Origin of the sequence: Kitasatospora sp. NPDC002227 (assembly GCF_040296285.1) — a bacterium.
Classification (GTDB): domain Bacteria; phylum Actinomycetota; class Actinomycetes; order Streptomycetales; family Streptomycetaceae; genus Kitasatospora.
The window spans coordinates 1-40,873 of sequence record NZ_JBEOWY010000067.1 but is presented as its reverse complement, the minus strand read 5'-3'; the positions used below and the strand labels follow the sequence as shown (position 1 = coordinate 40,873).

Below are 40,873 nucleotides of genomic sequence, written 5' to 3'. Positions count from 1 at the left end.
TGCGGATGAGCAGGTGAAGATCCGTGGGTTCCGGGTGGAGCCGGCCGAGGTGGAGTCGGTGGTGGCCGCGCACCCGCAGGTGGCGCAGGCCGCGGAGGATGGTGGCAATGTCGAACTGGCCTCGTCCGTGAGTGCGTTCGTTGCCGAGCGGTTGCCGTCCTACCTGGTGCCGTCGGCGGTGGTGGTGCTGGACGCGCTGCCGCTGACCGTGAACGGCAAGCTGGACCGCAAGGCCCTGCCGGCCCCGCAGTATGCCGTGAGCGCGAAGGCTCCCGACGGCGCCGGCTCGCTCAGTGCCCTCGAACAGACCGTGTGCGAGGCGTTCGCCAAGCTGCTGGGGCTGGAGAGGGTCGGGCTCGACGACGACTTCTTCGCCCTGGGCGGGCACTCCCTGCTGGCGGTGTCGCTGGTGGCCGAGCTGCAGTCGCGTGGTGTGTCGGTGTCGGTGCGCGACGTGATCACCAACCCGACTGCGGCGGGACTGCTCAGCAGGATGTCCTTGTCGTCGGTCAAGGACGCGCTCGGCGGCATGCTCTCCATCCGGCCGAGCGGCAGCAAGTCGCCGTTCTTCTTCGTGCATCCCGGAAGCGGCTCGAGCTGGTGCTACCTGCCGCTGGCCCGGCACGTCCCGAAGGAGTATCCGCTCTACGGGCTGCAGGCCGACGGGCTCGACGGCACGAGTGAAGTCGCAACCTGTGCCGCGGAGATGGCCGCGGCGTACATCGAGCAAATTCGATCTGTTCAACCTAGCGGCCCCTACCATCTGGTGGGCTACTCTTTCGGAGGGACGGTCGCGCACGAGATCGCGGTGCAACTCCAGGCCGCGGGCGAGCAGGTGGCCGCGCTGGTCATGCTGGACGCCTACCCGGCGGAGCAGGACGCGGATCCCGCCGAGGTCGGCGAGGCATCCCGCAGCGCCGGCGAGGCAGACCGGTCCGACGACCCGGCGAGCTCGTCGACGTCCGACGAGAACGACGTGCACACCCAGAAACTCCGGGAGCTCCGGGAGGACATGGGCGCTGTCCTCGGCGGGATCTCGGACGAGGAGCTGAGCCGTGTCCTGCGCGTCTTCGAGAACAACAGCCAGCTGTTGGCGGAGCACCGGAGCGGTCGGTTCCACGGGGATGCCCTGATGGTGGTCGCGGCGCAGGGCAAGGCGACCGATGTGCCGTTGGCGAAGTGGTGGGAGCCGTACATCTCCGGGGAGATCACCCAGGTGAACCTTCCTCTCACACACGCCGACATGATGCGGCCTCTCACGCTGGGCCAGGTGTGGGCCGCTGTCGAGGGGTGGCTGGGCTCGGTCCTGTCGTAGCAGGGCCAGTCCGAACCAGAACCAGAGCGGGGCCGCTGTCAAGGTGTTGACGCCGTGCGGCCCCGCTCCGTCAGACCGTGCTCGTAAGCATGCAACCACGATGTGACTTCCAATCATCCGGAGAGACAGATGACAACAGCAATCGGCAACCAGGCGCAGACCGTTCAGGGGGCCAGCGCCCCGCTGCTGCTCGAGGAGGCTTCGGCCGAACAGGTGCGTGCCGGTCTCAAGGCCCGTGGGGCGGTCCTGCTGCGCCGGGCCGGCGGTCGGTCGCTGGCGGAGTTCGAGTCCCTGGCGGACGAGTTGATGACTCCGCTGGTACACCCGGCGGTCGGTGACATGCAACGTGAGCCGGTGAGCGCGGACGGTACGACGGCGACGGTGAACAAGGGCCAGGGCAACATCCCGCTGCACCGGGAGCTGTCGTACGCGCCCGGCGCACCCGACCTGCTGATGTTCCTCTGCGAGACGCCGGCGGCCGACGGCGGGCAGACCACCCTGTGCGACGGTGTCGCCCTGTTCGAGGCCCTGGACGAGTCGACGCGCGACTTCCTGCGAAGCGGTGACCTGGTCTGGAGATGGGAGGCCTCGCCCGCTCTCTGGCGCTCCGCCCTGGGCGTCACCACCCAGGAGGAGGCGTTCACCGCGATCGAGGCGATGAACGACCGTTCGCGCGACGGCGGCTTCCTCAGCGGGGAGTTCGAGGGGGAGACGCTCAAGGGCGCCTACCGGACCAGATTCGTCACCCGCCCCGGCGACGGGCTCCGTGAGGCGTTCTGCAACTCCGTGCTCGTCACCGTGAGCGATGCGAACAGCACCGCCGCGATGGGCGACGGCTCGGCCATCCCCGACCTGATGCTGCGCGGCATCGAGGCCGAGGCCGCGGCGGTCACCTACGACATGGCCTGGCAGGCCGGCGACATCGTCGTGCTGGACAACACCCGGTACCTGCACGGGCGTCGCTCCTTCGTCGACACAGAGCGCCGGATCCTGACCCGGGTGGGCCACAGCCACAAGTCCTGAGCCCGGATCCGCAGAGCCGCACTCGGTGAGTGCGGCTCTGCGCTGTACCGGGGCCAGGTAGGTGCGGAAGCGCCGGCAAGAGCCGCTCCAGCGGGGGGACTCCCCGCAGGGGCGGCTCTTGCCGATCACCCGGCAGACCGGCGGGAACGCCGAAGCGCGGGTGCCGGGGCTGTGATTCAGCCTTGGCACCCGCGCTGGTGGTCCGAGAGCCCCGGGGGAGTGTCAGCAGGAGCTGAACGCCCCGGAGAGGGCCGGGATGTAGGTCGGAATCCGGCTCCAGACCTCCGGCGTGTAGAAGTGGCCGCCGGGCAGGACGTCGTGCCGGAAGTCACCGGTCGTGAGGTCCCGCCAGTACGCGCCGGCGTTGGGCTCGATCACCGTGTCCGTCTCGCCGGTCAGGACCTGCAGCGGCACACTGACCTTCGAGCCGGGAACGTAGCGGAAGGTGTCCCGGACCCGGACGTCGGCCCGCATCAGCTCGACCGCGAGTTCCCGCAGGTCCGGGTCGTTGACGACGTGCTCGGGCAGCATTCCGTGCATGTTCATCCAGCCGAGCAGCTGCTCGTCGGTGTCCTGCTGGGTCGGGGACCCGTCCTGGGCGTTCAGCCCGCGGTGGGCCGCGTTGGCGGAGGACACCACGAGCGTCTCGGGCGCGGGGCCGCCGAGCTGCTCGATGCGCACGGTGACGTCGAAGGCCATCCAGCCGCCCATGCTGTGACCGAGGAGCACGTAGGGGCCCTCGGCCGCGGCGGAGAGCACGGCCTGGGTGGTGTCCTCGGCGAGGGCGTCCCAGGTCTGGGCGAAGTCCTCCAGGAAGCGGCCCTCCCGGCCGGGGTAGCAGACGGCGGCGAGGTCGACGTCCGCCGGGAGCATGCCGCCCCACTGGTGGTACTGCCCGGTTCCGCCGCCGCAGAAGCCGAGGCAGATCAGGGTACGGGCGGCGTTCTCGGTGCGGCGGGATCGGACGACGATGAGGTCCTGGGCGGTAGCGGTAGCCATGGGCGGGATTCCTTGTGATGTGAAGGGTCAGGAGGTCTCAGGTGCTGCGGCGAGCTTGGCCTCGACGTACTCGGCCAGTTCGCGCAACTGCGGGTGCTGGTACACCTCTTTGGTCCGCACGGCGAGGCCGAGCTCGCGCTTCAGCCGGCCGATCACGCGCAGCGCGACGAGCGAGTGGCCGCCCAGCGCGAAGAAGTTGTCGTCGGCACTGATCCGGTCCCGGCCGAGGACCTCGGACCAGACCTCGGCGAGCAGCTTCTCGACCACTCCCTGGGGCTCGACGAACTGCTCGGCGGGTGCCGCCTGCGGCGAGGGCAGTGCCTCCCAGTCGACCTTGCCGTTGACGGTCAGCGGAACGGCGTCGACCGCCACGAAGACCGAAGGGACCATGAACTCGGGGAGCACCGCCGCGCAGTGGTCGCGCAGCTCGGAGCCGGTCGGCGGCTCGTCGGCGACGTAGTAGGCCACCAACTGGTCACCGAGCGCTGGGTCCCGGTAGGCGGTCAGCACGGCGGTGGTCAGCCGGGGGTGCGAGGAGACCGCGGCCTCGACCTCGCCGAGTTCGATCCGGTAGCCGCGGATCTTGACCTGGCGGTCGACCCGGCCGATGAACTCCAGCGAACCGTCGGCGCGCAGGCGGACCCGGTCTCCGGTGCGGTACATCCTCCCTCCCTGCCCGCCGCCGGGCAGGAGGGGCCCGGTGCCGTCCGCCGCGAACGGGTCGGCGACGAAGCGCTCGGCGGTCAGGGCCGGCCGGTCGAGGTAGCCCCGGGCCAGGCCCTCGCCTGCCAGGTAAAGCTCGCCCGTCCCACCGGGAGCGGTCACCTGCCGGAGGTCGTCGCCGACCACGTACGCCCGGGTGCCCGGCAGCGGGTGGCCGATGTGCGCCCCCTCGCCGGTGATCCAGGCACTGGTGGCGTCCACGGTGCACTCGGTCGGACCGTAGAGGTTCACCGCTTCGAGCAGCCCGTCCGCGGTCGCCTTGGCTATCTCCTGCCAGGTCCGCTCCGGCACCGGCTCCCCGCCCATGAACAGACGCGGCAGCGGGCCGTCCGTACCGCCGTCCAGCAGGCAGGTCCGCACCAGCTCCCAGAGGGAGGGGGTGAGGTCGAGGTCCTGGATGCCGTACGCGTCGAGCAGGGTCCGGAGCTGGACGGGATCGGTGCGCTGGTCCTCGTCGAGGACGGCGATGGTGTCGCCGCGGCAGACCCGCACCCACTGCTTCACCGAGGAGTCGAAGGAGACGCTGGCGTTCCAGCCGACGACCCGCGGCTCCTCCGCGTAGACACCGGCCAGCTCCAGGGCCGTGACCAGGTCCGCGACGGATCCCCGTCCGACCTGGACGCCCTTGGGCCGACCGGTCGAGCCAGAGGTGTAGATCACGTACGCCGGGTCGAGCGGATCGGCGGCCGCCGGCTTCGGGCCGGCGGCCTCGAGGTCGCCGGCCACGGAGTCCGGGGCGACGATCTCGAGACCGGATGCCTGCAGGGCGTGGCCCGGCGCCCCCACCAGCACCCGGATGCCGGCGTCCTCGACCATGAACTCCAGGCGCTCGACCGGGTAGCGGGGGTCCAGCGGGAGGTAGGCCGCACCCGCCCGCCACACCGCGAGCAGGGCTACGACCAGCTGGGTGGTGCGCGGCAGGCTGACCCCCACCAGGTCGCCGGCGCCGATGCCACGTGAGGCCAGGGCACCGGCGAGCTGTGCGGTCCGCCGGTCGAGCTCGGCGAAGGTGAGCTCACCGTCCGTGCCCCGTACCGCGATCCGGTCCGGGGCGTGCTGTGCGGCAGCGAGGAAGCGTGCTACCAGGTCAACCGGTTGCTGGGCGAGGTCAGTCACGAGAACGAGCTCCTTGTGCACGGGATTGGGGCATGGCGCGGCCGTCGGACCGGCCTGGTCCGACGGCGCCGGTCAGGTTCAGGCGAACGCGGGCGCGGGCTCCACGGTCGGCCGGCAGTCGGAGAGCTCGACCGGGTCGCCCATGGCCACCACGATCTTCCGGTCCCCGCGGAACGGATCCCGGCCGTGTGCGGTCAGGATGTTGTCGACCAGCATCACGTCGCCCGGCTGCCAGGTCTCGCGCACCGTGGCCGCGTCGTAGGCCGCCTGGATGGCCTGGAGGTCCTCGCTGCTCAGCGCGGCCCCGTCACCGAACTCGGTGTTGAACGGAAGGCCGTCGCGTCCGAACTCGTCGACCAGCGCCTCCCGCAGGTCCTCCTCCAGCGCCCACTCGTTCCAGAAGAGCAGGTGGTTGAACCACACCTCCTCGCCACTCGACGGGTGGGTGATGATGCCGGGACGGATCTGACTCGTCCTCAGGGTGCCGTCCTCGTACCACTGGTGGCCGACCAGGTTGTCCGCGCAGTAGCGCGCGACCTCGTCCGCGTCATCGGTGGCGAACGCGGTCTGCCAGTCGGTGGAGATGTGCTCGGAGTAGCTGCGCGAGAGTCGCCACCCGGCGGTCCGGATCTTCTCCACCACCCGGTCGGGGAGCGCGTCGAGGACCTTCCGGCAGTCCGCGACGGGTGTCGCCCCGCCCTGCGAGGGTGCGACGAGGCAGCCGAACAGCAACCGGCCGGGGAAGGTCAGCGTGTAGCTGTTCTCGTTGTGCATCCGGATCGACTGCGCGGCCGGGAGGTCGGTCGAGGAGAAGACGTCGTCGCCCAGCCGGCTGCGGGGAGTGGTCTTCTCCCGGTACGGCGTCCGCTCGCTGATGAGCGTGTCCCGGATCTGCGCGAAGTCCTCGATGGTCGCCATCGGCAGACCGCGCAGGAATACCGCGCCGTATTCCCGCAGAGCCGCGGTCAGTTGTGGACGGACATCCTCGAGCCACGCGAGGACCTGTGTCATCTCGGTGAGACCGGTGACCTGGGTGAAGGCCGGCCTGCCATCAACGACCTGCCATTTAAGCGTATGTGACATCGAATCAGGTCCTTTCCAGTTCTTGGACCGGTTGTCGTACGAATGATAGGAGGGTCGATTGCGCCACGTTAAGGCGTTCAACGGGCCTTGATCGGGTGCCCGGTGCGCTCAACGCGACATGGCGACCAGGACTCGGCGGCTTCCGCCGAACGCCCTGCGCCCGTGTGCGACGGCGACGTTGTCGATGACCAGGACGTCGCCCTGCTGCCAGTCGACGTCGACGGCCAGCGCCAGTCCCTTCTCGCGGATCTCGAGCACGTACTCGTCGGGGATGGGGGAGCCGTCGGCGAAGGTCACCGACTGCGGCAGCTCGTCCGCGGGGACGATGGCCGCGAGTTCGCGCATGGTCTCCTCGCCCAGCGTCGCGGGGTGCCACTGGTCCGCCTGGTTGAACCAGACCTCCTCGCCGGTGACCGGGTGCCGGAGCGTCGAGGGCCGGACCTGGCGCGTCCGCAGCGCATTGCCGGCGGTCCACTCCCAGCTCACGCCCGCCTCGTCCAGCAGCTTCTCGACCTGGGCCCGGTCGTCCGTCTCGAACGTCGCCTGCCAGCTCTTGCCGAAGCCCCTGCCACCGTGCAGGTACTGCCGGTAGCAGACCCCGCCGCTGAAGTCCGCGCGGATCCGCTCATCGAGTGCCGCCAGCCAGGAGGCGCCGTCCAGCAGCGGAGTGGCGCCTCCCGTGGTGGCCGGCTGAATGCAGGAGAAGAGCAGCCGGGCGGGCCAGGCGTGGGCGTAGGAGAGCTCGCTGTGCATGGAGATCGCGTAGTCCGGCGGGTACTCCGTCGAGGTGTACACGTTGTCGGAGACCTTGGTCCGGGGTGTGTTGCCGTGCACGTACGCGAGGCGCTCGGGCAGCAGGGCGGGCATCACGTCCGCCAAGGACGCCTCGCTGACGTCGAAACCCCGGAACAGCAGGGCCTGGTGACGTCCCAGCAGTTCGCCGACATCGACCGAGTCGAGGTACTCCGTCAGTCCCCGGGTGGTCGCTTCGGCGCCGGTGCTCTCGGGCGTGAACCGTTGCGGTGCCCAGCCCTGCTGAACGCTCATGGGGGGATATCTCCTTGGTGGTTGGTTGACCGGTGGTGCGGACCCGCACCGGCTCGCTGTCCTACGCACTCAGGCGGGGGACTGCTGGGCGAACTGGGTGCGGTAGAGGTCGGCGTAGATGCCGCCGGCATCGAGCAGTTCGTCGTGGGTGCCGCTCTCACGGATCCGGCCGGCGTCGACGACGAGGATCTGGTCGGCCTCGCGGATGGTGGAGAGGCGGTGCGCGATCACCAACGAGGTCCGGCCGGCCAGCGCGGTCTTGAGGGCGCGCTGGATGGCCGCCTCGGACTCGGAGTCCAGGTGCGCGGTGGCCTCGTCCAGGACGACGATCGGCGGAGCCTTGAGGAGGAGCCTGGCCAGCGCGATGCGCTGCTTCTGGCCGCCGGACATGCGGTAGCCGCGGTCGCCGACCACGGTGTCCAGCCCGTCGGGGAGCGCGTCGATGGTGTCCCAGATCAGCGCGGCCCGGCAGGCCTCGATCACTTCCTGCTCGGTCGCGCCCGGGCGGGCGTACTCGAGATTGGCCCGCAGGGTGTCGTGGAAGAGGTGTGCGTCCTGGGTGACGACTCCGACGGTGTCGCGCAGCGACTGCAGGGTCAGCTCGCGGATGTCGTGGCCGCCGATCCGGATGTTCCCCTGGTTGGGGTCGTAGAGGCGCGGTACGAGCTGCGTGATGGTGGTCTTGCCGGCGCCCGAAGGTCCGACCAGGGCGGTCAACTTGCCTGCGGGAGCGCGGAAGCTGAGTTCCTGGAGGGTCCAGGAGTCGTCGGCCCGCTCGGGGCGGCGCAGCGTGGTGGACTCCAGCGAGGCGAGGGAGACCTCGGCGGCGCTCGGGTACCGGAAGTGGACCTGGTCGAACTCGACCTCAGGGGCTTCCTGGCAGGACTCCGCGGCGGGCAGCTCCCGGGCGTCGGGACGCTCGGCGATGAGCGGCTCCAGGTCGAGGACCTCGAAGACGCGGTCGAAGCTGACCAGGGCGGTCATCGCGGCGACCTGCATGGTGGAGAGCTGGATGATCGGCCCGTACAGCCGCAGCAGCAGGGTGACCATGGCCACCAGGGTGCCGAGCTCGATGGTGCCGTCGATGGCCAGGCGGCCGCCCAGTCCGTAGACCAGCGCGGTGGTGAGGGAGGTGAGGACGGTGACGATGATGAAGAGCGTCCGCCCGTAGACGACCCCGGCGACGGCCACGTCGCGCACCCGGCCGGCCTTGCTCCGGAACAGCCGCAACTCGTCGTCGGTACGGCCGTAGAGCTTGGCGAGCATGGCGCCCGAGACGTTGAAGCGCTCGTTCATCATCGAGCTCATCTCGGCGTCCAGTTGCATGGTCTCGCGGGTGATGCGCTGCAGCTTGCGGGCGATGAAGCGCCCGGGCAGCAGGAAGAAGGGGATCACCGCCAGGGCCGCGACGGTGATCTCCCAGGACAGGTAGAACATCGCGGCGATGACCATGGCGATGGTCAGCAAGGTGGACACCGACTGGGAGAGCAGCGTGGTCACGGCCTGGCGGGCGCCGACGACGTCTGCGTTGAGCCTGCTGACCAGTGAGCCGGTCTGCGCCCGGGTGAAGAAGGCCACCGGCTGCTTCTGAACGTGGGAGAAGACCTTGCTGCGCAGGTCGAAGACGAGTCCTTCGCCGATCCGGCCCGAGCACCAGGACTGCAGGTACACGGCCGCCGCGCCGATCAGGGCCAGCAGGGTGATGACGCCGCACAGCCGGCCGACGATGTCGATGCGCCGGGGCACGATGCCGTCATCGATGATCATCTTGAGGAGCAGCGGGGTGCTGACCGTGATGACCGCATCGGCGACGGTGGTCAGCAGCAGCAGGGCCAACGGCCAGCGGTACCTGCTGGCATAGGGGAGGATCCGGCGAACCGTCCCGGATCTCACCCGCTGCTTGGTGATCACATCGTCATCGAGCCGTCCAAGGGGGCCGTAGCCCGGCCCGCCCGTCATCGCCATGGAGACCTACCTCATTTTCTGACGGCACGTCAGCACATGCCTGGGAAGTCGGGGATTGTGGTGCTGACCGCGTTCGGTGTTCCGGGTCGGCCGCGGTCGGGGATCTCCGTCGCATCGCGGCCGACGGGGCTTCGGCGCTCTCAGTCGCCGGCCGTGGGCAGGTCAATCCCTCAACTCGGTGACCCTATCCGCGGGCGGGTACTTCGGGAAGCCGAGCACCGGCCCTGGGCAACTGCCGCCAGGCGGCAGTTGCACGGACGCGGGTGTGGTGCCGAAGGCGCGGTGCGTGCTGGAGTGGCCGCACATCTTGGGGCCGAACCGGCCACTGCCCGTGGCCTCGTCGAGCCACCGGCCGGGGTCCAGCCGGCGTCCGGGTTGAACGGGCCGGCGTTCGACGGGGCCCTCGGAGTCCACCTCGCAGTGGTCGACCGGACCCTGCGCCGCGCTACCGTTGGAGCCGCCTTGTGACCACCCGCCAGGACCCGACCGCCGCCGGCCACCCGCAGGCGCCCGAGGAGGACCTGCGCGCGATGCGCGGCGACCTCGCCACCGCCCGCGCGGCCCTCGCCGACGCCGCCGCCCACACCGAGGACCTGCTGGCGATCCTGCCCGTCCCGGCCGAGCGCACCACGGGTCAACGCACCGTCGCCGCCGAGGCGATCGACGTCACCCGGACCCTGCGCGAGATGTTCCTGCGCACCCACATCGACGCCGTCCACGACGAGCTCACCGCCGGCCGCACCCGCCACCTTCGGCTCGCCGAACTCGCCGAGGCCGCCGCCCACGCCTTCCCCGGGCTGGTGCCGACCGCCGCCCAGCTCGACGAGGAACGCACCCGCACCCAGGCCGGCAAGGAAGGCCACGAGATCGACCAGGGCCTCTTCTTCAGCCACCTGCTGCGCTCGCCGGTGGCCGGGACGCACCTGCTCGAGTCGATGCTGCGCCCGACCCGGCGCGCACTCGACCTGCTGGACCAGTACGTTGCCACCGGCCGGATCGACCTCGGGCCGGTCCAGCTGGAACGCACCGGCGCCGTCGCCCGGCTCACCATGACCGGCCACGACCGGCTCAACACCGAGGACAGCCGGCAGGTCGACGCCATGGAGACCGCCGTCGACCTCGCGATGCTCGACCCCGAGGTGGAGGTCTGCCTGCTGCGCGGCGGCGAGACGACCCACCCCCGCCACCGGGGGCGCCGGATCTTCAGCGCCGGCCTCGACCTCGAGGCGCTCGCCGGTGGCGGGATCTCCCTGGTCGACTTCCTGCTGCGCCGCGAACTCGGCTACCTCCACAAGATCCAGCGCGGTCTGATCACCGGCGACAGCACCAGCTGGCGCCCCGCGCGGGTGGAGAAGCCCTGGGTCGCCGCCGTGGACGGCTTCGCGATCGGCGGCGGCATGCAGGTGCTGCTGGTCTCCGACCACGTGCTGGCCGCCACCGACTCCTACCTCGGCCTGCCCGCCGCGAAGGAGGGGGCGGTGCCAGGCGGCGCCAACTTCCGCCTCAGCGCGATCGGCGGGCCCCGGCTGTCCCGCCAGGTCGTCCTCGGCGGACGCCGCGTCCACGCGGGCGAACCGGAGGCCGCCCTGCTCATCGACGAGGTCCACGAGCCCGACGAGCTCGACCTCGCCATTGAGCGGAGCCTGGACCGGATCCGCGGCCAGGCCGTGGTGGCCAACCGGCGGATGATCGACATCGCCGGGGAGCCGATGGACGCGTTCCGGCTCTGCATGGCGGAGTTCGCACTCCAGCAGGCGCTGCGCCTGTACGCGGAGATGTCATCCACGAGGTAGGCCGCTCCACCGGCGGACAGATCCGCCGCCAGGAGCAGGACCGGGCCCGGGACCAGGGAGTGTTCAACTGACGCGAGTGCGCAGTTGAACGCCCGCGCTGATCATCTGCACCGGGTTGAACACCCGCACCATCGCCGGGAGCTGGGGCATAGTGGTCTGCGTCGCCAGGAACCGACGGAGTTCGGCGAGGCCGGATGTCGGGACGCCTGGACCGGACCGAGGGACCGTGGGCACAGCCGCGGCCGAACAGCCTGATCGCGACAGTCGAGAACGACACCGCCCAGCCGCGCGGCGCGCGCCGCCGTGCATGTCCGCGCGCCGCTCAGACCGGCGCAGCGCCAAGCCCAGGGAGAAGCAATGGCCTTCGAGCTGACCAGCTACCGGAACCTCGGCGACGCGTTCGCCGCGCGGGTTGCCCAACACCCCGACAAGACCGCGGTCGTCATCTACCGCAGCTCCACCGAGGCCGAGCACGAAAGCCTCAGCTACGCCGAACTCGCCCGCCGGGCCGGCCTGCGTGCCGCCGACCTGGCGCAGCAGCTGGCCCCCGGCGAGCGCGTCCTCATCGCGCTGCCCACCTGCACCGAGTTCGTCGAGCTCTACCTCGCCTGCCAGTTGGCCGGTGTCACCGCAGTGCCCGCCCCGCCGGTGACCGGCTCCAGCAGCGCCGCCCAGCGCGTCGCCACGATCGCGGCGGACTGCGCCCCGGGGCTGGTGTTCGCCGACGCCGGGGACCTCGACACCCTCACCGAGCGCTTCCTCGCGCAGGGCCTGGGCAACGTCCCCGTCCGGGCCGCCGGCCCCGTGCCGGCGGGTGAGGCAGACCCGGCGGTGCTCCGCGACCGTCAGGCCGACCCGGACACCCTCGCCGTCATCCAGTACAGCTCCGGCTCCACGGGCACCCCGAAGGGCGTGATGCTCGCCCACCGGAACGTCCAGGCGAACCTGGAGGCCCTGCGCTCCGTCATGGGCCTGAACGGTGAGGACTCGTTCGGCAGCTGGATGCCGCTGCACCACGACTTCGGTCTCTTCTTCCAGCTCAGCGCCGCACTCTTCTACGGCGCGACAGCGGTCCTGATGCCGCCGACGGTGTTCGCCCGCAAGCCGGTCGAATGGTTCCGGATGATGAACGAGTTCCGGACCACCGCCAGCTCCGCCCCCAACTTCGCGTACGGCGTCGCGCTGCGCCTCATCAAGGACGAGCACCTCGAGGGGCTCGACCTGTCGCCGCTGCGCTTCCTGTGCAACGGCTCCGAGCCGATCCACGCCCCCACCATCGCCGCGTTCACCAAGCGATTCGCAAGCATCGGCCTGCGCCCCGAAGCCATGGTCGCCGGCTACGGCATGGCCGAGGTCACCGTCTACGCCAGCGGCACCCCCATCCCGCTCCAGCCGACCGTCATGGTCGCCGACGCCCAGCGCCTCGCCGACGCCGACCGCCCCGCGCTGGTTTCCACCCATGACGGCCGGAGCAAGGAGATCACCGGCGTCGGACGCCCCCAGGCCTTCGACACCCTCATCGTCGACCCCGCCACCCTGCGCCCCCTGTCCGCCGGCGAGGTCGGCGAGATCTGGCTGCGCGGCGACAGCGTCGGCCGGGGCTACTGGGACAAGCCCGACCTCACCGCCCGCGCCTTCCACGCCCGCCCCGCAGGTGCCGACGACGCCGAACACGGCTGGCTTCGCACCGGCGACCTGGGTGCCCTGGCGGACGGCGAACTGTTCATCACCGGCCGGCTCAAAGAGGTGATGATCGTCAACGGCCGCAACCTCTACCCGCACGACATCGAGCACGAGGCGCGCGCCGCCCACCCGGCGCTGGAGGGGTTCGTCGGCGCCGCCTTCGGCGTCCAGGCCCCGGAAGAGCGGATCGTACTGGTGCACGAGGTCAGCCCGACCGTACCGGCCGAGGAACTGCCCGCCGTCGCGGCGGCTGTCGTCCGCCGCCTCACCGCCGCCACCGGTGCGCCGGTCCGCAACCTCCTGCTGGTGCGGCGCGGCAGCGTCCACCGCACCACCAGCGGCAAGATCCAGCGCACCGCGATGCGCGACCGCTTCCTGGCCGGCGACATCCCTGCCCTGCACGCCGAACTCGAACCGGCCGTACGGCAGCTGACGGCTGGAGCCGAAGCCCTTTGATGCCCCACCCGCACCGGCACCGCACACGGGATCGTGAACCGGTCGGCGTGGCTGCAGGCCGAGCCACGCCACCGGTGGGCCGACTGCGCGGCGAGCTCGTGGTGAACCTGACGGCAACGAGCTTCAGCCGGGCCACCGGACGCTGACGGGGCTCCCGTCCGTGGCGAGGAGGACGGCTGTGGCAGGCTGCTGCCATGAACCGGCCCGAACTCGGCCTGCAGCAGTTGCACGCCTTCGCCGTGCTCGCCGAGGAGTTGCACTTCGGCCGCGCCGCCGCGCGGCTCGGCATCGCCCAGCCGCCGCTGAGTCAGCAGATCCGCCGCTTGGAGGCCAAGGTCGGCCATCCGCTGTTCCACCGTGAGCCGGGCCGGGTCTCGCTCACCGCGGCCGGTGAGGAACTGCTGCCCGCTGCCCGGCGGGCCATGGCCGAGCTGGCCGCCGGGCTGCACACCGCCCGGCGGGCCGGGGCGGGCGAGGCCGGCCGGCTGCGGATCGGCTTCGCCGGCTCGCTCGCCCTGACGGTGCTGCCCGAACTGCTGCGGCGCTACCGCGAGCACCGGCCGGCGGTGGAGCTGGAGATCCGCGAGATGACCACCGCGCCGCAGTTGGCCGCGGTGCAAGAGCGGCGGATCGACCTGGGGCTGCTGCGTGAGCCGCCCGAGACGGCCGGACTGCGCATCGAGACCCTGCTCACCGAGGAGTTCGTGGCGGTGCTGCCCGCCGGCCACCCGCTGGCCGGGCAGCGGATCGTCCCGCTGGCGGCTCTGGCCGGTGAACCCTTCGTGCTGATGCCGCGTGCGGTCGCGCCGACGGTCCACGAGCGGATCCTCGACGTCTGCCGCTCGGCCGGGTTCACCCCCGACCTCGGGCAGCAGGCGGTCGAATGGCAGACGGTGGCCGCCCTGGTCGGGGCCGGGCTCGGGGTGTCCCTGGCACCCGCCGGCATCCGCCGCCTGCGTCTGCCCGGTGTCGCCTACCGCCGGATCACTCCCGGCACCGAGCGCACCCGCGTCGCCGCCTGCTGGCGCTCCGGGGAGGAGGGCGGCCCGCTGCTGGCGGGCTTCCTGGCCACCCTTCGCGGGTTCACCGACGGTGGCCGGTAAGGCGCTCAGGCGCCTGCGGGCAGAGTCCGCGCAGGTCAGGGAGACCGGCCACGGACGGCCGGTCGGTGTGGCCTGGTCCCGGGGGTGTGGTGCCGGAAGGGTGGGTGCGGGCCCGCCGGTGTGTTGATCCGGGGCGGGTGGACTTCCATGCCGACGGTCAGGGGGACCGGTGAGCGGATTTCATGTCGACCCTCCCAAGATGCTCGTCTCCTCCTCGGGGTTCACGGACCTGCAGACCTGGGCGGCCCAGATCCACCGGGGCCTGGTCGGGTCGCTCGACGACGCGGCCGGGATGGCCGGTGACGACGACACCGGGCATGCCTTCGCCACCAAGTACGATCCCGTCGCCCAGTCGGTGGTGAACGCCCTGGGGAGAGCCGTCGCACAGCTCGGCGGCACCGCCAACGGCCTCTACACGATGGCCGTCAACTACACCCGCACCGAAGCCGACATCGCCGCGAGCATGATGCAGCCCGAGCAGCTGCCCCAGTCCTCGGACCCCCAGTGCGACGACCAGGCCAAGGACGTCCAGATCCCCACCGCCGTCGGCCACCAGAACTGGGCGGTCCGCGAGATCATCGCCCGCTTCTGGCCCCAGGGGGACCCGGACAAGCTCCGGCAGGCCGGGACCGACTGGAAACGGCTCGCCCAGCTGGTCAGCCGTCTCGGTACCGAGGGCGACCAGCTCGCCCAGGCCGTCACCACCTCCAGCACCGCGAGCGCGGTCGACTCCTTCGCCACCAACTGGCGGGCCATGCACGACGGCTGCGCCCCGTCCGGGCCGCTGCTCAACACGCTCACCAGCACCGCCTACCAGCTCGGGGAGGCCTGCGAGACGTACGCCAAGGGCATCGACGACCTGCGTGACAAGCTCGAGGACCTCGCCCTGGTCGCGGGCGGCGTCGCGGTCGCCGGTGTCGCGCTGACCCTGTTCACCCTCGGGGGGTCGGACGTGGCGGCGGTCGGTGGTGAGGCCGCGATCGCGGCCGAGGCCGGCTCCGCCGCGCTCGCGCTGACCGCCGAGCTGGAGGCCAGCGCCGAAGTCGCCGTGCTGGCCGAGGCGGCCGCCGTCGTGGACGCCGCGGCCGCGCGGCTGATCCCAATCGGCGTGGCGGCCGCGGGCGGGCTCGTCATCGCGGGGGCCGGTTCCCCCGGGGCCAACGCCGCGCCCACGCCGGCGGCGCCCACCCCGGGCATCGGGCCGCTGCCGCCCGACCCGTCCAGCCGCTACCCCGTCCTCGGCCCGGGCCAGCAGCAGGACATGCGCACCTGGATGACCCGGATGGGCGCCGACGGCCGGACCAGCCCCGCTCTCGGCCCGATGGGCAAACCCAAGATCGACGCGCGGCGGGCCTACCAGCAGCGCGTCGCCGGCGACACCGAGTACCAGCTCTACACCGACATCCCCGACGGCAAGGGCGGCCAGAAGAGCATGAACGCCGACGGCGTCCGCCCCGAGGACGGAGCCGCCATCGACGCCAAGTACGTCGGCACGCAGCCGAGTTGCAAGTCGCCTCTGCGCCTGGGCAATGTCGACGAGGTGCCCGACTTCGTCTACGAGTCGACGATGAAGAGCCAGGGCGAGGAGATGGACAAGTACGCCTCCGCGTTCCAGGACCCCCGGAACCAGGTCAACCACCTCGAGGTTGTCACCAACGACGACAAGGCCGCCGCCTACTACGCCGCGATGATGGCAGCCAAGAAGGTCCCCGGGGAGACCCGGGTAGTCCCATGAGCAGTGGCCCCGCCCGGGGCCGGCACCACGGAGAGGAACACCGGTGGGATCCCACTACTTCATCAGCGCCGACCGCACGAGCGGAGCGGCCTGGCCCTTCACCGCGGCCCAGCTGGGCGAGGCGCTGCTGCGCCGGTGGCCGCAGAGCACCGTCACCGACGCCGGCGACGACAACCTCGACCTGGACGTCCGGGTGGAGCAGAACCGCTGCGAACTCACCTACCAGGCCGACCACCAGGTCTTCGTCTTCCGTGACCAGGACCCGCTCGACCCGCCGCTCGCGATCGTCCACACCCTGCTGCGCGACCTCGCCCCCACCGTCCCGGCCCTGTGGTGGGCCGACTACGACGCCACCCCGGAGCCCTTCGACGTCACCGCCGAACTGGCCGAGGTGATCCAGGACTTCGGCGCGTAGCGGACTGAGGGCCGTGCGACCGATCGGCGACCACCCTCGGTTCGGTGCCGCCTGCGCGACGCTGCTCAGCCTGCCGGCGATCACCGAGGCCTTCGCGGAGTGGACCAAGCTCCGTACCGAGGCCGGCAACAGCTGGCTGCTGCTGGGAGCCGCCGTGCTGACCGTCGCGGTGAGCGCGGGGGTGACCGCGACCACCAGGTGCCCGGCCCTGCACTGCGGTGTGGACGCCCCCGGGTCAGCCTGACCGGTGCGACGGCCGGTCAGGTGGTGGCCGCCGTGCTGGGTGTGCTGGCGGCCGGGAACGAGTACCACACGGGCATGATGCGGACCACGCTGGCGGCGATGCCGCGCCGGTCCGCGGTGCTGACGGCCAAGGCCGCGGTGCTGACCGCGGTGATGCTGGTGGCCGGCACGCTGGCGGTGGCCGGGTCGGTGCTCTACCTGCTGCTGATCGCCCTGCTGAGCCTGGGGACGGTGACGGCGCTCCGCAACTCCGCGACGGCGACCGGTGTCGTCCTGGCGCTGCTCTTCGTCTTCCCGATCCTGATCAAGGTGATCTCCAACCCGGACTGGCAGCGCCACCTGCAGCGGATCGCGCCGATGCCGGCCTGCCTCGAGGTGCAGGCGACGGTGAACACCGGTCAGCTCGCGATCGGCCCTTGGCAGGGGCTCGGGGTGCTGGCCCTATGGGCCGTGGGCGCCCTGCTCGTCGGCGGGGTGACACTGCAGCTCAGGGACGCGTAACCGCTCCCGGACCGCGCCCGGGCGGGGCGCGGACAGGCGGCCCGAATTCGGCGGCCGGTGCGTTCAACTGCCGCGCGGCGGCAGTTGAACGCACCGGCATGTGCGGGCGGTGGGCTCGGGCCGGTTCGCCGTCCGCCGGACCGACCTCCAAGGCGGCCGAGCCCCTTTGCATGAAGAACGCTCATACGTCAAGCCGCCGTCTGGACAGTTCCGCTGCGAACCGTAACGATGGTGTCCGCGGTCAACTGGGCCCAGGGGTCGGGAAGGGGTTCCCGGGGCTCGTGGTGCGTGACCGGTGGCGGGACGCCGATGTCCCCCGAACTCGACCGGCCCTCGAGCGACTTCTGTCAGCAACCGGACTTCGACCGCGCATCCGATGGAGGAGTGAACCAAGTGGATCGGCCTGTACCAGGCTCGCCGGAGCCTCCCGTGAAAGTCGTGACCCTCCCGATCGCCCTCCTGACGGTGGGTGAGCCGCTGCGCATGGCCGGACAGGACACGGAGCACGCGCTGAGGCTGGCGGAGGTCGACACCGCGCTGCCGCCGATCCTGGTGGAACGCGAGACCTTGCGGGTGGTCGACGGGCTGCACCGGATGATGGCCGCCCTGCTGAAGGGGCGGCAGACCATCGAGGTGGAGTTCTTCGAGGGCACCAGCGAGGACGCCTTCCTGCGCTCGGTCGAGCTCAACGTCTCCCACGGGCTCCCGCTGTCGCTGGCCGACCGGCGGGCGTCGGCCGAGCGGATCATCCGGTCCCACGGCTACCTGTCGGACCGGGCGATCGCCCGGGTGGCGGGGCTGGGTGCCAAGACGGTCGCGGCCATCCGCCAGGACGCGGCAGGGCAGTTGCCGCCCGCCGAACAGCGGGTCGGCCGGGACGGCAAGGTCCGCCCGGTGGACGGAACCAAGGGCCGGCAGAAGGCCGCCGAGCTGATCGCCGAACGGCCGGAGGCCTCGCTGCGCGAGGTGGCGCGGCTCGCCGGCGTCTCGCCGGCCACCGTGAGCGACGTACGCCGACGGCTGAGCGCGGGCCAGAGCCCGCAGGTGGACGGCGCCGCCCCGGCGGGGGCCGGGCGCGGCGCCCCCGCCCGGGTGTCGGCGCTGAGGAAGAGACCGAGCAGAGCGGCGCGGGTGGTGGCCGACCCCGCGGTGCTGCTGGAGAAGCTGGTGCGCGACCCGTCGCTGCGCCACAAGAGGGAAGGGCGCCAGCTCCTGCACCTGCTGCGGCAGAACGCGATGGGCAGTCAGGAGATCTCCGGCCTCACCACGGTGGTGCCGCCGGACTACGGGGCCCTGGTGGCCGGGCTCGCCCGGCAGTACGCCGAGATCTGGCAGGGATTCGCCCAGGAACTGGACGAACGGATGGTGCGTTCCGGGGGGGAGTGGCCTGCGGAGGTCCCGATCGGGGTCAGCGCATAGGCGCGTTCGAGGTGGATCTCGACGTAAACACAGCAATTCGGGCGGATTCCTGGTCACGACGGAAGCGGATGACCGGTGAATACTCTGAAAAATATTACCAGATTCCGGTAAGAGCCGGTAAGAGGGCGCACTGCGCCCCGATATCCACGGGGGATATTGTGATTCAGTCAGTCGTCCACTCCCCACAGACCGTCACCGTCCCGATCGCGACGCTGCTGCTGGGGGAGTCACCGCGCTCGACCGGGAGCGACGAGGAGCACATCGCCAGGCTCGCGGAGCTCGACGGCCCGCTCCCGCCGATCCTGGTCGACCACGGCATGCGCGTGGTCGATGGCATGCACCGCCTGCTGGCCGCCCTCTCCAAGGGTGACGAGACGATCGACGTCGAGTTCTTCGACGGCAGCGCGGACGACGCCTTCCTGAAGTCGGTGGAGGCCAACGTCTCGCACGGTCTCCCGCTGTCGCGGGCCGACCGCCGCGCCGCGGCCGAGCGGATCGTCTCCTCGCACCCCGGTCTCTCGGACCGGGCGATCGCCCGGTCCGCCGGGCTGAGCGCCAAGACGGTCGCCGAGATCCGGCGGCTGTCCACCGAGGACACGGCCCAGGTGACCGCCCGGGTCGGGCGGGACGGCAAGGTCCGCCCGCTGAACAGCCTGGAGGGCCGGCAGCGGGCCGCCGAGGTGATCGCCGAGCACCCGCAGGCCTCGCTGCGCGAGGTCGCGCGGCTGGCCGGGATCTCCCCGGCCACGGTCAGCGACGTCCGCAAGCGGATGGCGGCCGGGGAGCCGCCGGCCGCGACCCGGCCCGAGCCGTCCCGCCCGGGCGGCAGCCCCGCCCCGCAGGGGCGCGTCCCGCTCCGGCGGACGGTACGCCGGGCGGGCGGCGCCCGGCCCGACCCGGTACCGGTGCTGGAGAAGCTGGTCCGGGACCCGTCGCTGCGGCACAAGGAGGAGGGGCGCCAACTGCTGCGCCTGCTCCAGCAGAACGCGATGGTCCCGATGGAGTGGTCCGAGCTGGCGGCCGCCGTCCCGACGCACTGCGGCGCGCTGGTGGTCGCGCTCGCCCGGCAGTGCGCCGAGACCTGGAGCGAATTCGCCCAGGAACTGGACGAACGGAGCCGCATGGCTGGGCAGATCGGGCGGGCCGGTTGACGTGTCCGGATTCGGCACGGCGGTAATGATCGGGTCGGGCCCTTGTTCGGGCCCAGAGGTGTTCGGGGGTTGGCATGGTTGCTGGTCGTGTGGTGCGGTTCGACGGTGCTCGGGGTTATGGATTCATTGCGCCGAACCATGGTGGGGAGGATGTCTTCTTGCACGTGAATGATCTGCTGATTCCCGAATCGTCGCTGCGGACGGGGCTCGCGGTGGTCTTCGAGGTGGAGGAGGGCGACCGCGGCCCGAAGGCCTCGGCCGTTCAGCTCGCCCCGGCCTCGGCGGGGGCCGCCGGCCGCTCCGGCCGGACCCTCGACGACGTCTCCCTGTGCGACGTGCTCGGTGCCGACGAGTACCTCGGCGAGACGACCGACGCCCTGCTGGAGGCGGCGCCGACACTGACGGGCAATCAGATCGTCCAGGTGCGCGTCGCGATGCTGAGCCTGGCGAAGAGCCACGGCTGGATCGGCTGACGGCCACCCCTCGGAGGGGAGGGGGCCGCCTTCGCTCGGGCGGGGGCGGCCCTTCGCGTTCAGCCCCGTGCCAGCGGGCCGAACAGGGCGGTGCGCAGCGCCGGGCCGACGTGGCGCAGGATTTCATCAGGGGACATGGAGGCGAGGGGTTCCAGCCGGACCAGGTAGCGCAGGGTGATCACCCCGGTGATCACGGCGCCGAAGGCGGTGGCGCGGTGGTGCGCGTTCGGGCCGTCCAGGCGGGCGGCCACCCGTTCGACGATCTCCTGCTGGACGACTTCCCGGAGCAGGGCGGCGTGGCTCTCGTCCTGGGCCACGTTGCGCAGCATCGCCAGCAGCGGAGGGCCGGCCTCGGGGCTGTCCCAGACGGCGATCAGCGTGCGCAGGACCCGCTGGGGGAGGGTGGTCAGGTCGCCCGCGACGGCCTGGGCCGCGACTTCGGCGGGGTTGACGGCCAGCGCCATCGCCGCGCCGAAGAGGCCCCTCTTGGAGCCGAAGTAGTAGCTGATCAGGGCCTGGTCGACACCGGCCTCGGCCGCGACGGAGCGCAGGGTGACGCCCTGGTACCCGTCGGCCAGGAAGCGGCGGCGGGCGACGTCCAGGACGGCGGCCCGGGTGTCCGGGCTGCCGGGGCGGCGGCCACGGGGCACGTTTCGGCACTCCTTGTCGGGCGGTCCGGTTAATTCAGCACCATGGAAATCCTAGCGCGCGGCGCTCCACCCTGGGGCCTGTCCCGTCCGTCCGGACCCCAGGGGAGGCCGAGAACCTTGTCCGCCGTTCCACCACTCGCCGCCGTGCCGCGTACCGCCGCCGCGCCCGTGCGCCACACCGCCGTGCTGGCCGTCACCTGCCTGGCGCTGGCCGCCGTGGTGTCGGCGATGTCCTCGCTGAACGTGGCGCTGCCGTCGATCGCCCGCGAGACCCATGCCGACCAGACCCAGCTGTCCTGGATCATCGACGCCTACAGTCTGGTGTTCGCCGCCCTGCTGCTGCCCGCCGGTGCGCTCGGCGACCGGTTCGGGCGGCGCCGTGCGCTGCTGGCCGGCCTGGCGGTGTTCGGCGCCGGGTCGGCGCTGGCGACCGTCACCACTTCGCCCGATGCGCTGATCGCGGTGCGGGCCCTGCTCGGGGTCGGCGCGGCGCTGGTCATGCCGGCCACCCTCGCCACCGTCACCAGCACCTTCCCGCCCGAGCGGCGGGCGGGGGCGGTCAGTGTCTGGGCGGCCGTCGCGGGAGCCTCCGCCGTGGTCGGGGTGCTGGTCGCGGGTTCGCTGCTGCAGGAGTGGACCTGGCGCTCGGTCTTCCTGCTCAACGTGGTGCTCGCGGTGGTGGCCGGGCTCGGCGTGCTGGCCCGGGTGCCGGAGTCGGCCGAGCCCGGGCAGCCGCCGTTCGACCTGCTCGGCGCGGTGCTGGTGGTGGCCGGGCTCGGGGTGCTGGTCTACAGCATCATCGAGGCGCCGCAGCACGGCTGGGGGAGCCTGGCCACCCTGGGCGGGGCCGGGACCGGCCTGGCGATCCTGATCGCCTTCGTGGCCTGGGAGTTGACGATCAGTCAGCCCATGCTCGACCCGAGGCTGTTCCGCAACCGCCGGTTCGCGGCCGGCACGGTCTCCATCTCCCTGCAGTTCTTCGCGTTCTTCGGCTTCATGTTCGTCCTGATGCAGTTCCTGCAACTGGTCCGCGGCGACAGCGCGTTGACGGCCGCACTCGGCATGCTGCCGATGGCCGTGACGATGGTGCCCTCCTCCCGGCTGAGCCCGCTGCTCGCCGCCCGGCTGGGGGCGCGGCGGCCGTGGGTGGCCGGGCTGCTGGTGGCCGCGGTCGGTCTCGCGCTGTTCTCCCGGGTGGACGGCTCCACCCCGTACTGGCGGCTCGCCGCGGCCTTGCTGCTGCTCGGGCTCGGGCTGGGCCTGGCGATGCCGCCGGCCACCACCGCGATCACCGACGCGCTGCCGGCCGACCGGCAGGCGGTCGGCTCGGCGATGAACGACCTGGCCCGGGAGCTGGGCGGCGCGCTCGGGATCGCCGTGCTCGGCAGCATCCTGACGGCGGGCTACCGCGGCCACCTCACCCTCCCCGGCGCCCCGCCCCAGGTCGCCGAGGCGGCCCGCGCCTCCCTGGGCGCGGCCGCCGCGATGGGCGGCCCGGTGCTCGACCACGCCCGCACCGCCTTCGTGGCGGGGCTGCAGGGCGCACTGCTCGGCGGGGCGGTGGTGCTGCTGCTGGCCGCGGTGCTGGTGGGCCTGCTGCTGCGCACGGTCTCCCCGACCGTGCGCAGGTGATCGCGGGAGGAGGGTCACCCCACCCCGTCGGCCTGCGGGCCGGCGGGTGAGAGGGCGATGGCCCCCTCCTCGGCGAGACTGGCCAGAATCTCCTTGGTGTCGGCCACTGCCTCCTCGGCCGTCACCTCGTACTCGGCGGCGAGCAGCCGGCCGATCTCGGCCGCGGTGCGTCTGCCGTCGATCCGCCGCCAGATGAAGCCGGCCGTCTCGGAGAGGTCGAAGGCACTCTCCGGGACGGCGATGCGGATGACGCCCCGGACGTTGCGGACCCGGACCTCCAGCTTGGGCACCGGGACAGTGGTGTCGTCGATCACGGCCATTCAGATGCTCACCTCCATCGCGATGGCGCGGCAGACGGGGAGCACCTCGTTGACCCAGGCCGCCGGGTCCGCGGGGTCGTAGGACTGCATGGTCTCGAGGCCCCAGTACTCCTCGAAGGAGAGCAGTGCGGGCTCGGCGGCGCGGAACCGGCGGGCCCGCCACTTGGAGCCCTGCCCGTACTCGCCGTGGTAGGCGATGAGCGCGTCCACGGAGTAGGCGAACGCCGCCCGGCCGGAGAGGACGGCGCTCTCCAGGTCTCCCGCCTGCAGCTGCCCCACCGCGTCCTCGACGCGGGAGTCCGCGAGGTTGAGGGCCTGGCTGATCAGGAACGCCGGGAAGGCGGACTGCTTCAGCTGCTCGCCGCGTTCCGCGAGCCAGCCCTGGCCGGAGGCGGCGACGGCGAAGCCGAAGCGGTGCAGCAGCCACCGCTCGATGTAGTTGAGGTCGTTGCTGTCCATGGCGGCGCGCTCGAACGCCTCCCAGGTCACCTTCTCGAAGACCTCGTCGACCTGCTGGTCCGTCCAGTACTTGATGTCCCACCGCATCCCGTCGACGAACAGCTCGACGCTGGGGATGTCCTTCTTCGTCAGGGGAACGTTGAGGCTTCTGGCCTCCGGCCCGTCCCAAGGCTCCTCGGACACGATGTAGAGATCGACGTCGCTCGACGGGTTGCCCCAGCCCCGGACGAGCGAGCCGGCCTCGAAGACGCAGAGGTGGGAGTCGGGGAGAAGATTCCTCGAACGGAGTTCTTCGAGATAGTAGGAACGGTCGTCAGACATTTCTGTCTCTTCCGGTCGCGGGGATTCATGGCCTGGCGCGCGGGCAATCAGCCGGAATGCAGGCAGGGTGGCGGAGGGGGTAATTCCCAAGCCGTCCGTCGGCAGCGTGCCAGCCAGCATTGACGCTGTCAAGGAGTTTCTTGCTGCCCTGAAGGGCCACCGGCCGAGGCCGCCGCAGGCTCCTCCGGGCTCCGTTCGTTGCGGCGTCCGCGAGCCGGATGCCAGGCGCCTGGCCGCCTGGTGACCGGCCGTCGGCTACGCGCATAGCAATTGGATATCACCTGGTCACAGCGCTGGCTGAGTTTCTCCGGAGGTCTTTCCTCCCCCCGTTGGCAGTGACCGGTTTGGTACAATTTCACGTGCAATTTTACAGATTGATGTGCGCCGGAGTGGCTCTCCGGCGGGCCGATCTTGTGTTGACGATCACTCGCCGGGAGGGGTAGAAAGATTGAGCCCGACCTCGGCAGTTCTGCGAGATCGGAGGCTTAGGGGGCCCGTCTGCATTCATGCCGACGAATTCCCTCTTGCCCGAATTCGAAGCCATTCGAGCATTGCGGGGGAGGTGAATCACCATGAAGAAGTACATCAAGCCGTCGGCCCAGAAGGTCGGCTTCGGCACTGTCCTGCGCGGCACTGCCTGATGAGTCGCCCCGCGTGTGCGGCAGCCAGGACCGGCTGCCGCACACGCGGGGCTCCTGAGGATGAAGAGCACGATTGTGGAGGGGTAGCTTCATGTGCGGAATCGCCGGGATCGCACGTCTGGGCGGTGGCGAGCTCACGGCCGCGGCGGACGGCCTGCTCGACCGGTTGGCCACCACGCTCGCCCACCGCGGCCCGGACGACCGACGGGTGCTGCGTGAGGCCAACGTCGGACTCGCCTTCGCGCGCCTCTCCCTGGTGGCCCCCACCGACGGCGGCCAGCCGCTGGTCAGCGAGGACGGATCCGTCGTCCTGATCGCCAACGGCGAGGTCTACAACCACCGCGAGCTGGAGGCCGGACTCCCGGCCGGGACCAGGATGCGGACCAAGTCCGACTGCGAAGTCCTCCTTCACCTCTACCAGCGTGACGGACTGTCCTTCCTGGACAAGGTGAACGGGATGTTCGCCTTCGTCCTGTGGGACCGCAAGCGCGACACCCTGCTCCTCGGGCGCGACCGCTTCGGCATCAAGCCCCTCTACTACCACCGCGACGCGGACCGGATCGTCTTCGCCTCCGAGATCAAGGCGCTGTTCGCCGACCCCGCCACGCCACGCCGCCTCGACTGGGAGGGGGCCCTGGGCGACCTCGCGCTGAGCGCGACGCCCGCCTTCGTCCACGCACCCGTGAACACGTGGTTCGAGGGCATCGGACTCGTCCCGGCCGCGACCGTCCTGGAGATCCGGCTGGGCGACAACTCCGCCCGGGAGCACCGGTACTGGACCATGCCGGAGGCCGACGCCGACTCCGACGCCTCCGACCAGGAGTACATCGCCGCGTACCGCGACCTGCTGGCCGAGGCGGTCAAGGACTGCGCCACCGCCGACGCCGAACTCGGGCTCTTCCTGAGCGGCGGCATCGACTCGGCCGCCGTCGCCGCGCTCGCCGGCCACGTGCAGACCTTCACGGTGCTGACCGGCTCCACACTGCTCAACGGCGACGCCGAGTGGGCGCACCGGATCGCGAAGGTCCTCGGACTGCCCAACGAGCAGGTGCTCTTCGACGTCGACCGGACACCCGGTGCCGAGGAGTGGAAGCAACTGCTCTGGCAGGTCGAGTCACCGCTGTGCAGCCCCGAGGTGTACTACAAGAACGAGCTCCACAAGTACTCCCGCTCGCGCCACCCGCAGATCAAGGGCATGCTGCTCGGCGCCGCCTCCGACGAGTTCAACGGCGGCTACACCGACACCTACGCCGAAGGCCCCGGCTGGGACGGCTTCATGGAGTCGCTGCGGGGCTTCTCACGCCGGACGGCGCTGCTGGACCGGCCCCGGCTCGCCCAGTGGTACGGCCTCTCGGACGTGCCCTTGCTGCGCGACGAAGCACTGCGGGCCACCGCGGCGGCGGACCCCTACCAGGAGTACCTGGCCTGGAAGTACCGCAGTCTGCAGCAGTACAACGTGTGGCACGAGGACCGGACGGCCGCGGGCAACAGCATCGAGGCCCGGGTGCCCTTCCTCGACCACCGCCTGGTCGAACTGGTGGTGTCGATCCCGGCCGAGCGCCGGGCCCGGCTGCTGCTGGACAAGCGGATCCTGCGCGAGGCCATGGTCGGGGTCCTCCCCGAGGAGGTGCGCACCCGGCCGAAGGTGCCCTTCTACCACGGCGACGGGCGGCTGCACACCTACCGGACCTTCACCCGGATGCTGACCCAGCAGGGCAACGCCCTGGTCGAGGAGGCGCTGTCCACCGACCGCGCCCGGGAGTTCATCCACGCCGACGGGATCCGGGAGAACCTCCGGCGACTGCGCGAGGACCGGGAGCACGGCTCGCTCGAACTCCTGCTGCGCGTGGTCAACCTCGGCTTGCTCGAGCGGATGACCGAACAGCTGCCCCCGGAGCCCTCGGCGGTCCCCACGACGACCACGCTCCGCTCGGTACCGGTGGAGGACTGGGACGAGTCGGCCGCCGAGCTCGGCGAACTCACCCTCCACCGGCCCGAGATCGCCCCGGACGCCGCCTACACCCTCGGCCCGCAGGTGCTGCTCGCCGCCGCGGACGACGGGCAGGGCACCTGGTACGTCATCGTCGACGGCGCCGTGGAGTACGTGGTCGAGGAGACCGCCGACGAGACCTGGCTCGCCCTGCTCCGCGGCCTGGACGGCTCCTGCTCCCTGCGGGAGGCGGTCGCGAAGGCGGGCGGCTCCCTCGGGGAGCTGCGGGAACTCGTCGAGGAGGCCGTCGAGCAACGGCTCATCGTGCCGGTCCCGTCCTGACGACCCCCGCCCCAGCCAGCCCCCGGCCGAAGTACGGATCATGTCTGAGCAACCGTCACCCCACCTTGACTCCCCCGACCACTGGGGGCAGATCGTCGATGCCGCCTGGGCGGAGTTCGGCGGCGCGCCGTACCCCGCCGGGCCGGCGGCCGAGCACCCGGCAGCCTCCGCCGAGGAGCGGCGGGCGGCCTCCGCCGACCTGGCGCTGCTCGGCTGGATCGGCCCGCTGGCCGCCTGGGCCCAGGCGCGGCTGACGGCGGTGCTGCCGTGGGCCGCCGAGCTTCCCGGCGGTCATCCGCTGCGCCTCCCGCCGCCGGGCCGGCCCGCCGCGATGATCAGGCGGGTCCTGCTGGCCGAACTCGCCGTGGCGAGGGAGCGGGGCCTCCTGCGCGGAGCGACGCCGCAGGAGCGGTTCGCGGACTTCGCCGACCGGCTGCGCGAGCCCGCCGCGGGCCTGGCACTGCTGCGGTCGTACCCGGTCCTCGCCGAGGAACTGGTCGCGGAGTTCCGGCGGTGGATCGAGGTCCGAGCCGGGTTCGCCCAGCAGCTGCGCGACGATCTGCCCCTGCTCGCCGCGGAGTTCGGCGTCACGACGGCCTCGGTCGCGGACGTCGGAAGCATCGACTTCGGCGCCGGTGACACCCACCGTGGCGGCCGCAGCGTGACCGTCCTGACCTTCCGTGACGGCCGCCGGGTCGTCCACAAGCCGAGGAGCCTGGCGGGGGAGCGCCATGTCGCCCGGCTCATCGACTGGGTCAACGACCACGGGCTCACCCATCCGCTCCAGGGCACCCACGCCGTGGAACGCGAGGGCTACGGCTGGTGCGCGGCGGTGGAGCCGGCGGACTGCCCCGACCGCGCCGCCGTCGGGCGTTTCTACTGGCGCCAGGGCGCGCAGCTGGCCCTGCTGCACCTGCTGCGGGCGTACGACATGCACGCCGAGAACGTGATCGCGGCCGGCGAGCAGCCCGTCCTCATCGACCTGGAAGCCGTCTTCCACGCCGACCGGCGCGAGGAGGAGGCGGCCGGCGAGGACGACACCCACCCCGTCGACCGGGTGCTGCGCGGCTCGGTACTGGCGGTCGGGCTGCTCCCGCAGCGAGTCCTGGCGGAGGACCAGGACGGCCTGCACGCCACGGACTACAGCGGGCTGTCGGGCGGCGCCGCACCGGGTGAGTCCACGCTGGGCCCCGAGCTCGGCTGCGCCGACCCCGGCACCGACCGGATGCGCGAGACCTGGGCCCGCCGCCCGTTGCGCGACACGCCGAACCGGCCGCGCCTGCACGGAAGTTCGGCCGAGGCCCAGGAGCACGCCGACGCGGTGGCGGACGGGTTCACCGCGTGCTACCGGCTCCTGCTCGAGCGGCGCGCGGAGCTGCTGGCCCCGGACGGCCCGCTCTCCTGGTTCGCCACCGACGAAGTGCGGATCGTCCTGCGGGACACCTCCGCCTACCGCGCGCTGCTCACCGCGTCCTGGCACCCGGACCTGCTGCGTGACCCGGCGGGCCGGCCGGCGCTCCTGGCGGAGTTCACCGCCGAGCTCGGCGGGGCCGCCAACCCGGAGCCGGTCGCGGCCGCCGAGCTGCGTCAACTGGCCCAGGGCGATGTGCCGATCTTCGTCACGACCCCCGCCGGCACCGGCCTGCACGACGGGAGCGGCGAGCTGTCCCCCCGGTTCCTGGGCAGCACCGGGGCGGACGCCGTCCGGCAGCGGGCGGCGGGGCTGAGCGAGCGCGACCTGGCGCACCAACTGTGGTTCGTGCGCGCGGCGCTGGGCACCCGCGTGCTCGGCGGCCACCACCGGCGGCCCGCCACCGCGGCCGCCCCGCGCCGGGCGGCCGACCAGGACCAGGCAGCCGACCAGGACCAGGCGGTGGGAGCCGACGAGCAGGAGCTCCTCCTGACGGCCGCCGTCCGCACCGGTGAGCAGTTGCAGGAGCGCCTGATCCGGGACGAGCCCTCCGGCATCGTCGACTGGCTCTCGCTGAACCTGGTCGGCGGCCGGTTCTGGACCGTGGGACCGAGCGGGATGGGCCTGCGCGCGGGCGTCTCGGGAGTCGCCCTCTTCCTGGCCGAGCTGGCCGCCGTCACCGGGGACGTCCGGTTCCGCCGGACCGCGGAGGAGATCGTGGGCGCGGTCTTCGACCCGCAGGACCTCCCCGACCCGGAGGATCTGGCGGGCCTCTCGGCCGGAGGCTTCGGGGAGCTCGGCGGCAGCATCCACCTGCTCACCCGGCTCGCCCTGCTGTGGGCGGACGACAGCCTGCTCCGGACGGCACACCACCTGGCGGCCGCCGTACCCGGCAACCTGGCCGAGCCGGGCACCGCCCTCGGCCTGGCCGACGGCGCGGCCGGTGCCACCGTGGTCCTGGCCGGCCTGCACCACGCCCGCCCGGACGCGGAGACCTCGGCCCGGCTGGTCACCGCCGCGGAGATCCTGCTCGCCGCCGGCCCGGGCGAGGGCGGCGACGGATTCGCGGACGGCACCCCGGGGCGGGCCTACGCCCTGGCGGTGGCCGGCGCCGCGACCGGGGACGCCCGGTACACCGACCGGGCGGCCGAACTCCGGCGGGAGCTCCGGCCGCCGGAGCGGGCGGAGCCGGGCGGCTGGTGCGGGGGCGCGGTCTCGGCACTGTTCGCGGCCGCCGGCACCGCCCTGGCGGCCCCGCCCGCTCCGGGCACCCGCCCCGGCCCGCTCCTCGACGCTGTCCGGCTGAGTCTGCGCGAGGGCGTGCCGGACGACTCGCTCTGCCACGGCACCCTCGGCCTCACCGAGGCGCTGCTGAGCGCGGGCGAGGCCTTCGGCGCCCCGGAGCTGCTGGGCACCGCACGCCGCGGCGCGAGGGGTGTGGCCCGGCGGGTCCTCGCCGGAGCGGTCCGTACCGGGGTACCGGGCGGCGTCCACGTCCCCGGTCTCCTCCTCGGGGCCGCGGGCCTGGGCCACGGCCTGCTGCGCGCGGCGGCCCCCGAAGCGGTGCCGAGCATCCTCCTGCTGCGCACCCGCCCCGCCCCGCGCCAGGCCTGACCCACCGGAACGAGAGAACGGAACCCCGTCACCATGCCAGCCCCGAGCACCCCCAACCTGGTCGCCGACGAGAAGACCACGCTGCACGCCTTCCTGCGCTACCTGCGCGAGGCCCTCATCGCCAACCTGTCCGACCTCGACGAGGCGGACGCCCAGAAGACCGTCGAGTCCTCCGGCAAGAGCATGGTGGGCCTGCTCAAGCACCTCACCGTGATGGAACTCGGCTGGTTCGGCCACGCGTACGCCGGCCAGGACCTGCCCCAGGCGGCCCACCACCAGACGGTCGAGGAGCCGGACACCGCCGCCGCCGTCATCGCCGCCTACCGCGCGGCGGCGGCCCGGTCGGACGCGATCATCGAGGCCGCCGCCGACCTCGACCGGCCCGGCGTCCGGACGCTGCGCCCCGAGACCCCCGAGCACCCGCCGCTGCGCTGGGTCATGCTCCACGTCATCGAGGACACCGCCCGGCACACCGGCCACGCGGACAACATCCGCGACGACATCCTCGGCTACGCCGGCCCGTGGCGCGGAACCCTCAAGTGGTGAGCGCCGCCGCGCTCTTCGCCGAACGCGAGCGCGATCTGCTGTGCTGGAGCGGCGGCCCGGTCCGCCTCGAGGCCGGCGAGTCGGGGCTCCGGCTGGTGCCGCCCGGCGGCGGCCCGCCCCGGGAGATCGCCCCGGACGCCGATCTCGCCGCGCTCGGCTCCGACGGGCAGCGGGTGGTCTCGGCGCGCCTGCTCCCCGACGGCCTGGAGATCACCGAGACCGACCTGGCCGGCGGCGCCGAGACCTGGCGGGCCGAACTGCCCGACGGCGTGCCGGCCGGCCGGTACCTCGCCGACATCACCCTCGGCGTCACCGCGGACGGAGCGCCCGACCTGGTCCTGACCCTGGAGGGCGAGGACACCGACCGCCTCCTCCTCGCGCTCGCCCGGGACACGCCCGCGTACCGGCTGGACCTGCCGCCGCACGGGCGGCTGCTGCTGCACGACCGCGGCTCGGCCACGGCGGTGCTCGAGGAGCAGCGGGGCCCCGACACCCCGCTGCTGCGGCTGTACCGGACGGACGGCACACCGTACGGCACCCTCGAGGGGACTTGGCGCGACGTCAGGGGCTCGCAGGCGCTGGTCGACGTCGGCGACGCGGTCGAGGTCAGGGACGTGCGGGACTGCTCCCTGACCAGGCGGATCGAGACCGACGGCGAAGTCCGCGACGCGCGGTTCCTCGGCTCCGAGGGGCGGGTCGCCGTCCTGACCTGCGTCGACGGGGCGGACAGGCTCGAGCTGACCGACCCGGGCACCACGGTCGGGCTCGGCGGCGCGATCCGGGTCTGCGCCGCCGGGCCGGCCGGGATCGGCCTGCACGCCGTCTCCACCCTCGGCGCGAGCGTCTGGGCCTGGCTGTCGCCCGACGGCACGCTGCGCACGGCTCCCGGCACGGTGCCCGCCTTCCGGGGCGAGGCCCGGACGGAGCAGCTGCGCCGGGGCCGGACCCCGATCGTGCTGCACCGCACCGGCGCGGCGCCGAAGGGTCTGCTGATCGCCGTCCACGGCGGCCCCGAGTCACTGGAACGGGACGAGCTGCGCTGGGAGGGCGTCTACCGGGACCTGCTCGCGGCCGGTGTCGCGGTCGCCGGGGTGAACTACGGCGGCTCGCTCGGGTTCGGCCGGGCGCACCGCGAACGCCCCTGGCACGACTGGCGCCGCTCGCTGGAGGAGGACTTCGCCGCCTGCCTGGACCTCGGCCGAGAGCTCGGCGTGGACCGCGCCGCCACGGCGCTGCTCGGCGGGAGCTTCGGGGCGAGCGCGGCGCTGCTGGCAGCCGGGGCCTTCCCGGGGCTGGCCGGGGTGGTCGCCTGCTCCCCGATGGTCGACCTCGGCACCTTCCGCCACCGCGTCGAGCAGCAGGAGCCCCGGTACGCGCCCTGGTTCGACCGGCGGTTCGGGGCCGCCGACCACCGGTACTTCAGCCCGGCCTCGCTGCTCGGCACCGGTGCGACCCCGGTCGTGGTGGTCCAGGGCGACGCGGACGAGGTGGTCGACGCGGCCGAGGCCGGGCAGCTGGCGGCGGCGGCCCGGGCGGCCGGCCTCGACTGGCGGCTCGTGCTGGAGCAGGGGGCGGCACACCAACCCTCCTCACCGGCCGAGTCCTCGGCCCGGCACGCCCTGCTCCTGCGCGAGATCCGGGCCCTGCTGCCCTGACCGCGTGCGGCACCCGTAGTTGTCCCGAGAAGGAGAAGAGAGGTGGTGACCGCCGTGAGCGGGCCCCAGACAGCCCCTGCGTGGTCCCTCGACCCCGACGTCCTCGCGCTCGGCCCGGACACCCTGGGCCGGGCCCCGCGGGTGGAGTTCGCCGAGACCGGCCGCCCCGGCCGGCTCATCGTGTTCGACGGGGTCGACGGCTCCGGGAAGACGACCGCCCTGAAGGCGACCGCCGCCTACCTGGCCGACCGCGGCCTGCCGGTGGAGATCGCCGGGCTGCTGTCCCCCGAGTGCCGGGAGCTGCCCTACTTCCAGCGCTACGCCGTCGATCCGACGAGCGCGCTGCGCGGGGAGGTGGACCAGCCGTCCCTCGCCGTCGTCTGCCTCGGGGACCGCCTGATGCGCTACCGCACCGTCTACCGGCGCGCGTTGGCGCAGGGCCGGTGGCTGCTGGTCGACCGGTACGTCTTCACCCCGCTCGCCGAGTCGATGGCCTTCGGCGTGGCCCGGGCCGAACTCGACCTGCTCGCGCAGCTCTCGGGGCTGCTCCCGGCGCCGGACTTGGCGTTCTTCCCGCAGGTCGAGCCCGAGGTGGCGCTGAGCCGGATCCGGGAGCGGCCCGAGGAGCAGGGCCACCGGCTCGACCTGGGCTTCCACCGGCGCACCGGTGCGGCCTTCCGGGCCCTGGCCGACCTGCACGGCTGCGCGGCGTACGACGCGCAGTCCGGGCCGGCGGCGGCACTCGCCCGGATCAAGGAGCACCTCGATCCGCTGATCGATTCCTACCTCGAGGAGAAGAGCTGATGCCGCGGACGGTGACGGCCCATCAGGAGGCCGCCGAGCTGCTGGCCGAGCACATGTTCGTCATACCGGACTTCCCGCTCCCCGGCATCCGGTACATCGACTACTACCGCAGCGTGGACCGCTACCCGAAGGTGCGCGGCGCGGTGCTGCGCTGCTTCGAGGAGCGGTACCGCGCCCTGGGCGTGGACGCGGTCGCCGGGATAGGCGGCGGGGGGTTCGGGTTCGGCATGTGCCTGGCCCACGCCTTGGACGTCCCGTTCCACTCGATCCGCAAGGCCGGCGACACCGTGTACGACGCCCTGACCACCTCGGTCGGGATGAACTACGCGCAACGGAGCTTCACCCTCGCCTCGGACGTGGTCACCGCGGGGGCGCGGGTGCTGCTGGTGGACGACACGATCGCGTCCGGCGGCAGCGCGAGCGGCGCGGTGCGGCTGCTGCGCGAGGCGGGGGCGGAGGTGGTGGAACTGGCCGTCCTGTTCGAGATCCCGTCCAAGGGCGGCCGGGAGGCGATCGCGCCGGTGCCGCTGTTCTCCGTGCTCAGGGACGAGCCGGCCGGGGCGGCGGCGTGCTGACCGAGGTCCGGTTCCAACCGCAGCCGGGCCCGGGCAAGTTGATCGCCTTCGAAGGCGTGGACGGAGCCGGGAAGAGCACCACCATCGAGGTGGTCGCCGGTCTGCTGGAGGCGGCCGGCGTCCCGTTCGAACGGGTCGACCTGCTCTCGCCGCAGGCCCGCCGCCTGCCGTACTTCAGGCGGCACGCGCAGGACCCCACCACCGCGCGGCGCGGCGAGGGCGACCAGCCCGCCCTCGGCATCGTGTGCCTGGGCGACCGGCTGGGGAACTTCCGCACCGTCCACCACGCCCGACTCGCCGCGGGGACTTGGCTGCTGGTCGACCGTTACGTCTTCACCCCGCTCGCCGAGGCGCAGGCCCTCGGCAGCGGCCCCGAGGACGTCGCGCTGCTGACCCGGCTCGCCGGGATGTTCCCTCGGCCGGACGCCGCCTTCTTCCCCACCGTGCCGGCCGAGCTCGCGATCGAACGCATCCGCAGCCGCCCCAAGGACCGGGGCAAGGTGCTCGACGAGGAGTTCTACCGGCGGGCCGTCTCGGCGTTCGCGCAGTACAGCCGCCACGGATCCCTGGCGCTGGACACCACCGCCGGCCCCGAGGCGGTCCGGCGGACCGTCCGCCCGTGCCTCCACCGCCTGATCCACGAATACCACGGGCAACTCGGTCAGAGCTGAACCCGCACCACCCATACCGAACCCCAGGGGGAGAACCATGTCGCCTTCAGACCGCCGCGTCGACGTTCTAGTGGTCGGCGCCGGCCCGGCGGGCCTGGCGGCCGCCCACTCGCTCCGCGGCTCCGCGCTCTCGACGCTGCTGGTGGACGGGGGCAAGCCCGTCCACCAGCGGGACCGTGACCGCAGCTCGGACATGACCCGCGGGCACGGCGGGGCCGGCCTCTTCTCGGACGGCAAGTTCTCGTTCTACCCGTCCGCCTCCCGGCTGTGGACGCTGCCGCACCGGAGCGAACTGCGCGCGGCGTACGAGTGGACCTGCCAGGTGCTGCGCGCCGCCGGCCTGGACACCCCGCCGTTCCCCGACGAGCCGGACAGCTTCGCGATCGACGCGGGGGAGTGGGTGCTCAAGGAGTACCCCAGCTACTACCTGTCGCTGCCCGCCCGGCTTGCGCTCTCCGCCACGCTGGTGGCCGAGTCCGAGGCCGAGCTGCTGACCGAGACCGAGGTCGTCGACCTGGTGCACGCCCCGCAGGACGACGTCTTCCGGGCGGTGCTCCGGGACGGCACCGGCGCGCGGACGCGGGTCGAGGCCCGCCGGGTGGTCGTCGCCACCGGCCGGTTCGGCCCGCTCGCGCTGAACGGCCTGCTCACCCCGCGACTCTGGCGCCGCCTCGAGGTCGGGTTCCGGATCGAGCAGCCGGCCGGCGAAGCGTTCTTCCGGTCCATGAAGCAGCTGGACCCCAAGCTCCGCTTCCGCAGCGACGACGGCCGCGTCGAGTGGCGCACCTTCTGCGCCTGCCGCCAGGGCGAGGCGGTCGCCACGGAGACCGAAGGCCTGTGGACGGTGTCGGGGCGGGCCGACTGCCCGGCGACCGGCCGGTCCAACATCGGCTTCAACACGCGGATCCTGGACGAGGCCGTCGCCGAGCGCGCGCTCTCCGCGCTGCTGCGCGCGGCCGCGGCCGAGTCGAGCGGGTTCGACGAGCCACTGCTCGAGGTGCTCGAGCCGGGGTCGCCGGAGCGCTCCCGGCTCGAGCGGGTGTACGGCGTCGAGCTGACCGCGTTCATGTGCGAGGGCGTCCAGCACCTCGCCGAGCGCTTCCCCGAGGTCCGCACCGAACGCACCCGGCTCATCGGCCCCACCATGGAAGGGGTCGGCTGGTACCCCGCCGTCCGGCCCGACCTGCGGCTCCCGGACACGCCGGCCTGGGTCGCGGGCGACAGCTGCGGAATGTTCCGGGGCATCGTCGCGGCCATGATCAGCGGGCACTACGCGGCGGCCCGGCTGAAGGCGAGCCTGCCGGCACCCGCGGTGGCCCGATGAGCACCATCGGCGTCGGGGTGGTCGTGGCGGACGGGAACGGCCGGGTCCTGACCGGATGGCGGACCAAGGACCCCGGTCACCCCTGCTGGTGCCTGCCCGGCGGTCACGTCGAACCCGGCGAGACCCCGCAGCAGACCGCGCTGCGCGAACTGCTGGAGGAGACCGGCCTGGTCGGTGCCCGGGCGCGGCCCTTCGTCCTGCTGATGGACAGTTGGCAGGGCGCGGCCCGGGCCACCGTCGGGGTGGAGGTCCGGCTCGCGGACCCCGCGCAGGCGCCCGAGGTGCGGGAGCCCGACACCTTCGCACGCTGGGAGTGGCTCGGGCAGCCGGCGGAGCCGATGTTCTCCGCCACCAGGGACCTCCTCGACGCGTGGTACGGGCGGCCTGCCCGAGGAGCGGTCCGCCACTACCTGGCCGACTCCGGGGGGAACTGAACCGTGCTGCTCTCTCGCCCCGGCGCGCCGGCCGACCCGAGGTTCCGCGTGCTCTGGTTCGGGCAGGCCGTCTCCTACCTCGGCAGCGCCGTCTTCCCGGTGGCCCTCACCCTCGCCATGGTGCGCGACGCCGGCTCGGCGGGACGCCTCGGCCTGGTCCTGGCGGCGGGCGCCCTCAGCGAGGGGCTCCTGCTGCTGGTCGGCGGCGTGCTCGCCGACCGGCTCCCGCGGCACCGGATCATGTCCGGCGCCGACACCGTCCGCTGCGTGGGCCACCTCTTCCTGGGCGCGGCGCTGCTGCGGCCCGGGACTCCGCTCGCCGCGCTGCTCGTGGTCTCCGCGGTGGTCGGTGCGGCCGGCGGGTTCTTCCGGCCGGCCTCCACCGGCCTGATCGCCAACTCCGTCGGCCCGGCGGACCTGCAGCGCGCGAACGCCGTCATGTCGGTCACCCGCCGCACCGCCATGCTCGCCGGGCCGGCCCTCGCCACCGCGCTGGCCCTGACCGTCGGGGCCGGCTGGGCGATGATCCTCGACGGGCTGACCTTCGCGGTGAGCGCCGTGACCCTCACCCGGCTGCGGATCCCGTCCACCCCGGTGCCCCGCACCCCGTTCCTGCGCGACCTGCGCGAAGGATGGCAGGAGGTCCGCGGCCGTCAGTGGCTGTGGAGCAACCTGCTGGTCCACGGCATGTGGAACCTGGCCCGGACGGCCTACTTCACGGCGGGCGCCACTCTGGTGATCACCAGGCTCGGCGGCGAACTGTCCTGGGGGGTGGTGACGCAGGGCGCCACGGTCGGCGCGTTCGCCGGCGCCGTGCTGTCGCTGCGGATCCGGCCCCGGCGGCCGCTCGTCGTCTCGAACCTCTGCCTGGCGGTCGGCGGCGCCGCGCTCGTGCTGGTCGCCGCCGAGGCCCCGGTCTGGCTGATCGCGGTCGCGGCGGCGGTGATGAACCTCGGGCTGGGCCTGATGAGCACCCTCTGGGACACCACCGTCCAGCGGGAGGTGCCCGACGAGAAGCTCGCCCGGGTCGCCTCGTTCGACTGGCTCCTGTCGACGGCGCTCTCGCCGCTGGGCATGGCCCTGGCCGGGCCGCTCACCGCGGCGGTGGGCGCGCGGTCCACCCTCTGGGGCGCCGCCGCCCTCATGGTGGTCCCCTCCCTCGGAGTCCTGGCACTGCGTGAAGTCAGAAGGCCCTGCACATGAACGACGTCGCACCCGTACCGACCCCGACCCTGCTCACCAGGAAGGCCTCGCCGGCCGGTCTGCTCTACGAGAGCAGGTTCAAGAACTGGGACAAGCGCGCGAGTGTCCGGGTGAAGCCCGAACGCCTGCTCGGTCCGCACGACGCGGGCCGGCTCCACTTCCCGCCCGAACTCGTCCCCGTGGTGTCGCACCCCCTGGTGGCGGAGCGTCCGGAGGGCACGGTCGAGCGGATGCTGGTTCAGCGGCTGCACCAGTACCTGCACTTCACCACGGTGCTGGAGCAGAGCGCCGTCATGCCGGTGACCACGGAGATCGGCCTCGGGCGGATCGGCTTCCCGCTGCCCCAGGAGATGCTCCAGGACGCCTTCAAGATCACAACTGACGAGGCCTGGCACGCGCAGTTCTCCTACGACCTCGGCCGGCAGGTCGCCACGGCCACCGGTGTCCCGGCCCTGCTGCCCGAGCACCCACGGTTCGTCGGCCGGCTGGCCCGGCTCGGCGCACGGCTCGATCCCGCCCTGCGCGGGGCCGAGGCCCTGCTCTTCTCGATCATCAGCGAGACGCTGATCTCGGCGATCCTCTCGGACCTGCCCCGTGACCGGCGGCTGCCCACGGCCGTCCGGGAGCTCGTCCGGGACCATGCGGAGGACGAGGGCCGCCACCACGCCTACTTCCGTACCCTGCTCCGGCACTTCTGGTCCGAACTGGACTCCCGCCGGCGGGAGTCCGCCGCGGCGGTGATCCCGGATCTGGTGTTCGCCTTCCTGGAGCCCGACTACGACGCCGTCAGACTGCTCCTCCTCGACGCCGGCCTCGGCCCGGCCGAGGCGGAGGGCGTGCTGGCCGACTGCTACCCGGCGGCGAGCGTCCGCGCCGGTGTCGCGGCGGCCGCCCGGTCGACCACTCGCTACTTCACCGAGCTCGGAGCACTCGACTCCGCCCGGACCGCCGAGGCGTTCGCCGCCGCGGGGCTGACCGCCTAGTGGACGCCGACTGCGCCCTCGCGCAGGCGCTCGGTGTGGTCGGCGGCCGGTGGACGCTGCTGATCGTCGGCCAGGTCGCCGACGGTGTGCACCGGTTCGACGAGCTCCACGGCGCGCTGGGGCTCGGCCGGAAGGTACTGGCCCAGCGGCTGCACGCCCTGGTCGAGCACGGGGTGCTGGAGAAGCGGCTCTACCACCCGCACCCGCCGCGCTTCGAGTACCACCTCAGCGAGAAGGGCGGCGGGCTGCTGCCCGTCCTCGAGGCCCTGCGGAACTGGGCCGCCGGGTACGCCGGGGGCGGCTGAGCCCGGGCCGCCGGGCCGGCCGAACGCCGAACGGCCCGCCGGAGAACCGGCGGGCCGCTACGGGGTTACCGCTGGGAGGTGCTGCTACGGGGTCAGGCGTTGTTGGGCGTCAGGGTCCAACGCTGGTCCGGGGAGCCGTAGCAGTCCCAGAGGATCAGCTGGCGGCCGTTGGTGATGTCCGATGAGGGGTCGGCCAGGCACCGTCCGGAGCCGGTGTTGAAGACCGAGCCGTCAGCCCGGGGGATGAACTGCTGGGCCTTGTTGCTCTGGGCGTCGCCCCAGCAGGTGGCCGCCTGGATCGGCGTGCCGTTACCGGTGCCGGAGTTGGTGGCGTCCAGGCAGAGGCCGTTCGGCAGGGTGATGGTGCCGTTGGCGTTGGCCGTCCACTGCTGGGCGCCGGAGCCGTTGCAGTCCCAGATCTGGACCGCGGTGCCGGAGGTGCTGCTGCCGCCCGCCTCGTCGACGCACTTGGAGGTGCTGACGTTGGAGACCATCGGGCCGGCGGTGCTGCCGGGCACGGTCGCCCCCGGCAGGACCGAGACGTTCGCGACCGCGCCGCGCCAGGGGTTGTTGGCCTGGCCGCCGTTGAGGTAGCGGCCGACCACCAGGTGGCCGGTGGGGGCCATGGTGCTGGTGTGCAGACCGGTGGCCGCGAGCGCGCCGTTGACGTACAGGGCCATCTGGCCGGTGGTCGCGTCGTAGCTGGCAGTCAGCTTGGTCCAGGCACCCAGCTGCACGCGGGCGGCGGCGTTCTGCAGCGAGTTGCCGCCGCTGGCCGGGTTGGTGTGGTCGTAGGACCAGCCGGAGTCGGAGGTCGACATACCGAAGGTCCAGGTGGTGACACCGGCCTGGAAGGTCCCCGGCCAGATCATGAAGTTGCTGGTCGAGGCGCCGTCCTGGCTGACCACCACACCGTCGGTGGACTGGTCCTCACGGGCCCAGGCGGTGACGGTGAAGGACTGCTGGGTGTTGACCTGCAGGTTGCTGTCGACCTCGCCCCAGGTGGAGCGGGTGTTGGCGTCGAACGCGGTGGAGGAGTTGAACACCGCCGCGTTGGTGGTGCCGGTGGGAGCCGTCGAACCGCCGAGGCTGACCGCGGCGTACGTGAGGTCGCCCTTGGTGGTGCCGTTGTTCAGACCGGTCAGGTCGTTGGCGTTCCCGGCGAGCGGGTAGCTGCCCGCGGGGGTCTGCAGGGCGCCGAGGTTGTTGACCGTGCCGAAGCCGTTGACCTTGCCACTGCTGTCCGCGGTGCCCGGCCAGACGAGGACGTTGCCGTCCTTGGTCTGGGCCCACAGGTCCGCGATGCCGTCGCCGTTGAGGTCGCCGCTGGAGCTGACCACGGGGTAGGTGGCCGGATCGAAGCTGAGCGCGCCGGTACCGGTGCCGGTGATGGTGCCGGTGGTCGGGTCGGCGAGAGCCTTGAAGTTGGGCGTGACGCCGTCCGTGCCCATGGTGATCGGGTAGGCGTGGATGGTCTTGTTGACGCGGTCGCGGGCCCAGAGGGTGGGCTGCTTGTCACCGTTGGCCGGGCCGGGGCCGATCAGGTCGTAGTTGTCCCAGTTCGCCCCGGACACCTGGGTGTCGGTCGACTTGAGCAGCCGCGCGTTGATGGTGCCCGGCGCGAAAAGCCAGAGCTGGTGGTTGATCACCGCGAGGATCGAGGTCTTGGTGAGGACATTCGTGCCGTTGACCTGGGAGACATTCTCACCCGCAGGAGTGCCGACGGCCAGGACCTGGGTCGCGTTGCTCCAGTCGGTACCGAAGTCCGCCGGGCAGGGAATCGTCGCACCGTCGATGTTGAGGCAGGTGACGGCGGTGTTGACGGCGCTGCCGGACTTGTAGAAGGAGGTACGCGTATCGAAGGTTCCGTGCCCCTCGTTGGTGTACAGGTAGAGCTGCGGGTCCCCGGCCGGGTGGGCGATCAGGTCGTCCACGGCCTTGCCGGCGAGCAGCGAGCCGCGGTGGGTGATCTGGACGTTGCTCCAGGTGCCGGTCGGCGAGGCCGCACCCTTGCCGACGACCCGGCTGGAGAGGGCTGGCTCGTTGACGGTGTTGACCAGCCGCAGGTTGCCGTTGGTGTCCGGCAGCAGGATGTCGGGCTTGTTGTCGCCGGTGAGGTCACCGAAGACGGGCAGGCTGCCGGGCTTCCACGGGGCGTAGAAGTTGTAGACGGTCGGCTGGCTGTAGTTGCCGGCGTTGTCCTGGCCCTGGACGTACAGCGTGTTGGTGCCCCAGAGGCCGGGGATGTAGCTGTAGGCGGCCTTGCCGGTGCCGTCTGCGGTCACGGTGCCCTGGTCACCGCAGTGCCAGCCGGTGACGGGGGTGGAGCTGGTGCTGACCTTGAAGCAGGCCAGGCCCGAGGCGTTGAGGCCTGCGCCCGGCGCCGGGTCGTTGCCCTGGATGGTGAAGGTGCCGGTGTCGCTGGCGTACTTCGCCGGGGTCGGGTTCGGCGTGCCGGACGGCGGGAAGTCGGTGGACGTCACGCTGACCGTCGGCGGGGTCTTGTCGACCCGGAAGTAGCACCAGGAGGTGTCGGGCGAGGTGAGCTGGCCGTCGGTGGCGTTCGCGGTCCAGCCGTACTGGTGGCCGTCGGTCAGCGAGCCGACCGGCATGACCTCGGTGTTGTAACCGCCCGTGGTCGCAGTGTCCTGGGCGAACGACCAGGTGCTGTCGTTGTCGTCCCACATGTGGAAGTGACCGTGCAGCGGGAGGTTGGCCGGGGACCAGTCGTTGAGGGCGAGCTGGATGTTCTGGTTGGCGCCGACCCAGCCCGGGTTGTACCAGGCGTAGGGCGCGGGGCTGCCGTCGGG

At 72.4% G+C, this 40,873-nt stretch carries 34 protein-coding genes; 25 read left to right on the top strand and 9 right to left on the bottom strand.

Annotated features, from left to right (window positions below):
* Positions 1-1,315: alpha/beta fold hydrolase (locus ABT095_RS35430; RefSeq protein ID WP_350533711.1), on the top strand; the 1,315-nt coding region annotated here is incomplete at its 5' end.
* Positions 1,316-1,444: 129 nt separating this feature from the next.
* A complete protein-coding gene (locus ABT095_RS35425) occupies positions 1,445-2,338 on the top strand; it encodes a TauD/TfdA family dioxygenase (RefSeq protein ID WP_350533710.1) in 894 nt (297 codons plus the stop codon).
* A gap of 222 nt (positions 2,339-2,560) precedes the next feature.
* Here the strand turns inward: ABT095_RS35425 and ABT095_RS35420 are convergent, their stop codons facing one another.
* The 5 genes from ABT095_RS35420 to ABT095_RS35400 all read right to left on the bottom strand — a co-directional run bounded on the left by ABT095_RS35420 (position 2,561) and on the right by ABT095_RS35400 (position 9,265).
* Positions 2,561-3,337, bottom strand: coding sequence for a thioesterase II family protein (locus ABT095_RS35420; RefSeq protein ID WP_350533709.1), 777 nt, complete (start codon positions 3,335-3,337; stop codon positions 2,561-2,563).
* 27 nt (positions 3,338-3,364) lie between these two features.
* Positions 3,365-5,176 carry a non-ribosomal peptide synthetase gene (locus ABT095_RS35415; RefSeq protein ID WP_350533708.1) on the bottom strand — a complete coding sequence of 604 codons (1,812 nt, stop codon included), beginning with the start codon at positions 5,174-5,176 and terminating at the stop codon, positions 3,365-3,367.
* Positions 5,177-5,254: 78 nt separating this feature from the next.
* Positions 5,255-6,259 carry a TauD/TfdA family dioxygenase gene (locus ABT095_RS35410; RefSeq protein WP_350533707.1) on the bottom strand — a complete coding sequence of 335 codons (1,005 nt, stop codon included), beginning with the start codon at positions 6,257-6,259 and terminating at the stop codon, positions 5,255-5,257.
* A gap of 108 nt (positions 6,260-6,367) precedes the next feature.
* On the bottom strand, positions 6,368-7,306 hold the full coding sequence (locus tag ABT095_RS35405) for a TauD/TfdA family dioxygenase (RefSeq protein WP_350533706.1): 939 nt from the start codon (positions 7,304-7,306) through the stop codon (positions 6,368-6,370).
* A gap of 69 nt (positions 7,307-7,375) precedes the next feature.
* Positions 7,376-9,265 (bottom strand): ABC transporter ATP-binding protein, encoded by a 1,890-nt coding sequence (locus ABT095_RS35400; protein ID WP_502885125.1) that lies wholly within the window; start codon positions 9,263-9,265, stop codon positions 7,376-7,378.
* 470 nt (positions 9,266-9,735) lie between these two features.
* Between ABT095_RS35400 and dpgC the strand changes: the two genes are divergently transcribed.
* The 10 genes from dpgC to ABT095_RS35350 all read left to right on the top strand — a co-directional run bounded on the left by dpgC (position 9,736) and on the right by ABT095_RS35350 (position 20,243).
* The gene (gene dpgC, locus ABT095_RS35395) at positions 9,736-11,064 is read left to right on the top strand and encodes a (3,5-dihydroxyphenyl)acetyl-CoA 1,2-dioxygenase DpgC (RefSeq protein WP_350533704.1); all 1,329 of its coding nucleotides are present in this window, start codon (positions 9,736-9,738) and stop codon (positions 11,062-11,064) included.
* 357 nt (positions 11,065-11,421) lie between these two features.
* Complete coding sequence (locus ABT095_RS35390; protein ID WP_350533703.1) at positions 11,422-13,203, top strand: fatty acyl-AMP ligase; 1,782 nt, start codon at positions 11,422-11,424, stop codon at positions 13,201-13,203.
* Between the two features lie 194 nt (positions 13,204-13,397).
* Entirely contained in the window at positions 13,398-14,306 is a 909-nt protein-coding gene (locus tag ABT095_RS35385) for a LysR family transcriptional regulator (protein ID WP_350533702.1), read from the top strand.
* A gap of 199 nt (positions 14,307-14,505) precedes the next feature.
* Positions 14,506-16,041 (top strand): restriction endonuclease fold toxin-2 domain-containing protein, encoded by a 1,536-nt coding sequence (locus tag ABT095_RS35380; protein ID WP_350533701.1) that lies wholly within the window; start codon positions 14,506-14,508, stop codon positions 16,039-16,041.
* 43 nt (positions 16,042-16,084) lie between these two features.
* Positions 16,085-16,456, top strand: a complete 372-nt coding sequence (locus ABT095_RS35375) for a hypothetical protein (protein ID WP_350533700.1) — start codon at positions 16,085-16,087, stop codon at positions 16,454-16,456.
* 13 nt (positions 16,457-16,469) lie between these two features.
* A complete protein-coding gene (locus ABT095_RS35370; RefSeq protein WP_350533699.1) occupies positions 16,470-16,700 on the top strand; it encodes a hypothetical protein in 231 nt (76 codons plus the stop codon).
* Positions 16,701-16,723: 23 nt separating this feature from the next.
* On the top strand, positions 16,724-17,200 hold the full coding sequence (locus tag ABT095_RS35365) for a hypothetical protein (RefSeq protein ID WP_350533698.1): 477 nt from the start codon (positions 16,724-16,726) through the stop codon (positions 17,198-17,200).
* Positions 17,201-17,629: 429 nt separating this feature from the next.
* Positions 17,630-18,619 (top strand): transcriptional regulator, encoded by a 990-nt coding sequence (locus ABT095_RS35360; RefSeq protein ID WP_350533697.1) that lies wholly within the window; start codon positions 17,630-17,632, stop codon positions 18,617-18,619.
* Between the two features lie 158 nt (positions 18,620-18,777).
* Positions 18,778-19,770: a ParB/RepB/Spo0J family partition protein gene (locus ABT095_RS35355; RefSeq protein WP_350533696.1), complete on the top strand. Its 993-nt coding sequence runs from the start codon at positions 18,778-18,780 to the stop codon at positions 19,768-19,770.
* A 74-nt stretch (positions 19,771-19,844) separates the two neighbouring features.
* Entirely contained in the window at positions 19,845-20,243 is a 399-nt protein-coding gene (locus tag ABT095_RS35350; RefSeq protein WP_350533695.1) for a cold-shock protein, read from the top strand.
* A gap of 59 nt (positions 20,244-20,302) precedes the next feature.
* On the opposite strand, the gene ABT095_RS35345 is transcribed toward ABT095_RS35350, so the two are convergent.
* On the bottom strand, positions 20,303-20,893 hold the full coding sequence (locus ABT095_RS35345) for a TetR/AcrR family transcriptional regulator (RefSeq protein WP_350533694.1): 591 nt from the start codon (positions 20,891-20,893) through the stop codon (positions 20,303-20,305).
* A gap of 117 nt (positions 20,894-21,010) precedes the next feature.
* Between ABT095_RS35345 and ABT095_RS35340 the strand changes: the two genes are divergently transcribed.
* Positions 21,011-22,525, top strand: a complete 1,515-nt coding sequence (locus ABT095_RS35340; protein WP_350533693.1) for an MFS transporter — start codon at positions 21,011-21,013, stop codon at positions 22,523-22,525.
* A 14-nt stretch (positions 22,526-22,539) separates the two neighbouring features.
* On the opposite strand, the gene ABT095_RS35335 is transcribed toward ABT095_RS35340, so the two are convergent.
* The gene (locus ABT095_RS35335) at positions 22,540-22,845 is read right to left on the bottom strand and encodes a PqqD family protein (RefSeq protein ID WP_350533692.1); all 306 of its coding nucleotides are present in this window, start codon (positions 22,843-22,845) and stop codon (positions 22,540-22,542) included.
* Positions 22,846-23,625: a nucleotidyltransferase family protein gene (locus ABT095_RS35330; RefSeq protein ID WP_350533691.1), complete on the bottom strand. Its 780-nt coding sequence runs from the start codon at positions 23,623-23,625 to the stop codon at positions 22,846-22,848.
* A 732-nt stretch (positions 23,626-24,357) separates the two neighbouring features.
* Here ABT095_RS35330 and asnB point away from each other — a divergent pair.
* The 12 genes from asnB to ABT095_RS35270 are packed head-to-tail and all read left to right on the top strand — an operon-like array spanning position 24,358 to position 38,063.
* Positions 24,358-26,538, top strand: coding sequence for an asparagine synthase (glutamine-hydrolyzing) (gene asnB / locus ABT095_RS35325; protein WP_350533690.1), 2,181 nt, complete (start codon positions 24,358-24,360; stop codon positions 26,536-26,538).
* 40 nt (positions 26,539-26,578) lie between these two features.
* Entirely contained in the window at positions 26,579-29,563 is a 2,985-nt protein-coding gene (locus ABT095_RS35320) for a type 2 lanthipeptide synthetase LanM family protein (RefSeq protein ID WP_350533689.1), read from the top strand.
* A gap of 33 nt (positions 29,564-29,596) precedes the next feature.
* A complete protein-coding gene (locus ABT095_RS35315; protein ID WP_350533688.1) occupies positions 29,597-30,109 on the top strand; it encodes a mycothiol transferase in 513 nt (170 codons plus the stop codon).
* Positions 30,106-31,764, top strand: a complete 1,659-nt coding sequence (locus tag ABT095_RS35310) for an alpha/beta hydrolase family protein (RefSeq protein ID WP_350533687.1) — start codon at positions 30,106-30,108, stop codon at positions 31,762-31,764. The genes ABT095_RS35315 and ABT095_RS35310 overlap by 4 nt, the downstream gene beginning before the upstream one ends.
* Before the next feature lie 42 nt (positions 31,765-31,806).
* Entirely contained in the window at positions 31,807-32,568 is a 762-nt protein-coding gene (locus ABT095_RS35305) for a dTMP kinase (RefSeq protein ID WP_350533686.1), read from the top strand.
* Positions 32,568-33,143 (top strand): phosphoribosyltransferase family protein, encoded by a 576-nt coding sequence (locus tag ABT095_RS35300; RefSeq protein WP_350533685.1) that lies wholly within the window; start codon positions 32,568-32,570, stop codon positions 33,141-33,143. Before ABT095_RS35305 ends, ABT095_RS35300 begins: the two co-directional genes overlap by 1 nt.
* On the top strand, positions 33,137-33,814 hold the full coding sequence (locus ABT095_RS35295; protein ID WP_350533684.1) for a dTMP kinase: 678 nt from the start codon (positions 33,137-33,139) through the stop codon (positions 33,812-33,814). Before ABT095_RS35300 ends, ABT095_RS35295 begins: the two co-directional genes overlap by 7 nt.
* Before the next feature lie 37 nt (positions 33,815-33,851).
* Positions 33,852-35,138, top strand: a complete 1,287-nt coding sequence (locus ABT095_RS35290) for an FAD-binding protein (protein WP_350533683.1) — start codon at positions 33,852-33,854, stop codon at positions 35,136-35,138.
* Entirely contained in the window at positions 35,135-35,572 is a 438-nt protein-coding gene (locus ABT095_RS35285; protein ID WP_350533682.1) for a nucleotide triphosphate diphosphatase NUDT15, read from the top strand. The genes ABT095_RS35290 and ABT095_RS35285 overlap by 4 nt, the downstream gene beginning before the upstream one ends.
* A 3-nt stretch (positions 35,573-35,575) precedes the next feature.
* Positions 35,576-36,775, top strand: a complete 1,200-nt coding sequence (locus ABT095_RS35280; protein WP_350533681.1) for an MFS transporter — start codon at positions 35,576-35,578, stop codon at positions 36,773-36,775.
* Entirely contained in the window at positions 36,772-37,758 is a 987-nt protein-coding gene (locus ABT095_RS35275; RefSeq protein ID WP_350533680.1) for a diiron oxygenase, read from the top strand. Before ABT095_RS35280 ends, ABT095_RS35275 begins: the two co-directional genes overlap by 4 nt.
* Positions 37,758-38,063 carry a winged helix-turn-helix transcriptional regulator gene (locus tag ABT095_RS35270; protein ID WP_350533679.1) on the top strand — a complete coding sequence of 102 codons (306 nt, stop codon included), beginning with the start codon at positions 37,758-37,760 and terminating at the stop codon, positions 38,061-38,063. Before ABT095_RS35275 ends, ABT095_RS35270 begins: the two co-directional genes overlap by 1 nt.
* Positions 38,064-38,155: 92 nt before the next feature.
* Here ABT095_RS35270 and ABT095_RS35265 read toward each other — a convergent pair.
* The coding region (locus ABT095_RS35265) for a ricin-type beta-trefoil lectin domain protein (protein WP_350533678.1) at positions 38,156-40,873 on the bottom strand (2,718 nt) is incomplete at its 5' end.

What these genes read in the sequence shown, in the direction of transcription:
- ABT095_RS35425 (WP_350533710.1), top strand. Translation starts at nt 1,445, where the DNA reads ATGACAACAGCAATCGGCAACCAGGCGCAGACCGTTCAGGGGGCCAGC.
- ABT095_RS35420 (WP_350533709.1), bottom strand. Translation starts at nt 3,337, where the DNA reads ATGGCTACCGCTACCGCCCAGGACCTCATCGTCGTCCGATCCCGCCGC.
- ABT095_RS35410 (WP_350533707.1), bottom strand. Translation starts at nt 6,259, where the DNA reads ATGTCACATACGCTTAAATGGCAGGTCGTTGATGGCAGGCCGGCCTTC.
- ABT095_RS35405 (WP_350533706.1), bottom strand. Translation starts at nt 7,306, where the DNA reads ATGAGCGTTCAGCAGGGCTGGGCACCGCAACGGTTCACGCCCGAGAGC.
- ABT095_RS35400 (WP_502885125.1), bottom strand. Translation starts at nt 9,265, where the DNA reads ATGACGGGCGGGCCGGGCTACGGCCCCCTTGGACGGCTCGATGACGAT.
- ABT095_RS35390 (WP_350533703.1), top strand. Translation starts at nt 11,422, where the DNA reads ATGGCCTTCGAGCTGACCAGCTACCGGAACCTCGGCGACGCGTTCGCC.
- ABT095_RS35385 (WP_350533702.1), top strand. Translation starts at nt 13,398, where the DNA reads ATGAACCGGCCCGAACTCGGCCTGCAGCAGTTGCACGCCTTCGCCGTG.
- ABT095_RS35380 (WP_350533701.1), top strand. Translation starts at nt 14,506, where the DNA reads ATGCTCGTCTCCTCCTCGGGGTTCACGGACCTGCAGACCTGGGCGGCC.
- ABT095_RS35350 (WP_350533695.1), top strand. Translation starts at nt 19,845, where the DNA reads ATGGTTGCTGGTCGTGTGGTGCGGTTCGACGGTGCTCGGGGTTATGGA.
- ABT095_RS35335 (WP_350533692.1), bottom strand. Translation starts at nt 22,845, where the DNA reads ATGGCCGTGATCGACGACACCACTGTCCCGGTGCCCAAGCTGGAGGTC.
- ABT095_RS35330 (WP_350533691.1), bottom strand. Translation starts at nt 23,625, where the DNA reads ATGTCTGACGACCGTTCCTACTATCTCGAAGAACTCCGTTCGAGGAAT.
- asnB (WP_350533690.1), top strand. Translation starts at nt 24,358, where the DNA reads ATGTGCGGAATCGCCGGGATCGCACGTCTGGGCGGTGGCGAGCTCACG.
- ABT095_RS35320 (WP_350533689.1), top strand. Translation starts at nt 26,579, where the DNA reads ATGTCTGAGCAACCGTCACCCCACCTTGACTCCCCCGACCACTGGGGG.
- ABT095_RS35315 (WP_350533688.1), top strand. Translation starts at nt 29,597, where the DNA reads ATGCCAGCCCCGAGCACCCCCAACCTGGTCGCCGACGAGAAGACCACG.
- ABT095_RS35300 (WP_350533685.1), top strand. Translation starts at nt 32,568, where the DNA reads ATGCCGCGGACGGTGACGGCCCATCAGGAGGCCGCCGAGCTGCTGGCC.
- ABT095_RS35290 (WP_350533683.1), top strand. Translation starts at nt 33,852, where the DNA reads ATGTCGCCTTCAGACCGCCGCGTCGACGTTCTAGTGGTCGGCGCCGGC.
- ABT095_RS35285 (WP_350533682.1), top strand. Translation starts at nt 35,135, where the DNA reads ATGAGCACCATCGGCGTCGGGGTGGTCGTGGCGGACGGGAACGGCCGG.
- ABT095_RS35275 (WP_350533680.1), top strand. Translation starts at nt 36,772, where the DNA reads ATGAACGACGTCGCACCCGTACCGACCCCGACCCTGCTCACCAGGAAG.